General features: G+C 62.7%; 41 protein-coding genes, 1 tRNA gene, 1 pseudogene and 1 riboswitch. Of the genes and pseudogenes, 15 read left to right on the forward strand and 28 right to left on the reverse strand.

The genetic code is table 11. The annotated features are described in order from the left end of the window. Positions 1-203: 203 nt before the first annotated feature. From BLT65_RS42995 to BLT65_RS43050, 12 genes are all read right to left on the reverse strand, one after another. Positions 204-1,061, reverse strand: a complete 858-nt coding sequence (locus BLT65_RS42995; RefSeq protein ID WP_091790245.1) for a M48 family metallopeptidase — start codon at positions 1,059-1,061, stop codon at positions 204-206. Between the two features lie 60 nt (positions 1,062-1,121). After that, entirely contained in the window at positions 1,122-1,880 is a 759-nt protein-coding gene (locus tag BLT65_RS43000) for a lysophospholipid acyltransferase family protein (RefSeq protein ID WP_091790246.1), read from the reverse strand. A 38-nt stretch (positions 1,881-1,918) separates the two neighbouring features. Further along, on the reverse strand, positions 1,919-2,476 hold the full coding sequence (gmhB, locus tag BLT65_RS43005) for a D-glycero-beta-D-manno-heptose 1,7-bisphosphate 7-phosphatase (protein WP_091790247.1): 558 nt from the start codon (positions 2,474-2,476) through the stop codon (positions 1,919-1,921). Between the two features lie 10 nt (positions 2,477-2,486). Next, positions 2,487-4,586 carry a glycine--tRNA ligase subunit beta gene (gene glyS / locus BLT65_RS43010; RefSeq protein ID WP_091790248.1) on the reverse strand — a complete coding sequence of 700 codons (2,100 nt, stop codon included), beginning with the start codon at positions 4,584-4,586 and terminating at the stop codon, positions 2,487-2,489. Positions 4,587-4,601: 15 nt separating this feature from the next. After that, a complete protein-coding gene (gene glyQ, locus BLT65_RS43015) occupies positions 4,602-5,609 on the reverse strand; it encodes a glycine--tRNA ligase subunit alpha (RefSeq protein WP_081921563.1) in 1,008 nt (335 codons plus the stop codon). 237 nt (positions 5,610-5,846) lie between these two features. Then, a complete protein-coding gene (gene lnt, locus BLT65_RS43020; protein WP_091790249.1) occupies positions 5,847-7,586 on the reverse strand; it encodes an apolipoprotein N-acyltransferase in 1,740 nt (579 codons plus the stop codon). Positions 7,587-7,620: 34 nt separating this feature from the next. Beyond that, positions 7,621-8,517 carry an HlyC/CorC family transporter gene (locus tag BLT65_RS43025; protein ID WP_007746529.1) on the reverse strand — a complete coding sequence of 299 codons (897 nt, stop codon included), beginning with the start codon at positions 8,515-8,517 and terminating at the stop codon, positions 7,621-7,623. A 1,042-nt stretch (positions 8,518-9,559) separates the two neighbouring features. Further along, a complete protein-coding gene (locus BLT65_RS43030) occupies positions 9,560-10,213 on the reverse strand; it encodes a gamma-glutamylcyclotransferase (protein ID WP_091790250.1) in 654 nt (217 codons plus the stop codon). 87 nt (positions 10,214-10,300) lie between these two features. After that, the gene (gene ybeY, locus BLT65_RS43035; protein WP_091790251.1) at positions 10,301-10,762 is read right to left on the reverse strand and encodes an rRNA maturation RNase YbeY; all 462 of its coding nucleotides are present in this window, start codon (positions 10,760-10,762) and stop codon (positions 10,301-10,303) included. 30 nt (positions 10,763-10,792) lie between these two features. Further along, positions 10,793-11,875 (reverse strand): PhoH family protein, encoded by a 1,083-nt coding sequence (locus BLT65_RS43040; protein WP_042317108.1) that lies wholly within the window; start codon positions 11,873-11,875, stop codon positions 10,793-10,795. A gap of 33 nt (positions 11,876-11,908) precedes the next feature. Further along, positions 11,909-13,279 carry a tRNA (N6-isopentenyl adenosine(37)-C2)-methylthiotransferase MiaB gene (gene miaB / locus BLT65_RS43045; RefSeq protein WP_091790252.1) on the reverse strand — a complete coding sequence of 457 codons (1,371 nt, stop codon included), beginning with the start codon at positions 13,277-13,279 and terminating at the stop codon, positions 11,909-11,911. Positions 13,280-13,487: 208 nt separating this feature from the next. Next, positions 13,488-14,489 carry a LysR family transcriptional regulator gene (locus tag BLT65_RS43050; RefSeq protein WP_091790253.1) on the reverse strand — a complete coding sequence of 334 codons (1,002 nt, stop codon included), beginning with the start codon at positions 14,487-14,489 and terminating at the stop codon, positions 13,488-13,490. Between the two features lie 114 nt (positions 14,490-14,603). Here BLT65_RS43050 and BLT65_RS43055 point away from each other — a divergent pair, with 114 nt between their 5' ends. The 4 genes from BLT65_RS43055 to ribB all read left to right on the forward strand — a co-directional run bounded on the left by BLT65_RS43055 (position 14,604) and on the right by ribB (position 18,381). After that, positions 14,604-14,999 (forward strand): VOC family protein, encoded by a 396-nt coding sequence (locus BLT65_RS43055; RefSeq protein ID WP_091790254.1) that lies wholly within the window; start codon positions 14,604-14,606, stop codon positions 14,997-14,999. 20 nt (positions 15,000-15,019) lie between these two features. Next, a complete protein-coding gene (locus BLT65_RS43060) occupies positions 15,020-16,198 on the forward strand; it encodes an MFS transporter (RefSeq protein WP_091790255.1) in 1,179 nt (392 codons plus the stop codon). Positions 16,199-16,478: 280 nt separating this feature from the next. After that, a complete protein-coding gene (locus BLT65_RS43065; RefSeq protein ID WP_090835999.1) occupies positions 16,479-17,183 on the forward strand; it encodes a helix-turn-helix domain-containing protein in 705 nt (234 codons plus the stop codon). A gap of 75 nt (positions 17,184-17,258) precedes the next feature. Further along, positions 17,259-17,429: riboswitch (FMN riboswitch) on the forward strand. A 217-nt stretch (positions 17,430-17,646) separates the two neighbouring features. Next, positions 17,647-18,381 carry a 3,4-dihydroxy-2-butanone-4-phosphate synthase gene (gene ribB, locus BLT65_RS43070; RefSeq protein ID WP_091790256.1) on the forward strand — a complete coding sequence of 245 codons (735 nt, stop codon included), beginning with the start codon at positions 17,647-17,649 and terminating at the stop codon, positions 18,379-18,381. A 967-nt stretch (positions 18,382-19,348) separates the two neighbouring features. On the opposite strand, the gene BLT65_RS43075 is transcribed toward ribB, so the two are convergent. The 3 genes from BLT65_RS43075 to glpD form a co-directional block, all read right to left on the reverse strand. Further along, positions 19,349-20,035: an HAD family hydrolase gene (locus tag BLT65_RS43075; protein WP_091790257.1), complete on the reverse strand. Its 687-nt coding sequence runs from the start codon at positions 20,033-20,035 to the stop codon at positions 19,349-19,351. 141 nt (positions 20,036-20,176) lie between these two features. Continuing rightward, entirely contained in the window at positions 20,177-21,676 is a 1,500-nt protein-coding gene (gene glpK / locus BLT65_RS43080; protein ID WP_091790258.1) for a glycerol kinase GlpK, read from the reverse strand. 144 nt (positions 21,677-21,820) lie between these two features. Next, positions 21,821-23,350 (reverse strand): glycerol-3-phosphate dehydrogenase, encoded by a 1,530-nt coding sequence (gene glpD / locus BLT65_RS43085; RefSeq protein ID WP_091790259.1) that lies wholly within the window; start codon positions 23,348-23,350, stop codon positions 21,821-21,823. Between the two features lie 203 nt (positions 23,351-23,553). Here glpD and BLT65_RS43090 point away from each other — a divergent pair, with 203 nt between their 5' ends. Beyond that, positions 23,554-23,943 carry a hypothetical protein gene (locus tag BLT65_RS43090; RefSeq protein ID WP_091790270.1) on the forward strand — a complete coding sequence of 130 codons (390 nt, stop codon included), beginning with the start codon at positions 23,554-23,556 and terminating at the stop codon, positions 23,941-23,943. Positions 23,944-24,127: 184 nt separating this feature from the next. On the opposite strand, the gene BLT65_RS43095 is transcribed toward BLT65_RS43090, so the two are convergent. Then, the gene (locus BLT65_RS43095; RefSeq protein ID WP_007586164.1) at positions 24,128-24,325 is read right to left on the reverse strand and encodes a hypothetical protein; all 198 of its coding nucleotides are present in this window, start codon (positions 24,323-24,325) and stop codon (positions 24,128-24,130) included. Between the two features lie 380 nt (positions 24,326-24,705). Beyond that, on the reverse strand, positions 24,706-25,485 hold the full coding sequence (locus BLT65_RS43100) for a DeoR/GlpR family DNA-binding transcription regulator (RefSeq protein ID WP_007586161.1): 780 nt from the start codon (positions 25,483-25,485) through the stop codon (positions 24,706-24,708). Positions 25,486-25,912: 427 nt separating this feature from the next. Between BLT65_RS43100 and BLT65_RS43105 the strand changes: the two genes are divergently transcribed. Together BLT65_RS43105 and BLT65_RS43110 are read left to right on the forward strand one after the other, a co-directional pair. Beyond that, positions 25,913-26,740 (forward strand): ferritin-like domain-containing protein, encoded by an 828-nt coding sequence (locus tag BLT65_RS43105; protein WP_042311068.1) that lies wholly within the window; start codon positions 25,913-25,915, stop codon positions 26,738-26,740. A 127-nt stretch (positions 26,741-26,867) separates the two neighbouring features. Next, positions 26,868-27,392: a hypothetical protein gene (locus BLT65_RS43110; protein ID WP_091790260.1), complete on the forward strand. Its 525-nt coding sequence runs from the start codon at positions 26,868-26,870 to the stop codon at positions 27,390-27,392. Between the two features lie 56 nt (positions 27,393-27,448). On the opposite strand, the gene BLT65_RS43115 is transcribed toward BLT65_RS43110, so the two are convergent. The 4 genes from BLT65_RS43115 to BLT65_RS43130 all read right to left on the reverse strand — a co-directional run bounded on the left by BLT65_RS43115 (position 27,449) and on the right by BLT65_RS43130 (position 32,024). Next, a complete protein-coding gene (locus tag BLT65_RS43115) occupies positions 27,449-28,981 on the reverse strand; it encodes a DEAD/DEAH box helicase (RefSeq protein ID WP_091790261.1) in 1,533 nt (510 codons plus the stop codon). Between the two features lie 197 nt (positions 28,982-29,178). Beyond that, positions 29,179-29,799, reverse strand: a complete 621-nt coding sequence (gene trhA / locus BLT65_RS43120; RefSeq protein ID WP_035986500.1) for a PAQR family membrane homeostasis protein TrhA — start codon at positions 29,797-29,799, stop codon at positions 29,179-29,181. Positions 29,800-29,973: 174 nt separating this feature from the next. Beyond that, on the reverse strand, positions 29,974-31,272 hold the full coding sequence (locus BLT65_RS43125; protein WP_007586147.1) for a cytochrome c: 1,299 nt from the start codon (positions 31,270-31,272) through the stop codon (positions 29,974-29,976). 20 nt (positions 31,273-31,292) lie between these two features. Beyond that, positions 31,293-32,024, reverse strand: coding sequence for a c-type cytochrome (locus BLT65_RS43130; protein WP_042311061.1), 732 nt, complete (start codon positions 32,022-32,024; stop codon positions 31,293-31,295). A gap of 441 nt (positions 32,025-32,465) precedes the next feature. On the opposite strand from BLT65_RS43130, the gene copC reads away from it, so the two are divergent. Then, positions 32,466-32,843, forward strand: a complete 378-nt coding sequence (copC, locus tag BLT65_RS43140; RefSeq protein WP_091790263.1) for a copper homeostasis periplasmic binding protein CopC — start codon at positions 32,466-32,468, stop codon at positions 32,841-32,843. Then, complete coding sequence (locus BLT65_RS43145) at positions 32,840-33,769, forward strand: CopD family protein (protein WP_042311058.1); 930 nt, start codon at positions 32,840-32,842, stop codon at positions 33,767-33,769. Before copC ends, BLT65_RS43145 begins: the two co-directional genes overlap by 4 nt. Before the next feature lie 41 nt (positions 33,770-33,810). On the opposite strand, the gene BLT65_RS43150 is transcribed toward BLT65_RS43145, so the two are convergent. Beyond that, entirely contained in the window at positions 33,811-34,113 is a 303-nt protein-coding gene (locus tag BLT65_RS43150; protein WP_091790264.1) for a hypothetical protein, read from the reverse strand. 291 nt (positions 34,114-34,404) lie between these two features. Then, entirely contained in the window at positions 34,405-35,553 is a 1,149-nt protein-coding gene (gene dgoD / locus BLT65_RS43155) for a galactonate dehydratase (RefSeq protein WP_091790265.1), read from the reverse strand. Positions 35,554-35,741: 188 nt separating this feature from the next. Here dgoD and BLT65_RS43160 point away from each other — a divergent pair, with 188 nt between their 5' ends. Continuing rightward, the gene (locus BLT65_RS43160; protein WP_042311050.1) at positions 35,742-36,512 is read left to right on the forward strand and encodes a FadR/GntR family transcriptional regulator; all 771 of its coding nucleotides are present in this window, start codon (positions 35,742-35,744) and stop codon (positions 36,510-36,512) included. Between the two features lie 26 nt (positions 36,513-36,538). Here the strand turns inward: BLT65_RS43160 and BLT65_RS43165 are convergent, their stop codons facing one another. Next, a complete protein-coding gene (locus BLT65_RS43165) occupies positions 36,539-38,077 on the reverse strand; it encodes a DHA2 family efflux MFS transporter permease subunit (RefSeq protein ID WP_091790266.1) in 1,539 nt (512 codons plus the stop codon). A gap of 157 nt (positions 38,078-38,234) precedes the next feature. Between BLT65_RS43165 and BLT65_RS43170 the strand changes: the two genes are divergently transcribed. After that, entirely contained in the window at positions 38,235-38,678 is a 444-nt protein-coding gene (locus BLT65_RS43170) for a MarR family winged helix-turn-helix transcriptional regulator (RefSeq protein ID WP_042311047.1), read from the forward strand. Between the two features lie 118 nt (positions 38,679-38,796). On the opposite strand, the gene BLT65_RS43175 is transcribed toward BLT65_RS43170, so the two are convergent. From BLT65_RS43175 to BLT65_RS43190, 4 genes are all read right to left on the reverse strand, one after another. Further along, positions 38,797-38,873 (reverse strand) — tRNA-Met (locus BLT65_RS43175). 89 nt (positions 38,874-38,962) lie between these two features. Then, positions 38,963-40,621: an MFS transporter gene (locus tag BLT65_RS43180; protein ID WP_042311045.1), complete on the reverse strand. Its 1,659-nt coding sequence runs from the start codon at positions 40,619-40,621 to the stop codon at positions 38,963-38,965. Between the two features lie 228 nt (positions 40,622-40,849). Continuing rightward, complete coding sequence (locus BLT65_RS43185; RefSeq protein ID WP_091790267.1) at positions 40,850-42,397, reverse strand: sensor histidine kinase; 1,548 nt, start codon at positions 42,395-42,397, stop codon at positions 40,850-40,852. 9 nt (positions 42,398-42,406) lie between these two features. After that, on the reverse strand, positions 42,407-43,147 hold the full coding sequence (locus BLT65_RS43190) for a response regulator (protein WP_007586121.1): 741 nt from the start codon (positions 43,145-43,147) through the stop codon (positions 42,407-42,409). Positions 43,148-43,381: 234 nt separating this feature from the next. Here BLT65_RS43190 and recA point away from each other — a divergent pair, with 234 nt between their 5' ends. From recA to BLT65_RS46905, 4 genes and pseudogenes are all read left to right on the forward strand, one after another. Next, the gene (recA, locus tag BLT65_RS43195) at positions 43,382-44,458 is read left to right on the forward strand and encodes a recombinase RecA (RefSeq protein ID WP_007586120.1); all 1,077 of its coding nucleotides are present in this window, start codon (positions 43,382-43,384) and stop codon (positions 44,456-44,458) included. 7 nt (positions 44,459-44,465) lie between these two features. Further along, entirely contained in the window at positions 44,466-45,236 is a 771-nt protein-coding gene (gene recX / locus BLT65_RS43200; RefSeq protein WP_091790268.1) for a recombination regulator RecX, read from the forward strand. Positions 45,237-45,418: 182 nt separating this feature from the next. After that, the gene (locus BLT65_RS43205) at positions 45,419-46,168 is read left to right on the forward strand and encodes a DUF2889 domain-containing protein (RefSeq protein ID WP_208545897.1); all 750 of its coding nucleotides are present in this window, start codon (positions 45,419-45,421) and stop codon (positions 46,166-46,168) included. 55 nt (positions 46,169-46,223) lie between these two features. Continuing rightward, a pseudogene (locus BLT65_RS46905) lies at positions 46,224-46,308 on the forward strand (ATP-grasp domain-containing protein); the annotation flags it as partial.

Here is a 46,308-nt window from a genome sequence, read left to right on the forward strand (position 1 = left end):
TTTGCCTACTTTTCTTTGCGGCGGCAAAGAAAAGTAGGTGCCGCCCCGCACAGGGGCGACGCGTGAAGCAGGCTAACAAAGCGCGGATGCCAGCGAAACCACATGCAAACCAGAAAGCTGGCGCAGCAAACACCGCCCTCCGGATGCCAGCGCAAAACACAAGCAAACCACATCAGCGTCGCAGACACCAAAAAAAACCCAAATCACAAAGTAGGCAAAAGCTCCGGCGGATGATGCTTCAACGTCTGTCTAGCCTCCCGAAACTCGGGAAAAATCGACTCAACCGTTTGCCAGAACTTAGGACTATGGTTCATCTCGCGCAAATGCGCGAGTTCATGCGCGACGACGTAGTCAATAACGGATAAAGGAAAGTGAATCAACCGCCAGTTAAGGCGAATCTTTCCATCACTAGAACAACTACCCCACCGCGTAGCGGCGGAAGAAAGCCCATAAGCCCGATACGAAACCCCAAGCTTCTCGGCATACACAACAAGACGTTCACCGAAAATCCGCTTGGCCTCGTTCTGCAGCCACCCCTGCACGCGATCCTTGATCTGCTGCGGATCAGCCTGCGCCGGCAACGGCAACGCGAGCATATTCACCGCAGCATCGTACACAAGCTGACCATTCGCAGCCGCGAGCGTCACACGCACAGTCTGCCCAAGATAGGGCACCTCAGCGCCGTCTTTCCAGTCGACGCGCGGCATCACGCGCTGCTCAGTACGCGTCTGCCACTCAGTGAGTTTGGTAAAAATCCAGCGCTGCTTTTCGGAGATCGCCGTTTCGATATCAGCGAGCGTGACCCACCGCGGCGCGGTGATCGTCAATCCCGTGCTGTCGATCGCAAACCCGATCGAGCGCCGCGACGAACGCTTCAGCCCGTAATGCAACGTGCGCGCACCAAGCGTGACGCTGCGCAGTTTCGAACCATCGGGAGCGAGGGGAGCAGCGGACTTGGGTTGCGGCGGCGCGGCGGGTTTGCCCGGCTCGTCGAAGAGCGGCAGATCCAGTTGCCGGCTATCGAGCGCCGCAGCAGGCTGCGGCTTGGAAGACTTCTGCATCGGACTCACTTCGCGCTGATACGCTGCAACGCGCGTATGTGCGCATTGCAGCGTGGCGCGTCAGATACGGGCGGCGGCGGGCGTGTTTTGCTCGTCGCCATAAGCGGCCGGATCGATACGACGCATCTCGGCCTCGATCCACGTTTCAACGCGCGTGTTCACTTCGTCGGGCGTGAGCCCGGTGGTGTCGATCGGTTTGCCGATCGACACTGTGACTATACCCGGATATTTCATAAACGAGTTGCGTGGCCACACGCGCCCTGCGTTATGCGCGATGGGGACGACGGCCGCGCCCGTCGCGACCGCGAAGCGCGCGCCACCCGTCTTGTACTTGCCTTGCTTGCCCGTGGGCGTGCGCGTGCCTTCCGGGAACATGATGACCCACGCGCCTTCGGACATGCGTCGCGCGCCTTGCCGCGTCACCGATGCAAACGCATTCTTGCCTTCCTTGCGGTCGATGTGAATCATCTTCAGCATGCCGAGCGCCCAGCCGAAGAACGGCACATACAACAACTCGCGCTTGAACACGTAGCACAGCGGCCGCGGCATCAACGCGGGAAACGCGAGCGTCTCCCACGCGGATTGATGTTTCGACAGCAACACGGTGGGACCGTTCGGCAGGTTGTCCATGCCGCGTATTTCGTAGCGGATGTTGTTCAGCCAGCGCACGACAGCGAGCGTCGTGCGGCACCAGCCGACAGCCATCCAGTAGCGGTTATCGGCGCGCATGAACGGAAACGCGATGAAGCACGCGGTCGCGTAGGGAATCGTGAAGACCGCAAAAAAGATCAGCAGCAACAGCGAGCGGATGAAGCGCATCGGCGTGGTCAGTGAGGTGAGGGCGTGCTAGGCACGCATCATTCTTGTTCTTCGGCGAGAAAGTCGAGTGCGAACGCGCGCAGGTCGTTATGCACGATCGTACCTTCGGGCAGGCCGCCTGCTTCGAGCGTCTTCTTGCCCTTACCCGTCAGCACGAGGTGCGGGACGAAACCGAGCGCGGCGCCTGCCTGCAGATCGCGCAACGAATCGCCGACGCAAGGCGTCTCCTCCGGTTCGATCTCGAAGCGCTCCGCGATCATCTTCAGCATGCCGGGCCTCGGCTTGCGGCATTCGCAGTGGTCGTCGGCCGTGTGCGGGCAGAAGAACACGGCGTCGATGCGCCCACCGACGGCGGCCGCCGCGCGATGCATCTTCAGATGCATCGCGTTGAGCGCGTCCATGTCGAACAGGCCGCGGCCGATACCCGACTGATTCGTCGCAATCGCCACGCGATAGCCGGCCTGGTTGAGCCGCGCGATGGCTTCGAGACTGCCGGGCAACGCTACCCACTCGTCGGGTGTTTTGATGAACGCGTCCGAGTCGGCGTTGATCACGCCGTCCCGGTCGAGCACTACCAGTTTCTTTGCAGTCGCCATGATGCGTCGCTCAGGCTGCGAGACGCGAAATGTCCGCGACGCAGTTCATCTGTTGATGGAGCGCGCCGAGCAGCGCAAGGCGGTTCGCGCGCAGCGCCGGGTCTTCGGCGTTGACCATCACGTCGTTGAAGAACGTGTCGACGGGTTCGCGCAGCGCGGCGAGCGCCGACAGCGCGCCCGTGTACTGGCGCTCGGCCAGTTGCGACTGCACGCGCGGCGCAACCTGTTCGAGCTGCGCATGCAGCGCCTTTTCGGCGGCTTCGACGAGCAGCGCGATCTGCACGCCGCTCGCGTTCGCGCCTTCCGACTTCTTCAGAATGTTCGAGATGCGCTTGTTTGCCGCCGCGAGCGACGCCGCTTCCGCCAGCGTCGCGAATTCACGCACGGCATCCACGCGCGCGACGATATCGTCGAAGCGCGTCGGGTTCAGCGCGAGCACGGCATCCACTTCGCCCGCCGAGTAGCCGCGTTCGCGCAGTTGTCCGCGCAGACGGTCGATGCAGAACTCGTAGATCGCTTGTGTCGAATCGGCGACGTTCGGCACGTTCGCGAATTGCGCGTAGGTGACGCGCAGCAGTTCGACGAGATCGATCGGCAATTGCTTCTCGACGAGGATACGCAGCACGCCGAGTGCGTGACGGCGCAGCGCGAACGGATCTTTCTCGCCCGTCGGTTGCAGGCCGATGCCCCAGATGCCGACCAGCGTTTCGAGCTTGTCCGCGAGCGCGACGATCGTGCCCGTCACGGTCGACGGCAACGCGTCGCCGGAGAAGCGCGGCTGATAGTGTTCCGAGCACGCGAGCGCGACTTCTTCCGGCTCGCCGTCGTGGCGCGCGTAGTACGTGCCCATCGTGCCTTGCAGCTCGGGGAATTCGCCGACCATGTCGGTCAGCAAGTCGGCCTTCGCGAGATGCGCGCCGCGCTTCGCGAGCGCGACGTCCGCGCCGATCATCTGCGCGATCGCGCCTGCCAGCGCTTCGACGCGTTCGACACGTTGCAGCGCCGAGCCGAGCTTGTTGTGATAGACGACGTTCGCGAGTTGCGGCACGCGGTTCGCGAGCGGCTTCTTCTTGTCGTGCTCGAAGAAGAACTTCGCGTCGGCGAGGCGCGGGCGCACCACACGCTCATTGCCTTCGACGATCTCGGCCGGCGTCTTCGTCTCGATGTTCGACACGATCAGGAAGCGCGAGCGCAGCTTGCCATTCGCGTCGGTGAGCGCGAAGTATTTCTGGTTGGTCTGCATCGTGAGGATCAGGCATTCCTGCGGTACTTGCAGGAACTCGTCCTCGAACGTGCATGCGTAGACGACGGGCCATTCGACCAGCGACGTCACTTCGTCGAGCAGCGACTCGGGCATCACGACCTGATCGCCGTTTGCCTGCGCGAGCAGATGCGTGCGGATGGTTTCCTTGCGGTCCGAGAAATTCGGCACGACGTGGCCGCGATGCATCAGCGTTTCGGCATAGTGATCCGCATGCTGGATCTGCACGAAGCCTTCTGACAGGAAGCGATGACCGAGCGTGGTGTCGTCGGCATCGATGCCGAATGCGGTGACGGGCACGACCTCTTTGTCATGCAGCACCGTCAGACGATGCACGGGACGCACGAACTGCACGTTCGAGCCGTCCGGGCGCTGATACGTCATGACCTTCGGAATGGGCAGCTTGGCGAGCGTTTCGTCGAGCGCCGTCTGCAGGCCTTCGGCGAGTGTCGCGCCGGGTGCCGCGTAGCGCAGGAAGAATGCGTCAGCCTTGCCGTCGTTCGCGCGTTCGAGATCGTTCACCGAGAAATCGGGGAAGCCGAGCGCCGCGAGCTTCTTTGCGAGCGGCGGCGTGGGCTGGCCGTTCGCATCGAGCGCGACGGACACGGGCAGCACTTTTTCGCGCACGTGTTTTTCCGGCGCGACGCTGCGCACGTTCTTGATGGTGACGGCGAGGCGGCGCGGCGTGGCGTAACGCTCGAACTGCAATTCGCCTTCGATCAGATCACGCGCGGCGAGACGTTGCGCGATGCCTTCCGCGAACGCATCGCCCAGGCGCGCGAGCGCTTTGGGCGGCAGTTCCTCGGTCAGCAGTTCGACGAGCAGGGTGGCTTGATGGGATTGCGTCATGTCTTCTTGGTCTCGTCAGTCCTGGTCGATCTTGCGTTCGACTTTGAGCGGCGGCGCCCACGTGGGCATCGCGGCGTCCTGTTCGTCGGTGGTGAGGCCGGGTACGCCATGCACGGGATTGCCGAGCATCGGGAAGCCGAGCTTTTCGCGCGAGTCGTAGTAAGCCTGCGCGACGAGGCGCGACAGCGCACGAATGCGGCCGATATACGCCGCGCGTTCCGTCACGGAGATCGCGCCGCGCGCGTCGAGCAGATTGAAGGTGTGAGCGGCCTTCAGCACGAGTTCGTAAGCGGGCAGCGCGAGCGGTACTTCGATCATCCGCTTTGCTTCGGCTTCGTAGCTGTTGAAGAACGTGAACAGCAGATCGGTGTTGGCGTGCTCGAAGTTGTACGTCGACTGTTCGACTTCGTTCTGGTGATACACGTCGCCATACGTGAGGCGGCGCATTTCCGGACCGTTCGGGCCTTGTTCTTCCCACTCGGTCCAGATCAGGTCATAGACGTTCTCGACCTTCTGCAGATACATCGCGAGACGCTCGAGACCGTACGTGATTTCGCCGAGCACCGGCTTGCAGTCAAGACCGCCCACTTGCTGGAAGTACGTGAACTGCGTCACTTCCATGCCGTTGAGCCACACTTCCCAGCCGAGGCCCCAAGCGCCGAGCGTCGGGTTTTCCCAGTCATCCTCGACGAAGCGCACGTCGTTCTGCTTCAGGTCGAAGCCGAGCGCTTCGAGCGAGCCGAGGTACAGGTCGAGGATGTTTTCCGGCGCGGGCTTCAGCACGACCTGATACTGGTAGTAGTGCTGCAGACGGTTGGGGTTCTCACCATAGCGGCCGTCCTTCGGGCGGCGCGACGGCTGGACATACGCTGCCCGCCACGGCTCGGGGCCGACCGCGCGCAGGAACGTATGGACGTGGGAAGTGCCCGCGCCGACTTCCATGTCGATCGGCTGGAGCAGCGCGCAACCCTGCTTGTCCCAATAGGATTGCAGCGTCAGGATGATTTGCTGAAACGTGAGCATGAAGTGCCTTGAAGGGTGCCTTTCAGGCAGGACGCGGATGCCGTGCGGCCTGGGGGCGTGCCGGTCGTGCTGGCCGTCCGCTCCATAGCCGGCCGGTTGCGCGGCCCAGTGCTGTAAAACCCTGAATTTTACCGGATTGCCGGTGGCTTGAGACTTTCTGGGGCCTGGTGAGTCGACGGGGGCGCGTCGTTGTGTTGTTTCGCGTTGCGCCGCCCGTATGACTCGTATGACTTGATGTTAGGCGTTGTCGTCGCGCTTTGTGTCGGTGCTTGCGCTGTTCGTGCCGTTGCGCACCTTGGTGCGGCCCGACCGATCGCGGCCCGGACCGAATGCAAAGCCGAACGCGAGGAGCAGCAGCGAAACGGCGAGCACGGTGTTGTTGCCGCTCGTCACGTACGGCGTGAAGCCCGTCGTGCCTTGCACGGTCGTTTCGATCGAACCTTGGGTAAATGTGGGCAGGCGCGCGATGACGTTGCCGTGCGCGTCGATCGCGGCCGTCGCGCCCGTGTTCGTCGCGCGCAGCATTGGACGGCCCGTTTCGAGCGAGCGCATGCGCGCAATCTGCAGATGTTGATCGAGCGCGATCGTGTCGCCGAACCACGCGAGATTCGTCGAGTTGACTAGCACGCCCGCCGGCCTGTCACTCTCGCGCACCGTGCGCGCGATTTCCTCGCCGAAGATGTCTTCGTAGCAGATATCGACGGCGACCGGCTGGTTGTGTACGACGAACGGCTTCTGCACGGGCGCGCCGCGCGCGAAATCGCCGAGCGGAATGTTCATCAGGTTTACGAACCAGCGGAAGCCCCACGGCACGAACTCGCCGAACGGCACGAGATGATGCTTGTCGTAGCGATACACGCCCGTCTGGCCCGGCGTGATGCCGAACAGGCTGTTGGTGTAATCGACGACGCGTCCTTCCGGCGTGATCGTTCCGCCGACCGCACCAAACAGAATCGACGAATGCGTCGAATCCGCAAAATGGCGTACGGCGAGCGCGAACGACTCGGGGATCGCCTGCGCGAGCACGGGAATGGCTGTTTCCGGCGTGACGATGAGATCGGCGGGTTTTGCTGTGATCATCCGCTGATATTCGTCGATGGCCGCTTTCACGCCCGACTCTTCGAACTTCATGTCCTGCTTCACGTTGCCTTGCAGGAGGCGCACGGTCAGCGTCGCGTTGGCGGGCGTCGTCCACGAAACGAGCGGCAGTACGAGTCCCGCTGCGATCAGCGCAACGGCGATGACGGCGGGCACCGCAACGCGCGCGGTTCGCGGCGCAGCGGGTGCATCGGTGCTTTGGGTCGTCAGCAAGCGCAGCACGGCCTGCGCGATCAGCGCGGCGACGAGTGCCAGCACCCAGCCGACGCCGTATACGCCGACAATCGGCGCGAATCCCGCAAACGGCCCGTCGACCTGCGCATAGCCGCTCGCGAGCCACGGAAAGCCGGTGAACACGGTGCCGCGCAGCCATTCGCCGATCGCCCACGCGCTCGCGAACGCAAATGCGCCGTGCCAGGTCGGCGAAAACGGCTGATCGTCGACGAGTTTGCCGTTGCGCGCGTGTCCTGCGCAGAAGGACCAGACGCCAGCCGCGAGCGCCGGATAGACGGCGAGGTACAGCGAGAACAGCACCAGTGCGGTGCCCGCGAGGGGCGCCGGCATGCCGCCGTAGAAGTGCATGCTCACGTACAGCCACCACACGCCCGACACGTAGTTGCCGAAGCCGAACGCGAAGCCGGTGAGGGCCGCGCTTTTCCAGCCCGTGGTGCGCGTGAGCCACACGAAGAAGAAAACGAAGATCGCGAGTTCGAGCCAGCCGCCGTGCGGCGTGGGCGCGAAGGATAGCGTGTTGAGCGCGCCGGCGGCTGCGGCGGCGAGGTAGTGCCACCACGGCAACGTCCGGGCGCGCCCGATGTTTGCATCGGCTGCGTCGGACGTCACGCCGCGGCGCAGACGGGAAGTGATCGGGTCGGCCATTCTTGCGTGGTCGGCTTCAGGGAAACGGGGGAAATCAGGTTTGCACGTGCTGGGCGTCGCGTTCGCGCTGTCCAGCGAGCGGATCGCGGCGCACGAGCAGCATGTGGATCTGGCGCGCGTCGGCGCGCAGCACTTCGAAGATCAGGTCGTCGAGCTTCACTTTCTCGCCGCGATGCGGCACGCGTCCGAAATGGTGCGTGACAAGTCCGCCGATCGTGTCGACTTCTTCGTCGGAATAGTGCGTGCCGAACTCTTCGTTGAACTGCTCGATCTCGGTCAGCGCGCGCACGCGGTAGCGTCCGTCCGGCGACGCGATGATGTTGCCGCTTTCTTCGTCGAAATCGTATTCGTCCTCGATGTCGCCGACGATCTGCTCCAGCACGTCCTCGATCGTGATCAGGCCCGCGACGCCGCCGTATTCATCGACGACGATCGCGATGTGATTGCGGTTGACGCGGAAGTCGTGCAGCAGCACGTTCAGACGCTTCGATTCGGGGATGAATACAGCGGGGCGCAGCATGCCGCGCACGTCCGCTTCGCCTTCGGCGTAGTAGCGCAGCAGATCTTTCGCGAGCAGCACGCCGATCACGTTGTCGCGATTGCCTTCGTACACGGGATAGCGCGAGTGCGCCTTCTCCAGCATGTACGGAATGAATTCGTCGGGGGCGTCCGCGATGTTGATCGCGTCCATTTGCGAGCGCGGGATCATGATGTCGCGCGCGCAGAGCTCGGAAACCTGGAACACGCCTTCGATCATCGACAGCGAATCTGCGTCGATCAGATTGCGTTCGTGCGCGTCCTGCAGGATTTCGAGAAGTTCGCCGCGAGAATCGGGCTCGGGCGAGATGAAGTCGGTCAATCGCTCGAGGAGGGAGCGCTTTTCCTGGGGTTTGTCGCTGGTATGGCGTCGACTGGGATACGAATCGTTCATGGTGGTGCGCCCGGAAAGCTGGGCGCGCTGTTGCAGAGTGTTAAGGATACACCACGTGCGTGGCAGGACCGTGTCCTGGGGCCACTGCGTGGTGCAGGGCGTATTTTCCGGTTTGAGCTGGCTGGTCCCACCGGGGGCACGATGGTTTTCGGCGGAAAACGCTCGCTTTTATCCTAACTGATATCTGGGGGTTGGGGGGCGTGTGGTCAAAATTAGGTTTTTGTAGTGGGGCAGCGGTTTGGGTTTTTTTGTCTGCGACGCTGGGTGGTTTGCTTGCGTTTTCGCTGGCATCCGCGTGTTGCCTTCGTGCTTCAAGCGTTGCCCCTGTGCGGGGCGGCACCTACTTTTCTTTGCCGCCGCAAAGAAAAGTAGGCAAAAGAAAGCGGCTCACACCGCTAGTTCTTGTGTTTGCCTGAGGGCCCCCAAAGGGTCTTACGCTTCACACGGCAGCCTTTCTGTTTGCGTGCGTTGCCAGCGCTTCGAATGAACGCCTCACCCGCTTCGAATACCCTTACCCGGACAAGCGGCAGCGAAAGGTATGTGCCGCCCAGGTGGCAAACTGTGTGTAGGTTGTCGCGTCGTATAGCTCGGCGCTCTTACCTGGTGGGACGCGCGTGTACTATCGGTCCGAAGTGAGGCGCGCGAGGCACTACGGCCTACACACAGTTTGCCACCTGGGCGGCGGCGGAATATCTGGCACGGCGTGCCGCAACGCGGGCGCGTGGAGCAGGTGAGGCGCTCGTTCAATGCGCTGGCAACGAGCATGGGTCACGTGATTGCCGTGTGAAGCGTAGGACCCTTTGGGGGCCCTCAGGCAGGAACTAGCACTGGCGGTGTGAGCCGCTTTCTTTTGCCTACTTTTCTTTGCGGCGGCAAAGAAAAGTAGGTGCCGCCCCGCACAGGGGCAACGCTTGAAGCGCGAAGGCAACACGCGGATGCCAGCGAAAAGCCTAGAACGAACCAACCCAGCCGTGCCACGAAGGCAAAGCGCGGATGCCAGCGCAAACACAAGCAAACCTCGCAGCGTCGCAGACAAAAAAACCTACCCCCGACACCTCGCCAACAGCGCCTCGAGCGCTCTATCGGGCATACCACTCTCCCGCAGCGCCTCAACCGTACGACTCACATAATCAAGCGTCGTGCCGTATCGCCCGGAAGCACACCCAAGCACCGCTTTCACAACGTCATCAGACAGCTTGCCCGTATAAGAAGCCACATCCCGCCGCATCACAAACGCGAGCGCATCGACGCGCCGCCCGTCGGCAAGCACACACGGCAGCCACGCCGGACGATACGAACCCATCGCCATCTCGCGCCGCCAGAGCGCTTCCAGATGCGGCATCGCGCCCTCAGCGGCGAGCCTGAACGCAATCCCGCTACACGATCCGCCACGGTCCAAAGCAAGCACGAGCCCCGGCTGCTCCGGCGTCCCGCGATTAACCCGCGACCACAAATACAGCCCGCGATGATATCCATGCACCCGCGAGCGCAACGCCTCGACAGTCGGCAGGCCGGGATTCCAGATCAGCGACCCATAGCCAAACAGCCACAAGTCGCTCTTGCGATCCCAGTCTCGCAGAGAACACTCAAGCGACGCGCGCAGTTCATCGTCCGTCAACAGCCGCGACTCGCCGAGCGACGGCGGATAGTCGGGGCACGGTTGACGCGGCGTCGGTGATGAAAGGGGTTGGCTCACGTTGATTCGATCGGTTGGCTGTCTGGGTTGTCAGAGCCCGCGATCGACCACGCGGCGATGCCGGCTCAACATTCCTGCTATCGAGCCTTATTCGTACGGGTCGGGGAAGCCGAGCTTGCCGAGCACCTCGGTTTCGATGGCTTCCATTTCTTCGGCTTCGGCCTCGTCCCCGTGGTCGTAGCCTTGCGCGTGCAGCGTGCCGTGGACCAGCAGATGCGCGTAATGCGCTTCAAGCGGCTTGCCCTGTTCGTTCGCTTCCTTCTCGACGACAGGACAGCACAAGATCAGGTCGCCCGTGACGGGATCGTCTTCCGATTCCGCATAGGCGAAGGTCAGCACGTTGGTCGAGTAGTCCTTGCCGCGATACGTGCGGTTCAGCGTGCGGCCTTCGTCGGCATCGACGAAACGCACGGTCAGTTCGGCGTCCGCGAAGAGCGCGGCCTTGATCCACGCGGCGACCGTTGCCTTCGGCAACAGCGCCTTGTGTTCGGGCCACGCTTTTCCAGCGGGAAATTGCAGGTTCAGTGACAGTTTCGGGGCGCGGCTCATGCGTCGTTCTTCGTCCGGGTCATGTCCGCGTTACTTCGCTGCGTTGGCGGCTTCGGCGGCGGCCGCTTCCTTCTGCGACGCCGCGTCGTACGCCTCGACGATACGTGCGACGAGCGGATGACGCACCACGTCCACACTCGTGAAGCGCGTGAGCGCGATGCCGCGCACGTCCTCGAGCACGCGCTGCGCTTCGATCAGCCCGCTCTTGTGGCCGCGCGGCAAGTCGATCTGCGTCGTGTCGCCCGTGACGACCGCCTTCGAGCCGAAGCCGATACGCGTCAAGAACATCTTCATCTGCTCGGGCGTCGTGTTCTGCGCTTCGTCGAGAATGATGAACGCGTGATTCAGCGTGCGGCCGCGCATGTACGCGAGTGGCGCGATCTCGATCATCTGGCGCTCGAACATCTTCGCGGTCTTGTCGAAGCCGAGCAGATCGTAAAGTGCGTCATACAGCGGACGCAGATACGGATCGACCTTCTGCGCGAGATCGCCGGGCAGGAAGCCGAGCCGCTCGCCCGCTTCGACGGCGGGGCGCGTCAGCACGATGCGCTTCACCTGATCGCGTTCGAGCGCGTCAACCGCGCAAGCAACGGCCAGATACGTCTTGCCGGTGCCCGCAGGGCCGACGCCGAAGGTGACGTCGTGCGAGACGATCTGCTTCAGATACTCGCGCTGCGCCGGCGTCCGGCCGCGCAGATCGGCGCGCCGCGTGTACAGCTTCGGACCGAGTTCTTCCTCGTCCTCTACGCCTTCATGCGCCGGTTCGTCGAACGGATGATCGGGGTCGCCGCGAAAACGCGCGTCGGCTGCTGCCTCACCGTTACCGCCCGCGCGTCCGTTGGTGCCCGGGTGGCGGGCTTCGACGAGCGCAAGCTGGATGTCGTCGACGGAGATCGGATCGCGCGCGCTGTTGTAGAAGTTTTCGAGCGCATTGAGCGCGATTTTCGCGCCGCGCCCGCGAATGCTGATGCGGTGTCCGCGTCGTTGCAGCGTGACGTCGAGCGCTTGCTCGATCTGCCGCAGGTTTTCGTCGAGCGGTCCGCAGAGGTTGGCAAGCCGCGCGTTGTCTTCGCGCGGCGCAGTGAATTCCAGATGTTGCTGAGAGGTCTTCAAGGCTTGAGTTCGGTCCTGTCAGTGCGCTACAGCTTAATGAGTGGCGGGCACGGTGTCGTGAACCATCACGAGTTCGCCGCGCAACGAGTGCGGATACGCATGCACGATCTTCACGTCGATCATCTGCCCGATCAGGCGCGCGTGCGAATCAACGGGCGCGGGGAAATTCACCACGCGGTTGTTCTCGGTGCGGCCTGCGAGTTCGTTCGGGTCCTTGCGGGCAGGGCGTTCGACCAGAATCCGCTCGATCTTGCCGACCATCGCCTGGCTGATGCGCTGCACGTTTTCCTCGATGGTCGCCTGCAAATGCTGCAGACGGCGCAGCTTCACTTCGCGCGGCGTGTCGTCGTGCAGGTTCGCGGCGGGCGTGCCGGGACGCGGGCTGTAGATGAACGAGAAGCTTGTGTCGTAGCTCATGTCGTGTACGAGCTGCATCATCTTGTCGAAGTCTTCTTCCGTCTCGCCGGGGAAGCCCACGATCATGTCCGTCGACAGCGACAGGTCCGGACGGATCGCGCGCAGCTTGCGGATCACCGACTTGTATTCGAGCACGGTGTAGCCGCGCTTCATCGCCATCAGGATGCGGTCCGAGCCGTGTTGCACGGGCAAATGCAGATGGCTCACGAGCTTCGGCACCTTCGCGTAGGTGTCGATCAGGCGCTGCGTGAATTCCTTCGGATGCGACGTCGTGTAGCGAATCCGCTCGATGCCCGGAATTTCCGCGACATATTCGATCAATGTCGCGAAGTCGGCGATTTCGGTCGAGCCGACCGTCATCGCGCCGCGAAAGGCGTTCACGTTCTGACCGAGCAGCGTGACTTCGCGCACGCCCTGATCGGCGAGACCGGCGATTTCCGTCAGCACGTCGTCGAGCGGACGCGACACTTCCTCGCCGCGCGTGTACGGCACGACGCAGTAGCTGCAGTACTTGCTGCAGCCTTCCATGATCGACACGAACGCGCTCGGGCCATCGACGCGCGCCGGCGGCAGGTGATCGAACTTCTCGATTTCCGGGAACGTGATGTCGACCTGCGGACGGCCGCTCGCGCGGCGCTGGTCGATCATCTGCGGCAGACGGTGCAAGGTTTGCGGGCCGAATACGAGGTCTACATACGGCGCGCGCGAAACGATTGACGCACCTTCCTGGCTCGCCACACAGCCGCCCACACCGATCAGCAGATTCGGGTTCGCTTCCTTCAGTTCGCGCACGCGGCCGAGATCGGAGAAGACTTTCTCCTGCGCCTTTTCGCGCACCGAGCAGGTGTTGAACAGAATGACGTCGGCGTCTTCGGGAGTGTCGGTCTTGACGAGGCCTTCAGCCGCACCGAGTACGTCGACCATCTTGTCGGAGTCGTACTCGTTCATCTGGCAGCCAAAGGTCTTTACATAAACTTTCTTGGTCATCGAGTGTTCGCCGGTCGCAGTGGTTAACCTGGGGGCGTCAGTAAAAAGTGAAGAGACAAAAACGCGTGGCGCCGCAGCGCGGAGAATCGGACGGTAAGCGGGTCCGAAGCGCCCGAAACGCCCGAAACGCCCGAAACGCGTTTTTACAGCGTAGTCCAACATTATAGCCCTTTGCTGCGTGGGGCTTTGGTGGCGTGCCGGGGTGGCGTCATGCGCCGGTTTCCGTGCTGGCGGGAGGTTTGCGCGTGCGCGCGGACGTCTTTCGAGTGCCGCCCGGGGGCGGTAAACCAAGTTGCGCTTCCAGTTCGCCCGTCACCTTGGTGAAGCGCTCGGCGAGAAAATCCAGCAGCACGCGCACACGCGGCGCCATGAAGCGGTTGCGGTGATAGAGCGCGTGCAACGGCGCATCGGGATAACGCCATTCGGGCAGCAGCACGCGCAGGCCGTCGCTTTTCAGGTCGGCTTCGACGTCCCACATCGACTTGATCACGATGCCGTAGCCGCGCAGCGCCCATTCGCGGGCGACCGCGCCGTCATTGGTTTCGCGCGCCGATTCGAGCGGAATCGTGTACGTGACGGTTTCGTCGCCGCGCGTGAAACGCCATTCGTTGACGGGCCCCGACGCGGTGCCGAGCACGATGCAGTCGAAGCGCGCCAGATCGAGCGGATCTTTCGGCTCGCCGCGCCGCGCGATGTATTCCGGCGACGCACACAACACCCGCGGATTCGGCGCGAGCCAGCGTGCGACCAGCGAGCTGTCCTGCGGCACACCGAAGCGGATTGCGAGGTCGATGTCTTCCTGCACCAGATTCTGTAGCGAATCGGACAGCGTCAGCGCAAACGTGACGTCCGGGTAGAGCCGATTGAATTCGTCGAGCCAGTGCATCAGCAGATTTCGTCCGAAATCCGATGTCGCGGAAATGCGTACCTTGCCGCGCACCGCGTTCTGTCCGGCCTGAAGCGCGGCTTCTCCGTCGTCGAGTGCGCGCAGCGCCTGCTGACAGCAGTTCAGGTAGAGGCGGCCTTCATCGGTGAGACGCAGTTGCCGCGTGGTGCGCTCGAACAGGCGCGCTTTCAGCCCGCCTTCGAGTTTCGCGAGGCGCGCGCTGGCCGCCGCGGGCGTGAGGCCGAGCTTGCGGCCCGCCGCCGACAGGCTGCCCAGTTGCGCCGCTTCGACGAATAGCCGGATGTCACCCAGGTTGTCGGTCATTATTCGACACCATTTGAAAATCCTTCAAATGGTACGCCAATTATCAAATCAGCGAGGTTCGCGGACAATCCGATCCTGAAAACGCAACATCCGCGTTTACCCGGAGCCCGCATCATGCATCTCGACCACGCGACGATCGTCACCCCTGATCTCGACGCCACCCGACGGTTTTTCGTCGATGTCGTCGGGCTGGAGGAGGGCGCACGGCCGCCGTTCGGCGTCGGCGGCTACTGGCTATATGCCGATGGTCGCCCGGTGATCCACCTCGTCGATTCGACGTTGCCGGGTCACTCGGGTCATGTGACGCCGCGCATCGACCACCTCGCGTTCCGTCTCGACGACGACACGCAGTGGCAGGCGCTGCTCGCGCGGCTGGAGAAGGCCGGCGTCGCCTATCAGACCGCTGATGTGCCGCTTTCGGGTGAAGTGCAACTGTTCGTCGCGCTGGCATCGTCCGTCGTCATCGAGTTCGTGACGGCGGCGCGCAATGTCCGGCGCGCGTCCTTCTGAATCGTCGTCTGGAGCTTTCCATGCCCATTCCCTTGCTTGCGCTCGCGATCAGCGCGTTCGCCATCGGCACGACCGAGTTCGTCATCATGGGCTTGCTGCCCGAGGTGGCGAAAGATCTTGCCGTCTCGCTTCCTTCCGCCGGCCTGCTTGTCAGCGGCTACGCGCTTGGCGTGGCCGTCGGCGCGCCGCTGCTTGCCGTCGTCACCAGCAAGATGCCGCGCAAACTCGCGCTGCAACTGTTGATGGGCGTGTTCATCGTCGGCAATGTGTTGTGCGCGATCGCCTCCGACTATTCGGTTCTGATGATCGCGCGCGTCGTGACGTCGTTCGCGCACGGCTCGTTCTTCGGCATCGGCGCGGTGGTGGCCGCGTCACTGGTGCCGCAGGAAAAGCGTGCAAGCGCGATCGCGCTGATGTTCACGGGCTTGACGCTGGCGAACGTGCTCGGTGTGCCGTTCGGTACGTTCGTCGGCCAGCAGTTCGGATGGCGCGTCGCGTTCTGGATCGTCGCCGCGTTCGGCGTGCTGTCGCTCGCGGGCGTCACGGCGCTCGTGCCGAACCGTCATGACACGGGCCCGGCAAGCCTCGGCCACGAAGTGCGCGTGCTGAAAGACCCGCAAGTGTGGATCGCGCTGACGATGACGGTGCTCGGCTTCGGCGGCGTGTTCGTCGTGTTCACCTACATCGCGCCGATTCTCGAGCAGGTGAGCGGCTTCACGCCGCACGGCGTCACGCTGATTCTGGTGCTGTTCGGTGTCGGGCTCACGGTCGGCAACACGATCGGCGGCAAGCTGGCGGACCGTTCGCTGATGCCCTCGCTGATGGGCATTCTGATCGCGCTCGCCGTGGTGATGGCCGTGTTCGCGCACACCAGCCATTCGCAGATCGCGGCCGGCGTCACAGTGTTCATCTGGGGTATTGCAGCGTTCGCGACCGTGCCGCCGTTGCAGATGCGCGTTGTCGAGAAGGCGAAGGCGGCGCCGAATCTTGCGTCGACGCTCAACATCGGCGCGTTCAACGTCGGCAATGCGGGCGGCGCGTGGCTCGGCGGGCTGGCGATCAGCCACGGCTACGGGCTCGACGCGTTGCCGTATGTGGCCGCTCTCGTCGCGCTGGCCGCGTTGGCACTGACATGGATTGCGGCGCGGATGGATGCGCCCGCCGCGGTCATCGCGCGGGATGTGCGCGAGCGGGTTTGAGTCTGGCGAGCGCGCTTGCGCTTCATGTGATGTATCCGATGCCCACGCGGCGATGCGTGGGCATCTGTCTTAGCGTCTCGTGCCGATGAACTCCGCGTGCCCGGGAACGCGCGCTACCACCGACGCTGCGTGCTGAACGCATCGCACGCCAGCGCATAAGGGTCCTCTGCGATCGTGATAACAGTGTGAAGATAACTTCGTTGGGCGCGCGAAAACCGGGTGCTAGGCTTGCCTCCATTAGTGCTTGCTCCGCACCGATGCGGGGCTTCTGGAGGTCATCATGCAGTCACCGCTTGCGCTCGTGCGCGACCGCGCGTCCGAAGGTCACGACGCAGCCCACGCCCACGACGATACGCGTTCCTCGGATTTCGACGCGCTCGAACACCGCGTCGGCGTGAACCTCGCGCGGTTGCGCGCGGAGCGTCAGTTGTCGCTCGATGCGTTGGCCCGTGCGTCGGGCGTGTCGCGCGCGATGCTCGCGCAGATCGAGTCGGCGCGTAGCGTGCCGTCGATCAAGGTGCTGTGCAAGGTCGCGGCGGCGTTGAAGGTGTCGGTCGCGGCGTTCCTGCGCCAGCATGCCGTGAACGGCTTCGAGCATTTGCCGGCGGATCGCTCGGCGCGCGTCGTCACGTCGAATGGGCGTTACTGGACGCGCGCGCTGCACCCCGATTCCGAGCCGTCGACCGCCGAGTTTCACGAGCTGCGTATAGCGCCGCTGCACACCGAGCCGGGCACGCGACGCGCGCCGGGGACGACGGTGAATCTCGTCGTCAGCGTGGGTACGCTCGAAGTCAGCGTGCATGATCGCCGCCAGTTGCTGGCGACGGGGGATTCGATCGTCTTCGACGCCGACCAGCCGCACAGCCTGCGCAATCCCGGCGACACGGAAGCGCGTGCGTTTCGCGTGACCGTGAATGCGGAGACGCCGCCGCGCTGGGATGTGCCGCATGATGCGCCGCTCGCGCACGCGCATTCCGAAGGCTGAAACATGAAGCACGCGCTGGCTGCACGCCACGCGCGGTTGTTGTATGCTTTGCGAGCCGGATCGATCCGGTAATCAGTACGTCTTCAGGGCGGGGCGAAATTCCCCACCGGCGGTATGCAGGCGGCGCTTTACGAAGCGCAAGTCTGCGAGCCCGCGAGCGCCTGCGTTGTAGTTTGAGTTGCAGGGTCAGCAGATCTGGTGAGAGGCCAGAGCCGACGGTTAGAGTCCGGATGGAAGAAGATGTGCAGATAGTCATCTGAGTCTCCTGTCGACCGGGTTGGCGCATGTGCGCTTTACTTCGGTCCCGTGCGGAATGGCCGCTGCCGTGCTGCTCGTTTCGAGCGGCGCGCGAATGCGCTGTCCATTTATTGCATGGCAGCCGCTTGCGGCTCGCGGGACGCGTTTGTCTGTTTGCAATGCCCTGAAACGTTTTTCGCCCACACTCTTGCGAGGAGCGTTTCACATGTCCGTAGTCTCTACACCTGCTGCATTCGTTTGGCCTGCGCCGTCTGTCGTTGCTGAGGACGCGGCAGCCGATCTTCCCCTGCTTGCCACCGAACCCATTCCGCCGCGCATCGCCGCCGCACTCGACGCGTTACGCGAGGGCCGTGCTGTCGTGCTTCAGGACGATCACGATCGCGAGAACGAGGCCGATCTGATCATGTCGGCTGAGCGTATGAGCGTCGAGATGATGGCGCTGTTTATCCGCGAGTGCAGCGGCATCGTGTGTCTGTGCCTGACCGACGACAAGGTGCGCGCGCTCGAATTGCCGCCGATGACCGCTCATAACGAAAGTCGCAACACGACGGCGTTCACGGTGTCGATCGAAGCGCGCGAAGGTGTGTCGACGGGTGTGTCTGCCGCTGACCGGCTCACGACGATTCGTGCCGCGATTGCTGATAACGCGAAGCCTGCGGATATTGTGCGTCCGGGGCATGTGTATCCGTTGCGGGCGATGCCGGGCGGAGTGTTGGCGCGGCGCGGGCATACGGAAGGGACTGTCGATCTCGTGACTTTGGCGGGGCTGAAGCCCGCTGGGGTTTTGTGTGAGTTGATGAATGCTGATGGCACGATGATGCGAGGGGCTGATGTTGAGCGTTTCGCCGCTCAGCACGATATGCCTATGCTTACTATCGCGGAATTGGTTGAGTTTCGGCGCGCGATGGCCTTCGCGCGGGAGGCTTGTTTCGAGGTTTGATGTTTTTTTTGTTTTGTTGTCTGCGACGCTGGGTGGTTTGCTTGTGTTTTGCGCTGGCATCCGGGTGGTGGTGTTTGCTGCGCAAGCGGTGTGATTTGCTTTGCGTTTTCGCTGGCATCCGCGCTATGCCTTCGTGCTTCAGGCGTCGCCCCTGTGCGGGGCGGCACCTACTTTTCTTTGCCGCCGCAAAGAAAAGTAGGCAAAAGAAAGCGGCTAACACCGCCAATTCTTGTTCTTGCCTGAGGGCCCCCAACGGGTCTTACGCTTCACACGGCAATCACGTGACCCATGCTTGTTGCCAACGCTCTAATTTGACGCCTCACCCGCTTCACGCACCCGCGTTCCAGCATGCTGTGCCAGATATTCTGCCGCCGCCCAGGTGGCAAACTGTGTGTAGGCCGTAGTACCTCGCACGCCTCACTTCGGACCGATAGAGCACGCGTCCCACCCCGTAAGAGCGCCAAGCTATACGCCGCGACAACCTACACACAGTTTGCCACCTGGGCGGCACATGACAGACCGACATTCGTTGCCGCTTGCCCTTGTGCGGGTGTCTGAAGCGGGTGAGGCGTCAATTCAAAGCGTTGGCAACGAACACGAACAAAGTGATTGCCGTGTGAAGCGTAAGACCCTTTGGGGGCCCTCAGGCAGGAAGAAATGTTGGCGGTGTTAGCCGCTTTCTTTTGCCTACTTTTCTTTGCGGCGGCAAAGAAAAGTAGGTGCCGCCCCGCACAGGGGCGACGCATGAAGCACGCTAACAACTCGCGGATGCCAGCGAAAAGGCAAACGCACAAGGGCGACGCTTGAACGGCAAACAACGTAACGCGGATGCCAGCGAAACCACAAGCAAACCACCCAGCGTCGCAGACAACAAAACAAAAACCCAAACCACCCGCACCGCGAAGCCGCAAAAACGAACACCGGCGACAAGCCTCAAACCAAAGCGTCGCAGACAAAAAAACCGCAGCTACGACTGCACGCCCCCAAACTCCCCCCGCATCCCCGCCTGAACAATTGAGGGCAACTCATCCATATGCTGCATGATCCGCGTGATCCCCATATTCCGGAGCACATCGGCATAGCCATCAGGAATATGACTAGCCCCAACAAACGCAATCGTCATCATCCCCGCCGCGCGCGCGGCATTCAGCCCAGCAACGCTATCCTCGACAACAATGCACCGCGACGGCTCGACGCCCAACTGCTCAGCAGCAAACAGATACACATCGGGATAAGGCTTCGGCCGCGCGACCTGCTCAGCGCTAAACACCCGCGCTCCAAAGATCTCTGCCAGGCCGGCGCGGCGCACTGAAGCGCTCACCCGCATCATCCGGCTATTCGACACGACAGCAGCAGGCAGCGACACGCGCAGCAGCGCATCCCGCACGCCACTAATCGCCGACAGCGACGACGCAAGCTCGCGTTCGACATTGGCCTCGACGGTCTGCAAAAAATCAGTGGGCAGCTCGATATCGAATGCCACTTGAACGCTCTCAAGGAACCGCGAAGTCTGCTGACCAAACGCGGTCTTGCAGATCTCGTGGAAATCGAGCGCGGGAAAAGTGGCGGCGAGCGTGTCGTGCATCACGCGGTCGGCGATGACTTCGCTGTCGACGAGCACGCCGTCGCAGTCGCAAATGAGATGATCGATCATGCGGAAAATGGAACGAAAGCGCAGCCCGCGAGAGCCAGGACGCAAGCACCACAGCGGGCCGAAAGCGACATGATACGTGCATTGCGGCCCGGCGCGCGCCGGACGGCTCGCGCGACACGCCGCGCACGGACGTGCATCAATTCAGGGCGCGTCGGCCCACGCCTTCGCCGCGCGAATCGCCCGCTGCCAGCCGTCGAGGCAGGCCTTCGCCTGATCGCCCGGCATCGACGGCGAGAAGCGATGTTCGAGCTTCCACTGGCTCTGCAATTCGTCGATGTCCTTCCAGTAGCCCGTCGCGAGTCCCGCGAGATACGCGGCCCCGAGCGCCGTCGTTTCGCTGACCTGCGGACGCACGGCATCCACGCCGAGAATGTCAGCCTGGAACTGCATCAGCAGATTGTTCGCGCATGCGCCGCCGTCCACACGCAGTTCGTCGATGTGAATGCCCGAGTCGGCTTCCATCGCTTTGAGCACGTCGACGGATTGATACGCGATCGAATCGAGCGCCGCGCGTGCAATGTGCGCGGACGTGGTGCCGCGTGTGACGCCGAACAGCGTGCCGCGAGCGCGCGCATTCCAGTGCGGCGCGCCGAGGCCGGCGAACGCGGGCACCAGGTACACACCGTCGCTATGCTCGACGCCGCGCGCGAGCGCCTCGATCTCCGACGCACTGCGGATGATGCCCAAGCCATCGCGCAGCCACTGCACGACAGCGCCTGCGATGAAGATGCTGCCTTCGAGCGCATAGTTGACCTGATCGCCGATCTGCCAGGCAATCGTCGTCACGAGATTGTTCTTCGACTCGATCGGTTTCGCGCCCGTGTTCATCACGAGAAAACAGCCGGTGCCGTAGGTGTTCTTCACCATGCCAGAGCGCGTACACATCTGGCCGAACAGTGCGGCGTGCTGGTCGCCCGCGATGCCCGCAAGCGGAATCTTCGACGCGAACACGGTCGTCTTGGTCGGCCCATACACCTCCGACGACGGACGCACTTCCGGCAGCATACTGCGCGGAATGTCGAGCGCGTCGAGGAGCTCGTCGTCCCATTGCAGCGTGTGGATGTTGAAGAGCATCGTGCGCGACGCGTTGGTCACGTCGGTGATGTGCAACTCATGCTTGGTGAAATTCCACACCAGCCAACTATCGACCGTGCCGAACGCGAGCTTTCCTTGCCGCGCTTTTTCGCGCGCACCATCGACGTTGTCCAGAATCCAGCGGATCTTCGTTGCGGAGAAGTACGAATCGATGGGCAATCCGGTCTTCGCGCGGAATGTCTGTTCGAGACCTTGCGCCTTCAGCTGATCGCAGAAGTCGGCCGTGCGCCGGTCCTGCCAGACGATCGCGTTGTAGATGGGATGGCCCGTTTCGCGATCCCAGACGATCGTCGTCTCGCGCTGATTGGTGATGCCGATCGCGGCAATCGACGTGCCGTTCAGGCCGGCATGCGTGACGGCTTCGGCTGCGACGCCCGCCTGCGTCGCCCAGATTTCCTGCGGATCGTGCTCGACCCAGCCCGGATGCGGATAGATCTGCTTAAATTCCTTCTGCGCGACCGAGACGACATTGCCCTTGCGATCGAACAGCATCGCGCGCGAACTCGTGGTGCCCTGGTCTAGCGCCAGGATGTACTGATCCTGCATCGTCTCTTCTCCATGCGTTTTTTGTCGGACCGGCGCGGCGGCGCGCTCAGGTCACGCGAAAGATAGTGCCTGCGCGGATTGTTGCATGCGCGGCGGCGCGGCGGAATCGCCGCGCGCTGCCACATGTCCGCGTGCGCGCGCCCGTCAGGCGTGCTGCTTGGTTGTCGCGCGGGTGAACCACGCGTCGATGTCGCGCGTGACGTTTTCGAGCGTGCCGGGCTCGACATGCAGGCCGAGCTTCGAGCGGCGCCACAGCACGTCGCGCGCCGTCGTCGCCCATTCGGTTTCGCGCAGATAGCGCAGTTCCGCTTCATACAGCCCGGGCGCGAACTGCTGCCCGAGATCGGCGAGCGAGCGCGCGGCGCCGATCACGCGTTCGGCACGCGTGCCATAAGCCCGCGCATAGCGGCGCGCGAGCGCGCCAGGAAGCCATGCGTGCTGTTGTGCGAACTGCGATGCGAAGCGCTCGAAGTCCGCATGCGTGATATCGCCGCCCGGCAGCGGCGCGCCCGCGGTCCAGGTTGGCTTGTCGTGCTGCAACTCGCGCGCGAGATCGTCGACGGCTTCTTCCGCGAGCTTGCGAAACGTCGTGATCTTGCCGCCGAACACCGACAGTAGCGGTGCCTCGCCCGCCGGCGCATCGATTTCGAGCCGGTAGTCGCGCGTGACGGCGGAAGGGTTGTCCGCGTTCTCGTCCTCCAGCAGGGGACGCACGCCGGAGTACGTCCAGTACACGTCGCGCGGCGCGATGTGCTGCTTGAAGTAACGGTTGATCGAGTCGCACAGATACTGCGTTTCGGACGGCTCGATCGCGACCTTCGACGGATCGCCATTGTATTCGAGGTCCGTCGTGCCGATCAGCGTGAAATCGCGCTCGTAAGGGATCGCGAAAATGATGCGCTTGTCCGGGTTCTGGAAGATGTACGCGTGATCGTGCTCGAACAGGCGGCGTGTGACGATATGGCTGCCCTTCACGAGCCGCACGCTGTAGTTCGCTTCGCGTGCAAGCGGCCCGCGCAGCAGGTCGCCGACCCACGGGCCGGCGGCGTTCGCGATCGAACGCGCGCGCACTGTCGAAGTGGAGCCGTCCGCGCGCAGCAGTTGCGCATGCCATTCGCCATTCACGCGCGTCGCGCCGGTGAGCTTCGTGCGCGTCAGAATGGTCGCGCCACGCTCCTGTGCGTCGAGCGCATTCAGCACGACGAGGCGCGCGTCGTCGACCCAGCCGTCCGAATAGACGAAGCCGCGTTTGATCGAATCGATCAGCGGCTTGCCCGCCGGATGCTTGCGCATGTCGATGCCGCGCGAACCGGGCAGCAATTCGCGGCGCGCGAGATGGTCATATAGAAAGAGACCGGCGCGGATCAGCCACGCGGGCCGCAGATCGGGCATATGCGGCATCACGAAACGCAGCGGCCACATGATGTGCGGCGCGGCGCGCAGCAGTGTCTCGCGTTCCTGCAGCGCCTTGCGCACGAGCCCAAACTCGCGGTATTCCAGATAGCGCAGGCCGCCGTGAATCAGCTTGGTGCTGGCCGACGATGTATGCGCAGCCAGATCGTCCTGTTCGCACAGCAGCACGGACAGGCCGCGGCCCGCAGCGTCGCGCGCGATACCCGCGCCGTTGATCCCGCCGCCGACGACGAGCAGGTCATAAATGGAGTCTTGCGTCACCCGGAATGCCCCTGACGGAGGAAAAAGTAGGGTTAATGTAAAGTCGTAATGTTCGTTTTCGAAACTTTAATGAACATATTCGAAAAAGTAAAGTTCGACTTGCCTTGGATTGGTGCGCGATTCCGCGCGCCGGTGGCACGTTTGCCGCGCGCAGACGATACTTCCGGCAATGAGCCGGATTGCGGCGATACGAGGTGAATTTCATGCGTGGACTCTGGAAAACGGGCGCGGCAGCGCTGTCGATCGCGGCGGTGCTGGCGGGATGTGTCAGCACGCCGAGCCTGAACGGAACGCTGGGCGCGCCGTCGTTCGCGGATCTGCAGGCGATGTGCGGAAGCCAGCCGGCCGACTACGGCAGCGACGCGCAATCCGTCTACGTGACGCTGTTCGACGCCTATGTGGCGAGCAAGCGCGGCGGGTTGTCGAAGGCGGATTACTGCGCGTTCCAGACGGCGCTGGCGCAGCGCTACGCGGCGCAGGGCGCGAGCACGGACCCGCAGGCGCGTCGTCAGTGGGTGGAGTTCTTCAACACTCAGCGCGTAAAGGCGCTGAGCTGGCGCGCAGCCGTCGATCCGACGCTGCGTAGCGGCTAAGGCCGCGACTGGCGCGCGCGGGCGCGCCGTTCAACGATGACGGGGCAAGCCTGAAAACATAAAGACGGCCAGGCGGGCAAGCCGCGTGACCGTCCAGGCGTCCGTATGCTTGCGTGTCCGTTGCGAACACGCCTACGGCCGCAGTGATTTGACTGGCAAGCGCGTTAGATTCGCTCGATTGCCGTCAGGAAAAGCGCTTGATCGCGCGAAGAGCCGTATCTCCCGATTCCGTGATGCGCCATTGTTGCAAGCCCGACGCGAGTCTTTCGAGCTCCACGAGCTGCCGTTCGAGCAGTGCGTCGAGTTCTTCGCGTTCCATATCGACCTGGTTAGGGGCGTCCTTGACGAGCAACAACGTGGCGAATTCATGCGGACTCAGCATCGTTTCTCTCCATGTCAAGCGTAGTCGGGTGGCCATTGCGCCCGCCGACGGCCCTGCCGGCAGACGGAGGATCCAGCGGGCTGCGAATCCCGCGGATCAGGCCTGAAGTTGTGCTTGCTTCACCCCATGTCCAATGCATTCCGCTCAGTCCAGGGACGTTTAAGGACGTTGGGGAACTGGAGTGTAGTCAATGGCGGCCGGAAGTCCAAATGGGCCCCTGTAAATTTTCCCGTTGACAGCGCCGCGCGTGAGAGGCGGTCTACTGGGCGCGGCAAATCCTTGATTTCACTGGAGGTTTTGCGTGCGGTGCAGCATGGCGGAAACGGGCTTGCGACGCCGCCGGCCTGCGTCAGCCCTCGCGTCGCGACCCGTGCCCAAGGTCACTCGGCAATATAGACCTGCGTGCCCGCGTTCGTCAGCGTTTCCGTCATGTCGGGCGGCGGCGGCGCGTCGGTGAAGAGAGAGTCGATCTGGTTCAGATGCCCCTGGCGCACGAGCGCCGGGCGGCCGAATTTCGAATGGTCGGCGGCGAGGAAGACCGTGCGCGAATGTTCGATGATCGCCTCTGCGACGCGCACCTCGCGCGTGTCGAAGTCGCGCAGCGTGCCGTCCGTTTCGATGCTCGACGTGCCGATGATCGCGAAGTCGACCTTGAACTGGCGGATGAAGTCGATAGTCAGTTCGCCGACGATACCCTTGTCCCACGGACGCACGATCCCGCCCGTCACCAGCACCTCGCAATCCGGGTAGCCGCTCATCATGCTCGCGACGTTCAGGTTATTCGTGATCACGCGCAGCCCGCGATGCCGGTTCAGCGCGCGTGCGACTTCTTCCGTCGTCGTGCCGAGATTGATGAAGAGAGACGCCTGATCGGGAATGTGCGTGGCGACCAGCGCCGCGATGCGCCGCTTCTCGTCATGGAACATCCGCTGCCGCGCGCTGTACGAGACGTTCTCGGAACTGGTCGGCAGACTTGCACCGCCGTGATAGCGGCGCAGCAGATTCATGTCGGCGAGCCAGTTGACGTCGCGGCGAATCGTCTGCGGCGTCACGTCGAAATGCGCGGCCAGATCGTCGACCGTGACGAAGCCGTCGCGTTGCACCCACTCCAGCAGTTCCTGTTGACGTGCGTTAAGCGTGAGGCGGGGGTCTCGTGTCATGATGTTTTTGTGAGCGCCGCACCTGAAGCGGGCGAAGGTTGGCTTGGCCGTATTGTAAGACCTTCGTTGTGTTCGTCGTCGTTGGTTTGTGTTCGGATTTTTTCGATCGCGCGGAGCGCTGGTCGAAAGGAAGCGTAAGGCACCTGTGCAATGCAGCTTTGTCGTGCGACTTCGCGCTTGCCAGGGTGTTCGAATCATCCGATATGTAGTCTTTTGTGCATTCGCACGATCAATCAAGGTTCGGGTGGAACTGCGTCGATCCGGCATGGTCTCTGCTGTGTTGTCTGCGAATTTGCAGAGCAGCGACTAAGATGAAGATAAAAATTCAATGTTGCAAGGCACTGTAGGCGTCGAGGGCGGCGGTCGAACCGGGATAGGCGCGGTTCAGCCCGCGCACGAGGCGCTACGGTTTTCGGAGCGAACTTTTATGCACAACGAGGCTGGTCACGTGATGCCCTGGCGCATCGAAGACATCGATCTCAATCGCATCGACCGTCAACGCGCGGTCGCCAATGAAGACCTCTTGTTACTGCTTTGCGCAGCCTCGTTTATCGAAAGCGGTACTGATCTTTACACGAGCAATCTGAGCAGGTTCTTCAATGGCGACCCCGAGGTGTCGGCGTGGCTCAACAACGAGTGGGAGCCCGAAGAGATGCAGCACGGCCGCGCGCTGAAGGCGTATATCGCGCATGTGTGGCCCGAGTTCGATTGGGACACGGCGTTCCACAACTTCTTCGAAGAGTATTCGAAGACCTGCGACATGGAAGACTTCGAGAAGACCCGCGCGCTGGAGATGGTCGCGCGCTGCGTCGTCGAGACGGGCACGGCTACGCTGTATCGGGCGATCGGCGTGTGTTCGGACGAACCCGTGCTGAAGGAAATCACCGACAACATCCGCACCGACGAAGTCCGTCACTACAAGCACTTTTTCAAGTACTTCAAGAAGTACAACAAGATCGAGGGCAATGGCCGGCTCGCCGTGCTTGGCGCGTTGATGCGGCGCGTGATGGAGATCAAGAACGAAGACTCGGAGATCGCACTGCGTCACGTGTTCGCGATTCGCTATCCCGAGCGCGTCAACGATCCCGTGTATAACCGCGACAAGGCTGCGCGTGTGAACAAGCTGGTGCGGCACAACCTGTCGGCCGATATGTGTGTGAAGATGCTGCTCAAGCCGCTCGATTTGCCGGCGAAGATTCAGCCAGGCGTCCATTACCCGCTCGCGAAGATCACGCAGCACGTCTTTTTCCGCTGAGCGTCGCGACACGCAGCCGGGCCGAAGGCCTGGACTGTCGACGCATGAATGGCCCGCCCTTCAAGCGGGCCATTTGCATTTGCGCTGAATGCCGCGCGCGAGCGTGCCTACGATGGAGGAATCACCCATGACAGCATCCGCGGAGCAAAACCGCGCACTCGATCAACAGATTTTCGACGAATGGCCGGTCGAATTGCGCGCGCTATTCGACGGCTCGGCACTCGCATCGAAGGTCGGCTTTACGGCATCGCTGTTGACCGTCGACGAAAGCGGCGCGCATTTGCGTACGTCGCTGCTCGGCATCGGCGAACTGTACGCGCCGGACTCGCGCACGCTATGCGTCGCGCTGTGGCCGCAGTCGCGCGCCGCGCAGGCGATTGCGCGCAGCGGCCGTGCCGCGCTGACGTTCGTGTTCGATGAGGCGTTCTATCAGATTCAGCTCGCGCTCGCGCCATTGAGCGCGGATGCTGCGGGCCTTGCGTGCTTCGCTGGGTCGATTGAATCGGGCGAAGCGCATCGCGTGCGCTATGCGCGCCTGACGGCGGGCATCACGTTCGACCTGGAAGAGGGGAGAGATGCAGTGCTCGAGCGCTGGGCGCAGCAGATCGAGTACCTGAAGAAAGCCGCTGGCGGCGCGGCGGCTGGCAGATAGCAGACGGACAAGTGTGAGACGCCCGCATTGAAAATGCCGGGCGTCTCCGTGTTGCGTCAGTTGCCGCGCTGACCGCCGCGCGGCGCGCCAGAGCGCGGCTTGCCGCCGCCGCCGAGCAATGCACCCGGATTGGCGCCGTGCGGCTTGCGCGGTGCGTGCGGAGCACGCGCGTTGCCGTCATGCGCGACGGCACGTGGCTTGTTGTCCTGATGACGCGAGCCATCGGTGCGCGCCTGCGCGGGCTTGGCCGCTTGCGGTTTGGGTTGCTGCTTGGGCTTGTCGCCCGAAGCCCGTTGGCCGCCGCGCGATGCGCCATTGTTCCCGTTGGCCGAGCCTTCGCGCTTTTGCTGCCCCTGAGCTTGCCGCTGGCCTTGACCTTGGCCCTGGCGCGGCTGACGGCCGCCACCACCACCTTGGCCGCGGCGCAGGATCGGCTCGGGCCGCGCATTCGGATCCGGCTCGAAGCCCGCGATCACTTCTTGCGGCACGGCACGCTTGATGAGCTTCTCGATGTCCTTCAGCAGTTGAAGCTCATCGACGCACACCAGCGACACCGCCTCGCCCGTCGCGCCCGCGCGGCCCGTGCGGCCGATACGGTGTACGTAGTCTTCCGGCACGTTCGGCAGATCGAAGTTGACGACGTGCGGCAACTGGTCGATATCGATGCCGCGCGCCGCGATGTCGGTGGCGACGAGCACCTGCAGCGTGTTGTTCTTGAATTCGGCCAGCGCGCGCGTGCGGGCCGACTGGCTCTTGTTGCCGTGGATCGCGAGCGCGCTGATGCCGTCCTTCGTCAGCTGTTCGGCGAGACGGTTCGCGCCATGCTTCGTGCGCGTGAACACGAGCACCTGAAACCAGTTGTGATGTTTGATCAGATGCGTGAGCATCTCGCGCTTGCGGTCACGGTCGACCGGGTGAATCTTCTGCGCGACCGATTCGGCTGTTGTATTGCGGCGTGCGACTTCGATCAGCGCAGGCGAATCGAGCAGGTTGTCGGCGAGCGCCTTGATCTCGTCGGAGAACGTTGCCGAGAACAGCAGGTTCTGGCGCTTCGGCGGCAGCTTGGCGAGCACACGCTTGATGTCGTGAATGAAGCCCATGTCGAGCATGCGGTCGGCTTCGTCGAGCACGAGAATCTCGAGATGCGACAGATCGATGGTCTTCTGCTGCATGTGGTCGAGCAGACGCCCCGGCGTCGCGACGACGATATCCACGCCGCGCCGCAACGCGTCGATTTGCGGGTTGATGCCGACGCCGCCGAACATCACGGTCGACTTCAGCTTCAGATACTTGCCGTACGCGCGCACGCTTTCCTCGACCTGCGCGGCCAGTTCACGCGTCGGCGTGAGGATCAGGGCGCGCACGACGCGCTTGCCGCCCGGCGCGGGCGGCATGGTGAGAAGACGTTGCAGGATAGGCAGCGTGAAGCCAGCTGTTTTGCCCGTGCCCGTCTGGGCGCCGGCCAACAGATCACCGCCGTTGAGCACGGCGGGAATGGCTTGCTGCTGGATCGGAGTCGGCGATGTATAGCCGAGTTCGTTGACTGCGCGGACCAGCTGTTCGGACAAGCCGAGGGAATCAAAAGACATAAAAACTCTTTGCAATGCAATTGTGCAAACGGTGTCGAACGCGGCCAGAAGGCGCGTTCGCGGGCGACTCGCATGATCGCTCGCCCGACAGTCACCGTTCACGGAGAAATCGGCGGCACGCTAGATGCGTGCCGAATTGCTCGACGAGCTATGCAGACACGTCGACTGGCATTAAGTTGCATCCGCCGTCATGCGTCTCATGCGACATAACGCGCGACGCTGACGAACTGACACAGACTGCCGGCGAGTACGAACAGGTGCCAGATGCCATGTCCGTGCCGGATGCGCTCGTCGTTGATGAAGAAGTAGATGCCTGCGCTATAGATGATTCCGCCAGCCAGCAACCAGGCCGTACCCGCGGCCGGCAATGCAGTGACCAGTGGACGGACGGCAACGAGCGCGAGCCATCCCATCAGCACATACAGCACCATCGATACGCTGCGGGTGCGTCGCCCGAGCGTCAATTCCTGCACGATTCCGAGCGCCGCCAGACCCCAGCTTACTCCGAATAGCGACCATCCCCATGGTCCACGCAATGTGACCAGCGTGAATGGCGTGTAGCTGCCCGCGATCAGCAGATAAATCGCAGAGTGATCGCACTTCTGCAAGATCGCCTTCAGACGCGGACGACGCACGCTGTGATACATCGTCGAGATGCCGTACAGCACGCAGAGCATTGCGCCATAGACGCTGAAGCTCACGACCTTGTACGCATCGCCGTCGAGTGCGCCCATCGTCACGAGCGTCGCCAGCCCCGCCACCGACAGCACGGCGCCGACGAGGTGGGTGATGCTGTTCAGACGCTCCCCGATTTGCACGGCACTTCCTCCTGCATGATGCCCATCTCATCCGACAATCAACACGGGACCAACGTTATACGCCCGATATGCGGATGTCTGCGACGTCGATCAACTTCGAAACCTCGCTCCTGAAAAAAGCGAAGGGCGCGGCCGCGATTATCGCAGGCCGCGCCCTGAACCCGCAGACGACGCTTAGTCGAGCGGCGCCGAACGCAGATCGGACACTTGTTGCGGCGACACAGCCGTGCCGTGGTTACCCCACGACTGGCGGATGTACGTCACAACGGCTGCCACTTCCTGATTCGACAGCGCTTGCGCAAACGGCGGCATGCCATACGGCTTCGGATTGCCACCCGTGCTTGGCGGATAACCGCCGTTCAGCACCATACGGATCGGGTTCACGGCAGACGGCATCTGGATCGACGGATTGTTCGCGAGCGGCGGGAACGACGGCGGCATACCGAGACCGTTCTCCGCGTGGCACTTCGCGCAGTTGTCAGCGTAGATCTTCTGGCCTTGCTTCAACAGTTCGCTGCCGAACTGTTGCGACGTCTCCAGTTGCAGATGCTCGGGCGCTTCGTCCTTCTGCGGAATGGTCTTCAGGTACGTCGACATGGCGTGGATGTCTTCGTCCGACATGTACTGCAAGCTGTTGTGAACCACTTCAGCCATCGGACCGAACACCGCGCCGCGTTGCGACACGCCCGTCTTCAGCAGATCGGAAATGTCCTTGATGTCCCAGTCGCCGAGGCCGGCTTCCTTGTTCGACGTCAGCGAAGGCGCATACCAGTTCTGCAGCGGGATCAGACCGCCCGCGAACGCAGCCGAGTTCACCGGGCCGCCCATCGCGTTGATCGACGTGTGGCACATGCCGCAGTGGCCGAGGCCTTCGATCAGATACGCACCGCGGTTCCATTCCACCGATTTGGTCGGGTCCGCCTTGTACTCGCCTTCGCGGAAGAACAGCGTGCGCCAGCCGATCAGCAGGTTCCGGTTGTTGAACGGGAACTTCAGTTCGTGCGGACGGCTCGGCACCGCGACGGGCGGGACCGAACGCAGGTACGCATAGATCGCGTCCGCGTCGGCGCGCGAGACCTTCGTGTAGCTCGTGAACGGGAAGGCCGGATAGAGCAGGCTGCCGTCCTTCGAACGGCCCGTGTGCATCGCGCGATAGAAGTCGTCCTGCGACCACTTGCCGATGCCGTACTGGTCGTCAGGCGTGATGTTCGGCGTGAACAGCGTGCCGAACGGCGTGGCCATCGGCAGGCCGCCGGCGAATTCCTTGCCGCCGCGCACCGTGTGGCAGGCGATACAGTCGCCAGCGCGGGCGAGGTACTCGCCCTTCTTGATCATTGCAGCCTGGTCTGCCGGCGTGGCTGCGACGGCGGTGCCGTTATGCAGATAGTCGCTGCCCGACCACAGTACGGGAACCAGCGCGGCAGCCGCTACCACGACGACGGCCGAAAGCGCGAACAAAGACTTGCGTTTCATTGTTTGTCTCTCCCGGTGCCTTATTGCGGTTCGCTGCCGCAGGCAAGCGGAGTCTTCAACGATTTGGCGGGTGCCGGCACGGGGTTCTGCGGCGCCTGCTGCGTGGACAGCCACGCGGCGACTGCGTTCACGTCGGCGTCCGTCAGGCGCGTGGCGATCGTGTGCATGCAGTCAGGCTCGATTGCGTGACGCGAACCCGAACGCCATGCGCCCAGCTGTGCGCTGATGTAGTCCATGTGCAGGCCGACCAGACCCGGGATAGCCGGTTCCATGCCCGTCAGCAACTTGCCGTGGCAGGCCGCGCAAGCGGGAATCTGCCTCGACGCGTCGCCGTTCAGCACGATTTCCTTGCCGCGCGCGAGCACGGAATCGGCGACCGTCGGTTTCGACGGCGTCGGATACGGCGGACGCTGCTGCGAGAAGTACGTTGCAATGTCGTGAAGGTAGTCGTCGGAGAGATACGTGACGAGGTAGTTCATCGGCGGGTACTTGCGCCGGCCTTCACGGAAGTTCTTCAACTGGTTGTACAGGTACTCGGCCGGCTTGCCGGCGAGACGCGGAAAATAGTCGTTATCCGTGCCCTGACCTTTCGAACCGTGACACGCCGTGCAGCCTTGCACGCGCGCTTCCATCGTGTCCGGAGCTTTAGGCTGGGTTTGCGCTTGTACAGCGCCAGATATGCCTGCACACCCGATCAGCAACAGGGCGAGCAGCGGTCGAAAAATGCGTCTTGAAGACACGCGTAACTCCATCATTATCGGGGGCCTGGCCGAACTTCGAACGGATCGGTGTGTGCAGCGCGATGAATGCGGCGGACGGTGCGCAGCGACCTCGCATTCTATCATCGATGGGTAATGATGACTATTTGCCACATGCGACGAACTTCATACCTGACGCGCCCGAGCGACACGCCCGATGCGACAAGTTGACGCGATTCGCCGCCATCTTTCGCCTACCTGGCGCGCCTCCGCTTGAGTGCCGGCCTGGCGGTAGCGCTTCCAATTAATTTAAGATTGCGCATTTTGCATCGACGGCTGTTGTCGCTTTGTTGCCTCTCGATGTTCCAGTTTTGAGCGAATTCGTGTAGGCGCTTTGCTTCGGGCAAGGCCCAGTCGTCGTTGAACTGACAGGGCCGCAAAACATCGAAGCGTACTATCCGGACCGTCCTCACGTTTTCCATCTACAGCCAGCCTATGACTTTCTCCTTGCTTTCCCGCTTGCCGCTTCGCTGGCTCGCGGCGTGCGGCGTGTCGCTCGCCGTCGCGTCGAACGCCTTTGCCCACGCGACGCCCACGTCGCGCGATCCCGCGCCTGACGCTGAAGTCGCCGCGCCCTCGGCTGTGACGATCCACTTCAGCGAGCCGCTCGAACCGGCGTTCAGCAAGCTCGCGCTCGTCGATGCCGACGACAAACCGGCTGCACCGGCAGCCTCGCAGGTCGATCCGCAGGACACGAAGACCATGCATCTCGCGCTGCAGCCGCTCGCGCCGGGGCGCTACACGGTGCAATGGACGGCTGTCGCCGAAGACGGACATCGGACGAAGGGCAGTTACGCCTTCAGCGTCAAATGAGAGTCGACGGATTGTGGATCGGGCAGGTCGCGATGGCCGCGCTCATGAACGTCGCGTTTGCGTTTGCCGTCGGTTCGGCCTTGCTCAGCGCGTGGCTCGTCAACGATGCGCAGGCGAAGATCGCGCCCGCGCGCCCGGCATGGTTGCGGGCGCAGCGGTCGATGCAGGCTTCCGCGATCGTGCTGGTGCTGGCCGATCTCGGCTGGCTGCTCTATCAGGCGGCCGAGATGGCGGGCGTGCGCTTGCCGGAAGCGTTCGGCGTCGTGCCGACGATGCTGTCGCAAACGCACGTCGGCTTCGGCTGGAGTGTCGCGTTTGCTGGCGCGCTCGTGCTGCTGCTCGTGTCGTTTGCACGGCAGACCAACGTGTTGCGCAATGCGCTGCTGTGGCTCGCCGTGATCGCGATTGCGGGCGGCAAGGCGACCTTGGGTCACGCGGCGGATGCGGGCGTGGCGTCGGCGGCCATCGGCATGCACACGCTGCACGTGCTTACGACGTCGGTATGGGGCGGCCTTGTGCTCGCGGCCGGGTTCTCGGTGCTGCCGGCGCTCGGAACGTCGATCGCGCGCGGCGTGCTGATCCGTACGGCGACGCAGTTGTCGAATGTGTCGCTCGTTGCTGTCGTGTTCGTGCTGCTCTCAGGCGTGTTCAACGCGGCGCGCGGCTCGGGCAATTCGTTTCTCGCGATCGAAACGAGTACCTGGGGGCACGTGCTGATGCTCAAGCTCGCGCTGGTTGCGCTGGCGCTGGTGCTAGGCGGATTGAACCGCTTTTCGGCGTTGCCGCGCTTGCGTCGCACGGCGTCTACGATGGACGCGCATACGTTCGCCAACCTGCTGTACCTCGAGGCGCTCGCGATGCTCGGCATCTTCGCGGCCGCCGCTGTCCTGTCGCATAGCGTGCCGGGTTTCGCGGCGCTCGGCTGAGCGCGACGAAGCGGGTCGGGTCAGTCGCCGCCTGCAAGCGATCATTCGTAACCGAGCTTGTGGCCGACGACGGGCGCGAAGAACAGACCGATCGCGCTGCCCGCGACCTTGCCTTCGAGTTCTGCTGCCGCCACGTGTGAACTCGTCATGTGCGTGAGCAGATCCAGCAGCTGCGGCAGGCAATAGATAAATGCTGCAGCGATGAAACACTGCTCGACCGTCGAGATGCGCCAGCCACGCTGAAACGCGAGCACCGCGCCGATCAGGCGCAGTACGCCGAATACGACCAGCGCGCCAATGGCGGCCTGTTCACGGATCAGATAGTCGGGAAGGAATTCGCCCATGACAGCCCCCGTTCGAATGGTTGTTTGCATACCATTCAGCAAGGACTGGGCCAAGCGTTGCGAAGCACCAGTGTATCGGGCTGAAACGCTTGTCCGGTAAGGGTTTTCGCGTTGAGCGCCAACGCCGCATGAGGCGCAAAAAGGCGTCGCGCGTCAACTGTGTAACGTTACTGATACGCCGCGCGCGCGGCATGCGGCCGTAACGTCTTCGAAGAGACTACGGGTTGTCAGATGACAAACGCCGCCCGAAGGCGGCGTTTGTGTTTCATTCGCGATGTCGCGTCTGCTTACTTACCACTCGGCGACGCTGCCGTCCTCGTGACGCCATACCGGGTTGCGCCAGCGATGGCCGACCTTCGCCATTTCGCGCACCTTCTCCTCGTTCACTTCGATGCCGAGACCCGGCCCTTGCGGGATCGACACGAAGCCGTCTTCGTACTTGAAGACTTCCGGGTTCTTGATGTAGTCGAGCAGATCGTTGCCCTGGTTGTAGTGAATGCCAAGGCTCTGTTCCTGGATGAACGCGTTGTAGCTGACGGCGTCGATCTGCAGGCAGGTGGCGAGCGCGATCGGACCGAGCGGGCAGTGCAGCGCCAGCGCGACGTCGTAGGCTTCCGCCATCGACGCGATCTTGCGGCACTCGGTGATGCCGCCCGCGTGCGACGCGTCCGGCTGGATGATGTCGACGTAACCGCCAGTAAGAATGTGCTTGAAGTCCCAGCGCGAGTACAGACGCTCGCCGAGCGCGATCGGCGTGCTCGTCTGGTTGACGATGTCGCGCAGCGCCTCGACGTTCTCCGAGAGCACGGGCTCTTCGATGAACATCAGCTTGAACGGATCGAGTTCCTTCGCGAGCACCTTCGCCATCGGCTTGTGGACGCGGCCGTGGAAATCCACGCCGATGCCGACATTCGGGCCGACCGCTTCGCGCACAGCCGCGACGTTGTTGATGACGCCTTGGACCTTGTCGAAGGTGTCGATGATCTGCAACTCTTCGGAGCCGTTCATCTTCACGGCCTTGAAGCCACGCTCGACGACGGCGCGCGCATTGTTCGCGACGTCGCTCGGGCGGTCGCCGCCGATCCACGAATACACCTTGATGCGATCGCGCACCTGGCCGCCGAGCAGCGTATGCACGGGCACGCCGTGGAATTTGCCCTTGATGTCCCACAGCGCCTGATCGACGCCCGCAATCGCGCTCATCGAAATCGGGCCGCCGCGATAGAAGCCCGCGCGGTACATGACTTGCCAGTGATCTTCAATATTGCGCGGGTCTTTGCCGAGCAGATAGTCCGAGAGTTCGTCGACGGCGGCTGCGACCGTGTGCGCGCGGCCTTCGACAACCGGCTCGCCCCAGCCGACGATGCCCTCGTCGGTTTCGATCTTCACGAAGCACCAGCGCGGCGGAACGATGAATGTCTCGATTTTGGTGATCTTCATGGCGGGAGCGTCTCCTTTGCTTGCAAAGCCGATTGCAGTTGATGGCCGCGGCGTGCCCGTTCGTCCCGTTAATTGGACGCTGGCGGCGCGGCAGTTGAGGAGCCACATCCTACAACAAAATCGCCTTTAAATACTATTAATAGTATTATTCAACGAAAGGTTTTGTCCGTCGGTGATGGGTTTCGCGGATGCGATCGAAGATAATCGCGGGCGGTCCGCGTTTGCAGGACGCGCGGTGCGAAGCACAAGACCAACCCACAATCAGCATCAGGAGAACCGACATTCAGCGAGATCTGCATGGCCGCGTGGCGTATCTGCTCGGCACAGCCATTCTGCGCGGCGACTACGCGCCTGAATCCATCCTGCCGCGCGAAGCGGAGTTGATGGAGGCGTTCGGCGTCAGCCGCACGGTGCTGCGCGAAGCGTTGCGCACGTTGACGTCGAAAGGGCTGATCGAATCGCGGCCGCGCGTGGGAACGCGTGTGCGTCCAAAGCCCGCGTGGAATCTGCTGGATGTGGATGTGCTCGACTGGTATTCCCGCGTGGCGCCCGCGATGGACTTCGCGCTCAAGCTGCAGGAAATGCGCGAGATGATCGAGCCGTATGCGGCCGCGCTCGCCGCCGCCTCACACAGCGACGCGACCTTCGGCGCGCTCGACGCCGCGCATTCGGCGATGGTCGCGGCGCGCAATGTCGATGAATGGGTGCGTGCCGATCTGCAATTCCATCTGAGCGTGCTTGCCGCGTGCAGCAACGAGCTGCTGATACCGCTCGGCACCTTGATCGAACGCACGCTGGAAGCGCAATTGCGGCTAAACGCGAAGCGCGCCGATGTGTTCAACGCGTCGCTGGCCGAGCATACGGCCGTGTTCGAAGCGATCCGCGATCGCGATGCGCCGCGCGCGCGTCACGCGATGGCTTCGTTGCTGGGCGTGACGCGCGGGCGGATCGAAGGCTGATCTTCGCGAGAAGGACCGCGTGCGGCTCAGTCCATCGCCGCGTGCGCGACGGATTCATCCGGGATTTTGCGCGACGGACGTATCAGCAGCACGAGCGGGATCACGGCGAGCGTCGCGACGAACATCAGCTTGAAGTCGTTCAGATACGCGATCATCGCGGCCTGCTGCGTGATCGACACATCGAGCACGGCCATATCCATGCGCGAACCCGTCGCGAGGATCGGCGCAACCACGGGATTGAACGCCGTCACGTTCGCCGCGAGATCCGAGTGCGAGACCTGCGTGTTGCGCGTGAGCAGCGTCTGCACAATCGAAATGCCGATACTGCTGCCGATATTGCGCATCAGGCTATACGTGGCGGTGCCGTCGGCACGCAACGCGGGCGTCAGCGTCGAGAACGTCAGCGCGCTCAACGGCACGAACACGAGACCGAGGCCGAATCCCTGAATCACGCCCGGCCACACGATATCCGACTCTGACAGTACGATCGTGTATTGCATCATCTGCCACAGCGCGAACGCCGATACGACGAAGCCCGCGAGCAGCATCAGTCGCGCGTCGATATGTTTGAGCAGGCGTCCCGCGAACAGCATCGCGATCATCGTGCCCGCGCCGCTGGGCGCTGTCACGAGACCCGTCGTCGCGACGGGATAGTTCATCAGGTTCTGCAGCATCGGCGGGAGCAGAGCGCGCGTCGCGTACATCACTGCGCCGATGATGAAGATGAAGAACGTGCCCGTCGCGAAGTTGCGGTCTTTCAGCAACTCGTACTTGAAGAACGACGACTTGCCGACGGTCGCCGTATGCGCGATGAAGAACGCGAAACTGATCGCCGCGATCAGTGCTTCGATCACGATCTCATGCGAGCCGAACCAGTCGAGCTGTTCGCCGCGGTCGAGCATCGCCTGCAACGCGCCGATCGCGAGGCCGAGCGTCGCGAAGCCGAACGCGTCGAATTTGGCGTCATGTTTCGGTTCGCGCGACGGAAGGAACGTCAATATGCCGAATAGCGCGAAGGCGCCGACCGGCACGTTGATGAAGAACACCCAGCGCCAGTTGTAGCTGTCGGTGAGCCAGCCGCCGAGCGTCGGGCCGAGAATCGGGCCGACCATCACGCCCATGCCCCACACGGCCATCGCCTGGCCCTGCTTGTCGCGCGGATTGATGTCGAGCAGGATCGACTGCGACAGCGGCACGAGCGACGCGCCGAAGATGCCCTGCAACAGCCGTGACGCGACGATCTGCGTCAGCGTTTCGGACAGCCCGCACAACGCCGATGCGATCGTGAAGCCGCCCACGGCGAACATCAGCAGACGCTTGACGCTGAGCCGGTCGGACAGCCAGCCGGTCAGCGGCGTCGCGATCGCGGCGGCCACGATGTACGACGTGAGCACCCAAGTGATCTCATCCTGCGATGCCGACAGCGTGCCCTGCATATGCGGGAGCGCGACGTTGGCGATGGTGCTGTCGAGTGTCTGCATCAGCGTCGCGAGCATGATCGCGATCGTGATCATCGGACGGTTCAGCTCGACGGCGGGTTTTGTTGCCGGCGAATCGGAGGCCATGAGGCGGAGTTTTCAAAATAGTAAGCATGCTTATTGTATAGGTCGAAGATTCTTATGCATACGCTGAGTTTCCCGAAGTCGTTGTACGCTGCGGGTTTTGGGCGTAGTGCGTGCCCTGGGGAAATTGGCATGGCGCGCCGCTTCGTATAATCGCGCGATGAAAACCCATTTTGACGAGCGCTTCGGCTTTCTTATTTCGGATGTCGGCCGGCTGGTCGGCAAGCGTTTCGACGATCTCGCGCGGTTGTCGGTCGATCTGACGCGCGCGCAGTGCCGGGCGCTCGCGTATCTGTCGTTTTACGGCGATATCAACCAGGCGCGGCTCGCGGACCTGCTGGAAGTCGCGCCGATTTCGGCTGGCCGGTTGCTGGACCGGATGGAGGAGGGCGGCTGGATCGAGCGCTTGGGCAATCCGCGCGACCGGCGCGAGAAGCAGATCAGGATCACGGAGAAGGCGGAACGGACGCTCGATGAAGCCAAGCGGGTCGGCGATCAGGTCGCGGCCGAAGGGCTGAGCGGGCTAACCGACGAGGAGACGAAGCAGCTCATTTCGTTGCTGCAGAAGGTGCGGGGGAATTTGACGAGGATCGTCGACAAGTGAGGCGTGTGCGCTTGTCTGGATCGGTTGCGCGGTCTTCGAATATTCCGGGCTGAGTTTAGAGCTGAGCCGGAAATGAAAAAGCCGCTGTTTCGTGAGAAACAGCGGCTTTTTTTGAAGCTGGTGGCGAATCAGGGATTCGAACCCCGGACCTGCGGATTATGATTCCGTCGCTCTAACCGACTGAGCTAATTCGCCGAAAGAAGCGAGATTATGAAGATGCCGGCGGGGGCTGTCAACCCCCGCGCGACAACTTTTTGCGAGAACTCCGGTTACCTACGCCGCGCTCAATCCTGAGCGTAGATATTGGAGTCTTTGGTCTCCCGCACGAAAAGCAGACCGATCACGAAGGTAGCCAGCGCGATGATGATCGGATACCACAGCCCCGAGTAAATATTGCCCTTCGCCGCGACGATCGCGAACGCCGTCGCTGGCAGGAAGCCGCCGAACCAGCCATTGCCTATGTGATATGGCAGTGACATCGACGTGTAGCGGATCCGCGTTGGGAACATCTCGACCAGCATCGCCGCAATTGGTCCGTACACCATCGTCACGTAGATCACGAGGATCGTCAGGATCACAACGGTCATCGGCCAGTTGATCTGCGATGGATCGGCCTTGGGTGGATAGCCGGCCGTCTTCAGTGCGGTGCCCAGGTTCTTGTCGAACGCCTTGCCCGCGTCCTTGGCGTCGGCGGCCTTGCCGTCATAGGTATCGATGGTCGTGTCGCCGACCTTGATCTGCGCGAGCGTGCCCGCCGGCGCCGCCACGTTGTCATAGTTCAAGCCAGCTTTCGAAAGCGCGCCTTTCGCGATATCGCAAGAGCTCGTGAACTTCGACGTACCGACCGGGTTGAACTGGAACGAGCACTCGTCCGGATTGGCGATCACGACGATAGGCGACTTCTGCGTCGCGGCTTCGAGCGCCGGGTTCGCATAGTGCGTCAGTGCCTTGAAGAGCGGGAAGTACGTCAGCGCCGCGATCAGGCAACCGGCCAGGATGATCGGCTTGCGGCCGATCCGGTCGGACAGCGAACCGAAGAACAGGAAGAACGGCGTGCCGATCAGGAGCGCGATCGCAATCAGAATGTTCGCGCTAGCGCCATCGACCTTCAGCGTCTGCGTCAGGAAGAACAGCGCATAGAACTGGCCCGTGTACCAGACAACTGCTTGGCCAGCCGTCACGCCAATCAGAGCCAGAATGACGATCTTCAGATTCTTCCATTGGCCGAACGCTTCCGACAGCGGTGCCTTCGACGTCTTGCCTTCAGCCTTGATGCGCTCGAAAGCCGGCGACTCGTGCAGTTGCATCCGGATCCACACCGAGATGCCGAGCAGCACCAGCGATGCGACGAACGGAATGCGCCAGCCCCATGCGCCGAATGCGTCTTCGCCCATTGCCGTGCGCACGCCGAGAATCACGAGCAGCGACAGGAACAGCCCGAGCGTCGCCGTCGTCTGGATCCACGCGGTGTAGAAGCCGCGACGGTTGGCGGGCGCATGTTCCGCGACGTAAGTCGCTGCGCCGCCGTACTCGCCGCCGAGGGCAAGACCCTGCAGCAGACGCATCGCGATGAAGATCACCGGCGACGCCATGCCGATCGCCGCATAGCCCGGCAGGAAGCCGACCACGCAGGTCGACAGACCCATGATCACGATCGTGATCAGGAACGTGTACTTGCGGCCGACCATATCGCCGAGTCGCCCGAACACCAGCGCGCCGAACGGACGCACCGCGAAACCGGCAGCGAAGCCGAGAAGGGTAAAGATGAACGCGGCTGTCGGATTGACGCCTGAGAAAAAGCTCTTGCTGATGAAGGCCGCGAGCGAGCCAGCCAGATAAAAGTCGTACCACTCGAAAACCGTGCCCAACGATGACGCGAAGATTACCCGTTTCTCTTCTTTCGTCATCGGCGCGTGCGAGATTTGCCCGCTTACGGTAGCCATATGTCGTCTCCAGTATTGATATAAGTCGCGGCTCGCCAGGTCGGGCGTGTCCGTGTTGCGATTATTGGAGCGGAAACTTACGGCGTTCTGACTCGGGAGAGGTTTGTTTGGGAGTGTCGAAAATCGTGGAATGTCGGGCTTGATGCTTGCAACGTCGGCTATTGAATGCTTTATTGTGGCGAAACTGGTGACATGTTAGTGTTGACTAAAATGCGTGAAACTGACGGATTAGGGTAAATCCCGTACACGATCCATCATTCTTAAGCTGACGCGAACGAGGGTTCCGGCGAGGCGCGGCGACGTCTGATAGACGTTGTCCTCGATGGCGAGCGTACCGCCGTGCATCGTCGCGATTTCGCGGACGATGGCCAGACCCAGCCCGCTGCCGTCGCCTTCGCGCCCGAGAATCCGGTAGAAGCGCTCGACCACGCGTTCACGCTCGGCGGCGGGAATGCCAAGGCCCGTGTCTTCTACCTCCAGATGAGCCATGTGTGCGACGTCGTCGCGCCGCACACGGACGGTGATCCGTCCGCCCGCGGGTGTGTAGCGGATTGCATTGTCGATCAGGTTCGACAGCATCTCGCGCAGCATCACCGGGTTGCCATCCACTTCGATCGCTTCGTCGGGCGTCTCCGGGCCTTCGTAGCCAAGATCCATCTGCTTCGCGAGCGCGGGCTGGACCCAGTCACGCACGGCGCTGCGGGCAACGTCGCCAATCTCGACGGGCGTGAAGATCTGGCCGGACATCCGGTTCTCCGCGCGCGCGAGTGCAAGCAACTGAGTGACGAGCCGCGCGGCGTGCTCCGAGCTCGTCGCGATCTGCTCGAGTGAGCGATGCACTTCCGCCGACGCATCCTGCCGCAGCGCCAGTTCGGCTTGCGTGCGCAAGCCCGCGAGCGGTGTCTTCATCTGATGTGCGGCATCGGCGATGAAGCGCTTTTGCAGTTCCATGTTCTGTTCGAGACGCGTCAGCAGATCGTTGAACGACGTGACGAGCGGCTCGATTTCCGGCGGCGCGCGGCGTGCTTCGAGCGGCGACAGGTCGTCGGGGCGCCGCGCGCGGATATGCGCCTGCAGCGCGTGCAGCGGCGCAAGACCGCGCGACAGCCCGAACCACACGAGCAGGATCGCAAGCGGGAGGATCACGAACTGCGGCAGGATCACGCCCTTGATGATGTCGTTGGCGAGCGCGCTGCGTTTGTCGAGCGTCTCGGCCACCTGCACGAGCACGGGCTGCGCGCCCGGCGTCTGCGGAAACTCGACGGTGGTGTAGGCGACACGGATGTCGTTGCCACGCACCATGTCGTCGCGAAACTCGACGATGCCCGGCTGCGGCCGGTCTTCCTCGCGCGGCAGCGGCATGTCGCGGTCGCCCGCAACCAGCTCGCCGCGCGTGCCGAGCACCTGATAGAACACGCTATCTATATTGTCGGCACGAAGAAAATCACGCGTCGAATCGGGCAGCGTCAGTTCGGCGATGCCATTGACGGGGTGAATCTGCCGCGCGAGCACGTAGGCGTCGGTTTCGAGCGCGCGATCGAACGGTCCGTTCGCAATCGACTTCGCGACCAGATACGTGACGGCAAGGCTCATCGGCCATAACAGCAGCAACGGCGCGAGCATCCAGTCGAGGATTTCGCCGAAGAGCGAACGCGGACGCGTCTCCGCAGCCGCCTCGGTTTCATCGGGCGGCGCGAAAGGATTCGCGTAGCGCGCGTCGCGGACTTCATCGAGATCCGCCGCGTGCGCCGTGGCGCGCGGTGCGCGGACGGACATGGAACGCCTTTACTTGAAGTAGTGGCTTGCGGGCATGGCAGCGGGCGCGTCGGACGGCTCGGACTGCTGCGCCGGGGTCTGGGGCGCGGCCTTCTCCAGACAGTAACCCAACCCGCGCACGGTGATGATGCGCACGCCGCTCGGTTCGATCTTCTTGCGCAGCCGATGCACGTACACCTCGATCGCGTTGTTGCTGACTTCCTCGCCCCATTCGCACAGGTGATCGACCAGCTGTTCCTTCGACACCAGTCGCCCGATCCGCTGCAACAGGACTTCGAGCAATCCTAGCTCACGTGCGGACAGATCGATAACCTGCTCATTGGCATAGGCAATCCGGCCGACCTGATCGAACGACAGCGAGCCGTGCTTGACGACAGTCGGTCCGCCGCCCGCGCCGCGCCGCGTGAGCGCACGCACGCGCGCTTCGAGCTCGTTCAGCGCGAAGGGCTTGGCCATGTAATCGTCTGCGCCGAGATCGAGGCCCTTTACGCGCTCGTCGACGCTGTCGGCTGCCGTCAGGATCAGCACGGGCACGTTCGAATTGCGCGCGCGCAGACGCCGCAGCACTTCGAGGCCGGACATTTTCGGCAGGCCGAGATCGAGGATGACGAGGTCGAAAGTCTGCATCGACAGCGCGGTATCCGCTTCCGCTCCCGTCTTCACATGGTCAACGGCGTATGCCGATTGGCGGAGTGATCGGACGAGACCGTCCGCGAGTATGCTGTCGTCTTCGGCAATGAGAATTCGCATGATGCGCCCTGCCCGGCCGGCACCGGGGCGCCCGGCGCACAGCGTCTCCGAAAAATTTTGTCGGTAGTCGGTGTTGTCCGTTTGCACATGTGGACGTCCGCATGCGAATCGGGCTTGCCAAGACTACTGTTTTTTTATACAGTGTCTGCGTTTAGCGTGCTGGTTGGTCGAACCGGGTTCACAACGGCCTGCACACCTGCCTCAGACGCCGTTCATCATAGCAAAGGACGATTCATGGAAGAAAGCAAGAAAGGCTCGGCTGGACTGACTGCGGAAAAAAGCAAGGCACTCGCGGCCGCGCTTGCGCAGATCGAAAAGCAGTTCGGCAAAGGGTCGGTCATGCGGCTCGGCCAGGGTGAGGCAGTCGAAGATATCCAGGTGGTCTCCACGGGATCGCTGGGCCTCGACATCGCGCTGGGCGTCGGTGGTCTGCCGCGTGGCCGTGTGGTGGAAATCTACGGGCCGGAATCGTCGGGTAAAACCACGCTGACGCTGCAGGTCGTCGCCGAAATGCAGAAGCTTGGCGGCACGGCAGCGTTCATCGACGCGGAACACGCGCTAGATATTCAGTACGCGCAAAAGCTCGGCGTGGACGTCAGCGACCTTCTGGTTTCGCAGCCGGACACGGGCGAACAGGCGCTCGAAATCGCGGACGCGCTGGTGCGTTCGGGTTCGATCGACATGATCGTGATCGACTCGGTTGCGGCGCTGGTGCCGAAGGCCGAAATCGAAGGCGAAATGGGCGATTCGCTGCCGGGTCTGCAGGCGCGTCTGATGTCGCAGGCGCTGCGCAAGCTGACGGGCACGATCAAGCGCACGAACTGCCTCGTGATCTTCATCAACCAGATCCGTATGAAGATCGGCGTCATGTTCGGCAACCCGGAAACCACGACGGGTGGTAACGCGCTGAAGTTCTACGCGTCGGTCCGTCTGGACATTCGCCGTATCGGTTCGATCAAGAAGAACGACGAAGTGATCGGCAACGAAACGCGTGTGAAGGTGGTGAAGAACAAGGTGGCGCCGCCGTTCCGCGAAGCGATCTTTGACATCCTCTACGGCGAAGGTATCTCACGTCAGGGCGAAATCATCGACCTCGGCGTGCAGGCAAAGATCGTCGACAAGGCGGGCGCCTGGTACAGCTATAGCGGCGAACGCATTGGTCAAGGCAAGGACAACGCGCGTGAATTCCTGCGCGAGAATCCGGACATTGCACGCGAAATCGAAAACCGTATCCGTGAATCGCTGGGCGTGAATGCCATGCCGGCGGGCGCTGCCGTCAGTGCCGACGAGGAAGTGGGCGAAGAGGAGTAATCGTCGCGTGATACGCAAGGGCCGCTCTGCTTCCTCGACTACGGGCGCGGGACGCAACGGGGGCGGCCCGCGTGACGACGATGCATTCGAATCGTCGTCACGCTTGTCTTCAAGCCCGTCTGCTTCTACGGCAGCATCGTTTTCAGAGCACTCGTCATCCGACGATTACGATCCATTCGAATCGTTCGATGCTCACGATCGTGCCGCCGGTCTGGGTGCCGCTTCGCGTGACCGCCCGGATGCGGATGCCAGCAGCGAAGAAGTCACCTATACGCGCTCGCGTCGCCAGCCAGGCGAAGTCAAACCCGCTGATACAGCGAGCCGCGCCTCGCAACGTCCCACACGCTCTCTCAAAGGCCGTGCGCTCGGCTATCTTTCGCGTCGCGAATACAGTCGCGCGGAGTTGTCGCGCAAGCTCGCGCCGTACGCGGAAGAGGGCGAATCAATCGACGCATTGCTGGATTCGCTCGAAAGCGAAGGCTGGCTGTCGGATTCCCGTTTCGCGGAAAGCCTGCTTAATCGGCGTGCGTCGCGCATGGGCGCGGGCCGGATCGTCAATGAGCTCAAGCGTCATTCGGTCGGACAGGAACTGGTCGAAGAGGTGAGCGCGCAGTTGCGCGAAACCGAACTGGCGCGGGCTCAGGCCGTGTGGCTCAAGAAGTTCGGCACGTTGCCCGAAACGCCCAACGAACGTGCGAAGCAGGTGCGCTTTCTTGCCACGCGGGGTTTTTCTCAGGGAATCATCGGGAAGATTCTCAAGGGAATCGACGAAGACTGACCGTCCGAATAGGGCGGCGTGTGGCGCGCAAGAAAATGACGCACTGCACGAAACATCAGGCTGCCACGCCATCATCGAGACCGCTCAAACCCGGGCCCATCAAGCCTCTGCGGGCTTCGGCCAGTCTCAAATACCCAGTATGCTAAAATTCAACGGTTCTTAAATCCGGCCTTTGTTCTCGCATGCCGCTCTCCCCGCCAGTGTCCCGACAGTTGCGCCATCGTCGCGCAATCCGAGCGGACGCATACGAGCGTGAAGATGGCCTGTGGGATATCGAGGCATGCCTCACCGACGACAAGCCACGTGACGTGAAGCTTGCGTCGGGTGTCCGGCCGAACGGCCTGCCGATCCATGAACTCTGGCTCCGCATCACGATCGATCGCAAGCTCAATGTCGTCGACGCTGAAGCGTCGTCCGACTGGGTTCCGTATCCCGGTCTGTGTGAAGTCTCCAATCCCGCCTATCGCGCCCTCATCGGGCTCAATCTGTTGCAAAACTTCCGTCGCGATGCTGCCCGTTTGCTGGCCGGCACGACAGGCTGCACCCATCTCACCGAGTTGTGCGCAATCCTGCCGACTGCCGCCATTCAGGCGTTCGCGGGCGACGTGTGGAATACCGACAAAGGCAGGCCAGGAAGCGAGGAGCACGCGGGTTCATCCAGTGGATCGGCAGATGGTTCAACCCGAGGCACGCAAGGCAGCACGGGACAAGACGCCCAAGACAACGCTTCGAGCGGGCAAGCAAGCGAACAGGCGAGCGAGCAATCAAACGACAAACCGCCATTCCAGTTGGGCCGCTGCCATGCGCTGCGGTTCGACGGCGAGGCGGTGCGACAGTTTTATCCGCGCTGGTACGGCCACGCGCCGCGTTCAGCGGATCGCGCGGATGCCGCACCCAACGGACAGGCCGTGAAGACGGCGCGTCCGGAGTAAGCGGTCCAGCCGGAAGCGAAGTTCAATCCAACTCTCAGACTGAAGGGAATCACGCATGAAGATTCACGAGTACCAGGGTAAGGAAATCCTGCGGAAATTCGGAGTCGCGGTACCGCGCGGCAAGCCGGTCTTCTCGGTGG

This window comes from Paraburkholderia steynii (genome assembly GCF_900100565.1).
Taxonomy (GTDB): Bacteria; Pseudomonadota; Gammaproteobacteria; order Burkholderiales; family Burkholderiaceae; genus Paraburkholderia; species Paraburkholderia terrae.

Bases quoted from the DNA above. Each gene is read 5' to 3' on its own strand.
- BLT65_RS42995 (WP_091790245.1), bottom strand. From the start codon at position 1,061: ATGCAGAAGTCTTCCAAGCCGCAGCCTGCTGCGGCGCTCGATAGCCGG.
- BLT65_RS43000 (WP_091790246.1), bottom strand. From the start codon at position 1,880: ATGCGCTTCATCCGCTCGCTGTTGCTGCTGATCTTTTTTGCGGTCTTC.
- gmhB (WP_091790247.1), bottom strand. From the start codon at position 2,476: ATGGCGACTGCAAAGAAACTGGTAGTGCTCGACCGGGACGGCGTGATC.
- glyS (WP_091790248.1), bottom strand. From the start codon at position 4,586: ATGACGCAATCCCATCAAGCCACCCTGCTCGTCGAACTGCTGACCGAG.
- glyQ (WP_081921563.1), bottom strand. From the start codon at position 5,609: ATGCTCACGTTTCAGCAAATCATCCTGACGCTGCAATCCTATTGGGAC.
- lnt (WP_091790249.1), bottom strand. From the start codon at position 7,586: ATGGCCGACCCGATCACTTCCCGTCTGCGCCGCGGCGTGACGTCCGAC.
- BLT65_RS43025 (WP_007746529.1), bottom strand. From the start codon at position 8,517: ATGAACGATTCGTATCCCAGTCGACGCCATACCAGCGACAAACCCCAG.
- ybeY (WP_091790251.1), bottom strand. From the start codon at position 10,762: ATGAGCCGCGCCCCGAAACTGTCACTGAACCTGCAATTTCCCGCTGGA.
- miaB (WP_091790252.1), bottom strand. From the start codon at position 13,279: ATGACCAAGAAAGTTTATGTAAAGACCTTTGGCTGCCAGATGAACGAG.
- BLT65_RS43050 (WP_091790253.1), bottom strand. From the start codon at position 14,489: ATGACCGACAACCTGGGTGACATCCGGCTATTCGTCGAAGCGGCGCAA.
- BLT65_RS43055 (WP_091790254.1), top strand. From the start codon at position 14,604: ATGCATCTCGACCACGCGACGATCGTCACCCCTGATCTCGACGCCACC.
- BLT65_RS43060 (WP_091790255.1), top strand. From the start codon at position 15,020: ATGCCCATTCCCTTGCTTGCGCTCGCGATCAGCGCGTTCGCCATCGGC.
- BLT65_RS43065 (WP_090835999.1), top strand. From the start codon at position 16,479: ATGCAGTCACCGCTTGCGCTCGTGCGCGACCGCGCGTCCGAAGGTCAC.
- ribB (WP_091790256.1), top strand. From the start codon at position 17,647: ATGTCCGTAGTCTCTACACCTGCTGCATTCGTTTGGCCTGCGCCGTCT.
- BLT65_RS43075 (WP_091790257.1), bottom strand. From the start codon at position 20,035: ATGATCGATCATCTCATTTGCGACTGCGACGGCGTGCTCGTCGACAGC.
- glpK (WP_091790258.1), bottom strand. From the start codon at position 21,676: ATGCAGGATCAGTACATCCTGGCGCTAGACCAGGGCACCACGAGTTCG.
- BLT65_RS43090 (WP_091790270.1), top strand. From the start codon at position 23,554: ATGCGTGGACTCTGGAAAACGGGCGCGGCAGCGCTGTCGATCGCGGCG.
- BLT65_RS43095 (WP_007586164.1), bottom strand. From the start codon at position 24,325: ATGCTGAGTCCGCATGAATTCGCCACGTTGTTGCTCGTCAAGGACGCC.
- BLT65_RS43100 (WP_007586161.1), bottom strand. From the start codon at position 25,485: ATGACACGAGACCCCCGCCTCACGCTTAACGCACGTCAACAGGAACTG.
- BLT65_RS43105 (WP_042311068.1), top strand. From the start codon at position 25,913: ATGCACAACGAGGCTGGTCACGTGATGCCCTGGCGCATCGAAGACATC.
- BLT65_RS43110 (WP_091790260.1), top strand. From the start codon at position 26,868: ATGACAGCATCCGCGGAGCAAAACCGCGCACTCGATCAACAGATTTTC.
- BLT65_RS43115 (WP_091790261.1), bottom strand. From the start codon at position 28,981: ATGTCTTTTGATTCCCTCGGCTTGTCCGAACAGCTGGTCCGCGCAGTC.
- BLT65_RS43125 (WP_007586147.1), bottom strand. From the start codon at position 31,272: ATGAAACGCAAGTCTTTGTTCGCGCTTTCGGCCGTCGTCGTGGTAGCG.
- BLT65_RS43130 (WP_042311061.1), bottom strand. From the start codon at position 32,024: ATGGAGTTACGCGTGTCTTCAAGACGCATTTTTCGACCGCTGCTCGCC.
- copC (WP_091790263.1), top strand. From the start codon at position 32,466: ATGACTTTCTCCTTGCTTTCCCGCTTGCCGCTTCGCTGGCTCGCGGCG.
- BLT65_RS43145 (WP_042311058.1), top strand. From the start codon at position 32,840: ATGAGAGTCGACGGATTGTGGATCGGGCAGGTCGCGATGGCCGCGCTC.
- BLT65_RS43150 (WP_091790264.1), bottom strand. From the start codon at position 34,113: ATGGGCGAATTCCTTCCCGACTATCTGATCCGTGAACAGGCCGCCATT.
- dgoD (WP_091790265.1), bottom strand. From the start codon at position 35,553: ATGAAGATCACCAAAATCGAGACATTCATCGTTCCGCCGCGCTGGTGC.
- BLT65_RS43160 (WP_042311050.1), top strand. From the start codon at position 35,742: ATGCGATCGAAGATAATCGCGGGCGGTCCGCGTTTGCAGGACGCGCGG.
- BLT65_RS43165 (WP_091790266.1), bottom strand. From the start codon at position 38,077: ATGGCCTCCGATTCGCCGGCAACAAAACCCGCCGTCGAGCTGAACCGT.
- BLT65_RS43170 (WP_042311047.1), top strand. From the start codon at position 38,235: ATGAAAACCCATTTTGACGAGCGCTTCGGCTTTCTTATTTCGGATGTC.
- BLT65_RS43180 (WP_042311045.1), bottom strand. From the start codon at position 40,621: ATGGCTACCGTAAGCGGGCAAATCTCGCACGCGCCGATGACGAAAGAA.
- BLT65_RS43185 (WP_091790267.1), bottom strand. From the start codon at position 42,397: ATGTCCGTCCGCGCACCGCGCGCCACGGCGCACGCGGCGGATCTCGAT.
- BLT65_RS43190 (WP_007586121.1), bottom strand. From the start codon at position 43,147: ATGCGAATTCTCATTGCCGAAGACGACAGCATACTCGCGGACGGTCTC.
- recA (WP_007586120.1), top strand. From the start codon at position 43,382: ATGGAAGAAAGCAAGAAAGGCTCGGCTGGACTGACTGCGGAAAAAAGC.
- BLT65_RS43205 (WP_208545897.1), top strand. From the start codon at position 45,419: ATGCCGCTCTCCCCGCCAGTGTCCCGACAGTTGCGCCATCGTCGCGCA.